Origin of the sequence: Mesorhizobium sp. WSM4906 (assembly GCF_029674625.1) — a bacterium.
In the GTDB taxonomy this organism is placed as follows: Bacteria; Pseudomonadota; Alphaproteobacteria; order Rhizobiales; family Rhizobiaceae; genus Mesorhizobium.
The window spans coordinates 3975513-4030729 of record NZ_CP121355.1; the positions used below are offsets into that span (position 1 = coordinate 3975513).

At 63.7% G+C, this 55217-nt stretch carries 57 protein-coding genes and 2 tRNA genes (2 of these 59 cut by a window edge); 30 read left to right on the top strand and 29 right to left on the bottom strand.

Translation table 11 applies throughout. From position 1 onward, the window contains the following. Positions 1 to 98, top strand: partial view of a hypothetical protein gene (locus tag QAZ22_RS18900; protein WP_278202252.1) — the end only. It extends 106 nt beyond the left edge of the window; the window shows 98 of its 204 coding nt (coding positions 107–204); the start codon falls outside the window, past its left edge; it ends in the stop codon at positions 96 to 98. A gap of 154 nt (positions 99 to 252) precedes the next feature. Here QAZ22_RS18900 and QAZ22_RS18905 read toward each other — a convergent pair whose 3' ends face one another. The 3 genes from QAZ22_RS18905 to QAZ22_RS18915 all read right to left on the bottom strand — a co-directional run bounded on the left by QAZ22_RS18905 (position 253) and on the right by QAZ22_RS18915 (position 2132). Next, the gene (locus QAZ22_RS18905; protein ID WP_278202253.1) at positions 253 to 921 is read right to left on the bottom strand and encodes an outer membrane protein; all 669 of its coding nucleotides are present in this window, start codon (positions 919 to 921) and stop codon (positions 253 to 255) included. Between the two features lie 92 nt (positions 922 to 1013). Beyond that, entirely contained in the window at positions 1014 to 1226 is a 213-nt protein-coding gene (locus QAZ22_RS18910; protein WP_278202254.1) for a hypothetical protein, read from the bottom strand. Between the two features lie 42 nt (positions 1227 to 1268). After that, complete coding sequence (locus QAZ22_RS18915; protein ID WP_278202255.1) at positions 1269 to 2132, bottom strand: alpha/beta hydrolase; 864 nt, start codon at positions 2130 to 2132, stop codon at positions 1269 to 1271. A 147-nt stretch (positions 2133 to 2279) separates the two neighbouring features. Between QAZ22_RS18915 and ade the strand changes: the two genes are divergently transcribed. After that, entirely contained in the window at positions 2280 to 4097 is a 1818-nt protein-coding gene (gene ade, locus QAZ22_RS18920; RefSeq protein ID WP_278202257.1) for an adenine deaminase, read from the top strand. An 18-nt stretch (positions 4098 to 4115) separates the two neighbouring features. On the opposite strand, the gene QAZ22_RS18925 is transcribed toward ade, so the two are convergent. Together QAZ22_RS18925 and QAZ22_RS18930 are read right to left on the bottom strand one after the other, a co-directional pair. Then, positions 4116 to 5282: an alpha/beta hydrolase gene (locus tag QAZ22_RS18925; RefSeq protein WP_278202258.1), complete on the bottom strand. Its 1167-nt coding sequence runs from the start codon at positions 5280 to 5282 to the stop codon at positions 4116 to 4118. Positions 5283 to 5385: 103 nt separating this feature from the next. After that, positions 5386 to 6462 (bottom strand): alpha/beta hydrolase, encoded by a 1077-nt coding sequence (locus QAZ22_RS18930; RefSeq protein ID WP_278207883.1) that lies wholly within the window; start codon positions 6460 to 6462, stop codon positions 5386 to 5388. Between the two features lie 234 nt (positions 6463 to 6696). On the opposite strand from QAZ22_RS18930, the gene ilvA reads away from it, so the two are divergent. Continuing rightward, entirely contained in the window at positions 6697 to 7953 is a 1257-nt protein-coding gene (gene ilvA, locus QAZ22_RS18935; RefSeq protein ID WP_278202259.1) for a threonine ammonia-lyase IlvA, read from the top strand. 11 nt (positions 7954 to 7964) lie between these two features. Continuing rightward, positions 7965 to 8522: a DUF1697 domain-containing protein gene (locus QAZ22_RS18940; RefSeq protein WP_278202260.1), complete on the top strand. Its 558-nt coding sequence runs from the start codon at positions 7965 to 7967 to the stop codon at positions 8520 to 8522. A 62-nt stretch (positions 8523 to 8584) separates the two neighbouring features. Here the strand turns inward: QAZ22_RS18940 and QAZ22_RS18945 are convergent, their stop codons facing one another. After that, entirely contained in the window at positions 8585 to 8872 is a 288-nt protein-coding gene (locus QAZ22_RS18945) for a DUF2218 domain-containing protein (protein ID WP_278202261.1), read from the bottom strand. Between the two features lie 125 nt (positions 8873 to 8997). After that, on the bottom strand, positions 8998 to 9438 hold the full coding sequence (gene gloA, locus QAZ22_RS18950; RefSeq protein WP_278202262.1) for a lactoylglutathione lyase: 441 nt from the start codon (positions 9436 to 9438) through the stop codon (positions 8998 to 9000). Between the two features lie 280 nt (positions 9439 to 9718). Between gloA and QAZ22_RS18955 the strand changes: the two genes are divergently transcribed. The 3 genes from QAZ22_RS18955 to QAZ22_RS18965 all read left to right on the top strand — a co-directional run bounded on the left by QAZ22_RS18955 (position 9719) and on the right by QAZ22_RS18965 (position 11793). Then, positions 9719 to 10288: a cold-shock protein gene (locus QAZ22_RS18955; protein ID WP_347405177.1), complete on the top strand. Its 570-nt coding sequence runs from the start codon at positions 9719 to 9721 to the stop codon at positions 10286 to 10288. Between the two features lie 210 nt (positions 10289 to 10498). Next, positions 10499 to 11011, top strand: a complete 513-nt coding sequence (locus tag QAZ22_RS18960; RefSeq protein ID WP_278202263.1) for a DUF192 domain-containing protein — start codon at positions 10499 to 10501, stop codon at positions 11009 to 11011. A gap of 14 nt (positions 11012 to 11025) precedes the next feature. Continuing rightward, the gene (locus QAZ22_RS18965) at positions 11026 to 11793 is read left to right on the top strand and encodes an alpha/beta hydrolase (RefSeq protein ID WP_278202264.1); all 768 of its coding nucleotides are present in this window, start codon (positions 11026 to 11028) and stop codon (positions 11791 to 11793) included. 6 nt (positions 11794 to 11799) lie between these two features. Here the strand turns inward: QAZ22_RS18965 and QAZ22_RS18970 are convergent, their stop codons facing one another. Then, positions 11800 to 12402 (bottom strand): hypothetical protein, encoded by a 603-nt coding sequence (locus tag QAZ22_RS18970; RefSeq protein ID WP_278202265.1) that lies wholly within the window; start codon positions 12400 to 12402, stop codon positions 11800 to 11802. 121 nt (positions 12403 to 12523) lie between these two features. Here QAZ22_RS18970 and cysE point away from each other — a divergent pair, with 121 nt between their 5' ends. Beyond that, a complete protein-coding gene (gene cysE / locus QAZ22_RS18975; RefSeq protein WP_278074020.1) occupies positions 12524 to 13372 on the top strand; it encodes a serine O-acetyltransferase in 849 nt (282 codons plus the stop codon). Positions 13373 to 13521: 149 nt separating this feature from the next. After that, positions 13522 to 13725, top strand: a complete 204-nt coding sequence (locus tag QAZ22_RS18980; RefSeq protein WP_040969488.1) for a DUF3126 family protein — start codon at positions 13522 to 13524, stop codon at positions 13723 to 13725. A gap of 89 nt (positions 13726 to 13814) precedes the next feature. Here the strand turns inward: QAZ22_RS18980 and QAZ22_RS18985 are convergent, their stop codons facing one another. Beyond that, positions 13815 to 14363 (bottom strand): hypothetical protein, encoded by a 549-nt coding sequence (locus QAZ22_RS18985; protein ID WP_278207884.1) that lies wholly within the window; start codon positions 14361 to 14363, stop codon positions 13815 to 13817. A gap of 403 nt (positions 14364 to 14766) precedes the next feature. On the opposite strand from QAZ22_RS18985, the gene clpP reads away from it, so the two are divergent. The 4 genes from clpP (at position 14767) to hupB (ending at position 20123) form a co-directional block, all read left to right on the top strand. Further along, positions 14767 to 15396, top strand: a complete 630-nt coding sequence (clpP, locus tag QAZ22_RS18990; RefSeq protein WP_127423823.1) for an ATP-dependent Clp endopeptidase proteolytic subunit ClpP — start codon at positions 14767 to 14769, stop codon at positions 15394 to 15396. Positions 15397 to 15692: 296 nt separating this feature from the next. Continuing rightward, positions 15693 to 16967: an ATP-dependent Clp protease ATP-binding subunit ClpX gene (gene clpX, locus QAZ22_RS18995; RefSeq protein ID WP_059185169.1), complete on the top strand. Its 1275-nt coding sequence runs from the start codon at positions 15693 to 15695 to the stop codon at positions 16965 to 16967. 275 nt (positions 16968 to 17242) lie between these two features. Then, the gene (gene lon / locus QAZ22_RS19000) at positions 17243 to 19654 is read left to right on the top strand and encodes an endopeptidase La (protein WP_278202267.1); all 2412 of its coding nucleotides are present in this window, start codon (positions 17243 to 17245) and stop codon (positions 19652 to 19654) included. A gap of 196 nt (positions 19655 to 19850) precedes the next feature. After that, a complete protein-coding gene (gene hupB / locus QAZ22_RS19005; protein ID WP_027166452.1) occupies positions 19851 to 20123 on the top strand; it encodes a DNA-binding protein HupB in 273 nt (90 codons plus the stop codon). Positions 20124 to 20201: 78 nt separating this feature from the next. Here the strand turns inward: hupB and QAZ22_RS19010 are convergent, their stop codons facing one another. Next, positions 20202 to 21224: an aldo/keto reductase gene (locus tag QAZ22_RS19010; RefSeq protein WP_278202268.1), complete on the bottom strand. Its 1023-nt coding sequence runs from the start codon at positions 21222 to 21224 to the stop codon at positions 20202 to 20204. A 176-nt stretch (positions 21225 to 21400) separates the two neighbouring features. Between QAZ22_RS19010 and hxlB the strand changes: the two genes are divergently transcribed. Then, positions 21401 to 21967: a 6-phospho-3-hexuloisomerase gene (gene hxlB / locus QAZ22_RS19015; RefSeq protein WP_278202269.1), complete on the top strand. Its 567-nt coding sequence runs from the start codon at positions 21401 to 21403 to the stop codon at positions 21965 to 21967. Positions 21968 to 21971: 4 nt separating this feature from the next. Then, a complete protein-coding gene (locus QAZ22_RS19020; protein WP_278202270.1) occupies positions 21972 to 22718 on the top strand; it encodes a creatininase family protein in 747 nt (248 codons plus the stop codon). A gap of 156 nt (positions 22719 to 22874) precedes the next feature. On the opposite strand, the gene QAZ22_RS19025 is transcribed toward QAZ22_RS19020, so the two are convergent. The 3 genes from QAZ22_RS19025 to QAZ22_RS19035 form a co-directional block, all read right to left on the bottom strand. After that, positions 22875 to 23792, bottom strand: coding sequence for a carbohydrate ABC transporter permease (locus QAZ22_RS19025; protein WP_278202271.1), 918 nt, complete (start codon positions 23790 to 23792; stop codon positions 22875 to 22877). Positions 23793 to 23800: 8 nt separating this feature from the next. After that, positions 23801 to 24922, bottom strand: a complete 1122-nt coding sequence (locus tag QAZ22_RS19030; protein WP_278202272.1) for a sugar ABC transporter permease — start codon at positions 24920 to 24922, stop codon at positions 23801 to 23803. A 158-nt stretch (positions 24923 to 25080) separates the two neighbouring features. Then, positions 25081 to 26757, bottom strand: a complete 1677-nt coding sequence (locus tag QAZ22_RS19035; protein ID WP_278202273.1) for a sugar ABC transporter substrate-binding protein — start codon at positions 26755 to 26757, stop codon at positions 25081 to 25083. A gap of 279 nt (positions 26758 to 27036) precedes the next feature. Here QAZ22_RS19035 and ugpC point away from each other — a divergent pair, with 279 nt between their 5' ends. The 5 genes from ugpC (at position 27037) to QAZ22_RS19060 (ending at position 30389) form a co-directional block, all read left to right on the top strand. Continuing rightward, positions 27037 to 28095 (top strand): sn-glycerol-3-phosphate ABC transporter ATP-binding protein UgpC, encoded by a 1059-nt coding sequence (ugpC, locus tag QAZ22_RS19040; protein WP_278202274.1) that lies wholly within the window; start codon positions 27037 to 27039, stop codon positions 28093 to 28095. A gap of 84 nt (positions 28096 to 28179) precedes the next feature. Next, complete coding sequence (locus QAZ22_RS19045) at positions 28180 to 28632, top strand: RbsD/FucU family protein (protein WP_278202275.1); 453 nt, start codon at positions 28180 to 28182, stop codon at positions 28630 to 28632. Positions 28633 to 28636: 4 nt separating this feature from the next. Next, positions 28637 to 29581, top strand: a complete 945-nt coding sequence (rbsK, locus tag QAZ22_RS19050; RefSeq protein ID WP_278202276.1) for a ribokinase — start codon at positions 28637 to 28639, stop codon at positions 29579 to 29581. A 326-nt stretch (positions 29582 to 29907) separates the two neighbouring features. Next, on the top strand, positions 29908 to 30159 hold the full coding sequence (locus tag QAZ22_RS19055; protein ID WP_278207885.1) for a hypothetical protein: 252 nt from the start codon (positions 29908 to 29910) through the stop codon (positions 30157 to 30159). Between the two features lie 131 nt (positions 30160 to 30290). Beyond that, entirely contained in the window at positions 30291 to 30389 is a 99-nt protein-coding gene (locus QAZ22_RS19060; RefSeq protein WP_278074032.1) for a putative RiPP precursor, read from the top strand. Between the two features lie 13 nt (positions 30390 to 30402). Here QAZ22_RS19060 and QAZ22_RS19065 read toward each other — a convergent pair whose 3' ends face one another. Both QAZ22_RS19065 and QAZ22_RS19070 read right to left on the bottom strand, forming a co-directional pair. Continuing rightward, entirely contained in the window at positions 30403 to 30564 is a 162-nt protein-coding gene (locus QAZ22_RS19065) for a hypothetical protein (protein WP_278202277.1), read from the bottom strand. Positions 30565 to 30811: 247 nt separating this feature from the next. Next, positions 30812 to 32158 carry an FAD-binding oxidoreductase gene (locus tag QAZ22_RS19070; RefSeq protein ID WP_278202278.1) on the bottom strand — a complete coding sequence of 449 codons (1347 nt, stop codon included), beginning with the start codon at positions 32156 to 32158 and terminating at the stop codon, positions 30812 to 30814. Positions 32159 to 32497: 339 nt separating this feature from the next. Between QAZ22_RS19070 and QAZ22_RS19075 the strand changes: the two genes are divergently transcribed. Continuing rightward, positions 32498 to 32887, top strand: coding sequence for a hypothetical protein (locus tag QAZ22_RS19075; RefSeq protein WP_278202279.1), 390 nt, complete (start codon positions 32498 to 32500; stop codon positions 32885 to 32887). Positions 32888 to 33166: 279 nt separating this feature from the next. Here the strand turns inward: QAZ22_RS19075 and QAZ22_RS19080 are convergent. After that, positions 33167 to 33243 (bottom strand) — tRNA-Asp (locus tag QAZ22_RS19080). A gap of 218 nt (positions 33244 to 33461) precedes the next feature. On the opposite strand from QAZ22_RS19080, the gene QAZ22_RS19085 reads away from it, so the two are divergent. Next, a tRNA-Val gene (locus tag QAZ22_RS19085) sits at positions 33462 to 33537 on the top strand. Between the two features lie 23 nt (positions 33538 to 33560). Here the strand turns inward: QAZ22_RS19085 and QAZ22_RS19090 are convergent. From QAZ22_RS19090 to QAZ22_RS19110, 5 genes are all read right to left on the bottom strand, one after another. Further along, complete coding sequence (locus tag QAZ22_RS19090; RefSeq protein WP_278202280.1) at positions 33561 to 34331, bottom strand: SDR family oxidoreductase; 771 nt, start codon at positions 34329 to 34331, stop codon at positions 33561 to 33563. Positions 34332 to 34344: 13 nt separating this feature from the next. Continuing rightward, the gene (locus QAZ22_RS19095) at positions 34345 to 35340 is read right to left on the bottom strand and encodes an ABC transporter permease (RefSeq protein WP_278202281.1); all 996 of its coding nucleotides are present in this window, start codon (positions 35338 to 35340) and stop codon (positions 34345 to 34347) included. Positions 35341 to 35455: 115 nt separating this feature from the next. After that, positions 35456 to 36496 (bottom strand): sugar ABC transporter substrate-binding protein, encoded by a 1041-nt coding sequence (locus QAZ22_RS19100; protein ID WP_278202282.1) that lies wholly within the window; start codon positions 36494 to 36496, stop codon positions 35456 to 35458. Positions 36497 to 36537: 41 nt separating this feature from the next. Next, on the bottom strand, positions 36538 to 37302 hold the full coding sequence (locus QAZ22_RS19105) for an ATP-binding cassette domain-containing protein (protein ID WP_278074039.1): 765 nt from the start codon (positions 37300 to 37302) through the stop codon (positions 36538 to 36540). Continuing rightward, positions 37299 to 38465 carry an ROK family transcriptional regulator gene (locus QAZ22_RS19110; protein ID WP_278202283.1) on the bottom strand — a complete coding sequence of 389 codons (1167 nt, stop codon included), beginning with the start codon at positions 38463 to 38465 and terminating at the stop codon, positions 37299 to 37301. The genes QAZ22_RS19105 and QAZ22_RS19110 overlap by 4 nt, the downstream gene beginning before the upstream one ends. A 220-nt stretch (positions 38466 to 38685) precedes the next feature. Between QAZ22_RS19110 and QAZ22_RS19115 the strand changes: the two genes are divergently transcribed. Continuing rightward, positions 38686 to 39864, top strand: a complete 1179-nt coding sequence (locus QAZ22_RS19115; RefSeq protein ID WP_278202284.1) for a M24 family metallopeptidase — start codon at positions 38686 to 38688, stop codon at positions 39862 to 39864. A gap of 273 nt (positions 39865 to 40137) precedes the next feature. Here QAZ22_RS19115 and QAZ22_RS19120 read toward each other — a convergent pair whose 3' ends face one another. The 8 genes from QAZ22_RS19120 to QAZ22_RS19155 all read right to left on the bottom strand — a co-directional run bounded on the left by QAZ22_RS19120 (position 40138) and on the right by QAZ22_RS19155 (position 47550). Beyond that, the gene (locus QAZ22_RS19120) at positions 40138 to 40893 is read right to left on the bottom strand and encodes an ABC transporter permease (RefSeq protein ID WP_278202285.1); all 756 of its coding nucleotides are present in this window, start codon (positions 40891 to 40893) and stop codon (positions 40138 to 40140) included. Next, positions 40890 to 41663: an ABC transporter ATP-binding protein gene (locus tag QAZ22_RS19125; protein ID WP_278202286.1), complete on the bottom strand. Its 774-nt coding sequence runs from the start codon at positions 41661 to 41663 to the stop codon at positions 40890 to 40892. The genes QAZ22_RS19120 and QAZ22_RS19125 overlap by 4 nt, the downstream gene beginning before the upstream one ends. 122 nt (positions 41664 to 41785) lie before the next feature. Continuing rightward, a complete protein-coding gene (locus QAZ22_RS19130) occupies positions 41786 to 42838 on the bottom strand; it encodes an ABC transporter substrate-binding protein (RefSeq protein WP_278202287.1) in 1053 nt (350 codons plus the stop codon). Between the two features lie 59 nt (positions 42839 to 42897). Next, complete coding sequence (locus QAZ22_RS19135) at positions 42898 to 43332, bottom strand: VOC family protein (protein ID WP_278202288.1); 435 nt, start codon at positions 43330 to 43332, stop codon at positions 42898 to 42900. A 2-nt stretch (positions 43333 to 43334) separates the two neighbouring features. Further along, a complete protein-coding gene (locus QAZ22_RS19140) occupies positions 43335 to 44069 on the bottom strand; it encodes a FadR/GntR family transcriptional regulator (protein WP_278202289.1) in 735 nt (244 codons plus the stop codon). Further along, on the bottom strand, positions 44066 to 45502 hold the full coding sequence (locus tag QAZ22_RS19145) for an FAD-binding oxidoreductase (RefSeq protein WP_278202290.1): 1437 nt from the start codon (positions 45500 to 45502) through the stop codon (positions 44066 to 44068). The genes QAZ22_RS19140 and QAZ22_RS19145 overlap by 4 nt, the downstream gene beginning before the upstream one ends. A 140-nt stretch (positions 45503 to 45642) precedes the next feature. Continuing rightward, entirely contained in the window at positions 45643 to 46917 is a 1275-nt protein-coding gene (locus tag QAZ22_RS19150) for a M23 family metallopeptidase (RefSeq protein WP_278202291.1), read from the bottom strand. 165 nt (positions 46918 to 47082) lie between these two features. Then, complete coding sequence (locus tag QAZ22_RS19155; protein WP_278202292.1) at positions 47083 to 47550, bottom strand: peroxiredoxin; 468 nt, start codon at positions 47548 to 47550, stop codon at positions 47083 to 47085. A gap of 97 nt (positions 47551 to 47647) precedes the next feature. Here QAZ22_RS19155 and QAZ22_RS19160 point away from each other — a divergent pair, with 97 nt between their 5' ends. The 7 genes from QAZ22_RS19160 to QAZ22_RS19190 all read left to right on the top strand — a co-directional run. Beyond that, a complete protein-coding gene (locus QAZ22_RS19160; protein WP_278202293.1) occupies positions 47648 to 51073 on the top strand; it encodes a DUF3971 domain-containing protein in 3426 nt (1141 codons plus the stop codon). 18 nt (positions 51074 to 51091) lie between these two features. Next, on the top strand, positions 51092 to 51562 hold the full coding sequence (locus QAZ22_RS19165) for a hypothetical protein (RefSeq protein WP_278202294.1): 471 nt from the start codon (positions 51092 to 51094) through the stop codon (positions 51560 to 51562). Between the two features lie 137 nt (positions 51563 to 51699). Continuing rightward, positions 51700 to 53136: a multicopper oxidase family protein gene (locus QAZ22_RS19170; protein WP_278202295.1), complete on the top strand. Its 1437-nt coding sequence runs from the start codon at positions 51700 to 51702 to the stop codon at positions 53134 to 53136. Positions 53137 to 53174: 38 nt separating this feature from the next. Then, the gene (locus QAZ22_RS19175) at positions 53175 to 53615 is read left to right on the top strand and encodes a DUF411 domain-containing protein (protein WP_278202296.1); all 441 of its coding nucleotides are present in this window, start codon (positions 53175 to 53177) and stop codon (positions 53613 to 53615) included. 5 nt (positions 53616 to 53620) lie between these two features. Then, positions 53621 to 54154: a TlpA disulfide reductase family protein gene (locus QAZ22_RS19180; protein WP_278202297.1), complete on the top strand. Its 534-nt coding sequence runs from the start codon at positions 53621 to 53623 to the stop codon at positions 54152 to 54154. Positions 54155 to 54167: 13 nt separating this feature from the next. Further along, complete coding sequence (locus tag QAZ22_RS19185; protein WP_278202298.1) at positions 54168 to 54491, top strand: hypothetical protein; 324 nt, start codon at positions 54168 to 54170, stop codon at positions 54489 to 54491. Positions 54492 to 54553: 62 nt separating this feature from the next. Next, positions 54554 to 55217 carry the 5' portion of an SCO family protein gene (locus tag QAZ22_RS19190; RefSeq protein ID WP_278202299.1) on the top strand. 26 nt of this gene lie beyond the right edge of the window, so the window shows 664 of its 690 coding nt (coding positions 1–664); the start codon lies at positions 54554 to 54556; its stop codon lies off the right edge, out of view.

The following is a 55217-nucleotide window of genomic DNA, read 5'->3' on the forward strand; positions in this document are numbered from 1 at the left end:
CGCACAGCTTGCGATGGCAAAAGGCGCGCCTGGAGCGGTTGGAGGAGTGCCTGGCCGCCATGCCGGCCGGCAAGACTATCCGGCCTGATCCTGGATAGTGGCGTGATCGCGCAATTACCCCTTCCGAGGCGTTCGCTACGGTCGCCGTCGTGGTGGATTTGATCCGCCGCGGCCGGCGTCCTTCAGGACCCTACCCATTCCCCCCGCCCCCTGCGGGCGCCGGCCAACTTCGTTCCGTTGCTGCTCCGCAATTCAGAACTTGTAGCTGAAATTCACGCCTAGCGTGTGCAGCTTCACGTCCTGGTCGCGATCGGAGAAGTCGTCCGGGACGTCGAAATGCTCCTTGCCGAAATCGTAATAGCGGTACTGCGCGCCGACGATGATATTGTTGCTCAGCGCATAGTCGACCCCGGCGCCAATCGTCCAGCCGGCGCCGGTGCGCGTCTTGGCGAAGCCGGTGCCGCCGGCGTCCTGCGAGGTTTCGATACCGGCGAAGGCGACGCCGCCGACGCCGTAGACCAGCCAGCGATCGGCCGCCAGGCCAGCCTCGGCATTGACCGAGCCGAGCCATTTTATGTCCGTGCCGACAGAATTTCCGGGACCAAGGAGGGCCGAGCCGTCGATCGAGGCATAGTTGAGCTCGGCCCGCGCGCCGATCACCGCCTGGTTGAACTGCCAGAGGCCGGCGACATGGCCGCCGACAAAGCCGCCATCGAGATCGGGCGAAGCGGCGAACGGCTCGCCTTCAGTACCGGAGATGTCGGAGGAGCCCCAGCCATAGCCGGCCTGCAGGCCTGCATAATAGCCCGTCCAGTCGAAGCCTGGCGCGGTCATGGGCAGGTCGACGCCTGCGTCCGCGGCCAAGGCCGGTCCGGACAGCAGCGCAAGAAAGCCGGCACTGGCGAGCGTCAAACGACGCATCGAGCTCCCCGAAATGGCGGTTTCGAAAGACTCCTTTGCCGCAGACTAACCTCATTCGTCGCCGAACGGAATTGCATGGCTGCAACAGTGGTTTACGTCGGTGGATTGCGGACGCGGTCTTCCAGGTCGCGCTGCTTCTCCTCGGGCGAGGCCAGCCGGCCGAAAGCGTATTCGGCGAGCAGCGAGCCGGCGATGAAGAGAGCGATCGGCGCCGCCCAGGCCCAGAACGAATGCAAGGCGAAGAAAGCCAGGCCGGCCAAGGCTGCCGACACGACGAAGATCGCGAACCTGATCGTCTGCGCCATCTTTCGCCAATCCGGATGGTCAGGGAGCGGGTTCTCGCTCGCTCACGTGGCGGCTATTTTGGCATCGATGAAATCGAGCGCCGCCTGGCTGTATTCGTCCGGCGCCTGCAGCATGGCGAAATGGCTGGCGTTGGGCAGGATGATCAGCTTCGTGCCCGGTATGGCGGAGGCCATGTATTCCGTATGCTCGCGTTTGATCGCCTCGTCATGGTCGCCGGCGACGATCGCGGTCGGCGTGGTGATCTTGCCGAGCTGCTCCTTGGTCCAGGCCGGCTGCGATTCCCACATATGGCTGATCTGTGCGACGAAGGCGTCATACTGGTCGGGCGTCTTCGACAGTTTCTTGTAGTCGCGACCCGAACGCTCGATGTAGGCGGCGAAGGTCTTGTTGGTCATGACGCCGGGGTCGACGCCGTCAGTGGTGACGTTGGCGGCCTGCGCGAAGAGCCGCGTCAGCCGCTCGGGATGATGGAGCGCGATGTCGATGCCGATGATGCCGCCGTCGCTCCAGCCGACCAGGGCGGTCTTGTCGACCTTGAGAAAATCCAGCAGCGCCAGATAGTCCGAGGCCATCAGGTCGTAGCCGTAAGGCTCGTCGGTGCGGGTCGAACGGCCGTGGCCGCGGCTGTCGGCGACGATCACCTTGTGGGTCTTGGAGAGGGTCGCGACCTGGCTCGCCCAGATATCGGCATGGCCGAGGCCGCCATGGATGAGCAGCACCGGGTCGCCCTTGCCGAAAACGGCGTAGTACATCTGGATGCCGTTGACAGGCGCGTAGCCGCTCTCGTCGGGTTTGGGCATCGCCGCCGGCTCCGGCAAGGTCTGCCAGCGTTCCTCCGCGGTGGCGAGGGCGGTCGATGCGATGAACAGGATGATGGTGGCGAACGCTTTGCAGAAACGGGTCACTTTCCCCTCCGACGGTTCGTTTTGGCGGCCAGCATCGCCTTTTGCCTGGAATAGTCAACAAGCGTGGCTTTGCGCCTGAAGGCGGACGGAGGGCTCTGGCTCAGCGCGACGACATTTGCGAGAGTGGCTGCAACAGAGGACCAGCAAATGACCGGCACCAAACCCGCACGCTCCGCAAAACCCAAGCCCTGGACCGAGGCGGCGACGCATCTGGTCGACGTCGCGATGGGGCGCAAGCCCGCCGATCTGGTCATCCGCAACGGGCGCTGGGTGAATGTCCATTCGGGCGAGATCATTCCCGGCACCGATATTGCGATTGCCGCCGGCCGCTTCGCTTATTGCGGGCCGAATGCCAGCCACGCCATCGGGCAGGGGACAAAGGTGGTCGATGCCGGCGGACGCTATCTGGTGCCCGGCCTCTGCGACGCGCACATGCATGTCGAGAGCGGCATGGTGACGGTGACGGAGTTCTGCCGCGCCGTGATCCCGCACGGCACGACCTCGATGTTCATCGATCCGCACGAGATCGCCAATGTGCTGGGTCTGCCGGGTGTCCGCCTGATGCATGACGAGGCCGTCGCGATGCCGATCAACGTGCATGTGCAGATGCCGTCCTGCGTGCCTTCGGCACCGGGACTGGAGCATGCAGGCGCGGAGCTTACGGTCGCCGATGTCGCGGAGGCGATGACCTGGGAAAACATCATCGGACTTGGCGAGGTGATGAATTTTCCGGGCGTCGCCGCCAACGATCCGGTGATGTCGGGCGAGATCGCCGAGACGGTCAAGGCCGGCAAGACGGTCGGCGGCCATTATGCCTCGCGCGATCTCGGCCTGTCGTTCCACGGCTATGTCGCTGGCGGCGCCGAGGACGATCATGAAGGCACGCGGGCCGAGGACGCGATCGCGCGCGTGCGCCAGGGCATGAAGGCGATGCTGAGGCTGGGTTCCGCCTGGTACGACGTCGCGGCGCAAATCAAGGCGATCACCGAAGGCGGCATCGACCCGCGCAACTTCATCCTGTGCACCGACGACAGCCATTCGGGCACGCTGGTCCATGAAGGCCATATGGACCGGGTCGTGCGGCACGCCATCGGCCGGGGGCTGAAGCCGGTGACGGCGATCCAAATGGCGACGCTCAACACCGCCCAGCATTTCAGGCTGGAGCGCGAGATCGGCTCGATCGCGCCGGGGCGGCTGGCCGACCTTTTGATCGTCTCCGATCTCGCCCAGATGACCATCGATGAGGTCTATGGCCGCGGCGTCAGGCTGGCGAAGGCCGGCAAGCTCGAGATCGATATTCCCGCCTACGACTATCCGCGGACGGCGAAGAACACGGTCAAGCTCGGCAAGAAGCTCGCGGCAACGGATTTCGATATCGCGGCGCCTCAAGGCGCCAACGAGGTGCGGGCGCGGGTAATCGGGGTGATCGAGAACCAGGCACCGACGCGGGCGCTGGAGGCGGACCTGCCGGTGGAGGACGGTCTGGTTGCCATGGATCGCCGCAACGACATCTGCCAGATCGCCCTGGTGGAGCGTCACAGGGGCACGGGCGGCGTCACCAATGCCTTCGTCTCCGGATTCGGCTACATGGAAGATTGCGCGATGGCCTCGAGCGTGGCGCATGACGCGCACCACATCATCGTCGTCGGCACCAACAAGGAGGACATGGCGTTAGCCGTCAACCGGCTGGCCGAGGTCGGCGGCGGCGTCGTGCTTTATTCCAAGGGCCAGGAATTGGCGCTGGTCGAAATGCCGATCGCCGGGCTGATGTCGGACGAGCGCGCCGAGATCGTCGCCGCCAAGGCCGAGCAGCTGACGGAAGCGATGCGCAAGGTCGGCTGCTCGCTCAACAACGCCTACATGCAGCACTCGCTGCTGGCGCTGGTGGTCATTCCGGAACTCAGAATCTCCGACGTCGGTTTGGTCGACGTGACGACGTTCCAGAAGGTCGATCTTTTCGTGTGAGCGGTTGCCGTTAGCGGATCATTGACCGCCGGTGGCGATGGTCAGCACCTTGAACGGCGTGGTGATCACCACTTCGGCGACCGATCCCACCGCTTTGCCGAGACCCTGTCCGATATTGTCCAACCCGGCCCCTTGAGGTTCGTCCGCCCGCAGGGCTGCCGGTGTACGCAGCCGGTCGCCAAGCAATTGTACCAGGACCGGATTGTCGGCGAACTTGGCGTGGTTCAAACGGTCGCCGCCTTTGGTGTTGGTCAGATCCGCAACGACCACGCCGTAGCTCGCAAGATCGGCCGCGTTGCCGTAGTCGCCGACGCGCGGCTTGTCGCCGGAAATGAAGCTCGACAGCTTGAGCGCCCGGTCGTCGCCCGATAGCAGGATGGCGAACGGCTTGTCGGGCTTGCCGTAACGGATCATCTGCTTCTTGAAGACATCGACGTCGATGTCGGGCGAAGCGAGGATGACGTAGCCGAGCTTGCCGTTGAGATCGCGGTCGCCGGTGATGGCGAGCTGGCGCAAGGCTTCCATCGTCAGCCAGGTTCCCATCGAATGGGCGATGATGTCGATGCTTTTGGCGCGCGTCTTGGCAAGCATCCGCAGCGTCGCCTCGAGGTCGTCGCGCGCGGCGGTGGAGCTGTCCTTGTCATAGATGTAGCCGGTCGTCTTGCCGCTCGACGCCCATGAGAACAGCACCGGCGTACCCTGGTAGTTCGTATCGTGCGCAATCTGGGTCAGCCGGTAGACGCCGTCGTCGAAGCCGTTGTTGAAGCCGTGCACGAAGACCAAAGCGCGGTCGCCGCGTATGGCAATATCGGCGCCGACCGCCTTGGCGAATTGCGAGGCGTCGCCATAGTGGACGACATCGGTGGCGGTGAACTGCTTGGCAGGGTTGCTGTCGGCCGAACCCTTGGCGCGCTCGATCGCGCCAACCTGATGGATTTTTGGAACCGTGACGTCGACACGGGCGTAGCTGGCGGTCAGCGAACGGTCGCCGTCGAACACCTGCCGCGGGTCCTTGGTCGCCTGCTGGCGAGTCGTGGCGACGAAGATTTCATGGGTGGCCGCAATATCGGAGGCCGGCACCGCGACCGCCTTCCGGTTCAGAAGATCATGCGTATTTCCGCCGGCGCAGCCCGCCAGGGCGAGCGCAAGGGCAAGGCCAACGCCGATCTTCAAACGCACGATCACCCGGGGTCCCCCAAGGGCGGCAAACCTCTCTGGCTACTTCGATAAAGCCAGAGGGCGGCCCGGTCCAGTTCAAAGTCGATGCAGGGCGGCTGCGTAAGCACGGTTACTGGGTGGCGAGCTGGCTGATGCGGTCGGTGACATCGCGGTCGCTGGCAAAGCCATCATCCTCGCGCAGCCGCTGGCCGATCATCTTCACCAGCGCCGGGTTGTCGGCGAATTTGGTATGGTTGAAGCTGTCGCTGCCCTTCTCTTTGGAAAGGTCGACGACCGTGACGCCATAGGAGGCGAGATCGGCCGCGTCCCTGTAGTCGCCGACGCGCGGGCGGGAACCGGCAATCAGGCCGGAGAGCCGGAGCGCCCGGTCGTCGTCCGACAGGAGCAGGATGAATGGCTTGTCGGGCTTGCCGTAGCGGCGCATCTGGCTCTTGAAGACATCGACATCGATGTCGGGTGAGGCCAGAACGACGTCGCCGAGCTTGCCGTTGAGATCGCGGTCGCCGGTGATGGCGAGCTGGCGCAGCGTCTCCATCGTCACCCATGTCCCCATCGAATGCGCGACGATGTCGATGCGCCGCGCGCCCGTCTGCGCGAGCATCCTCAGCGTCACTTCCAACTGGTCGCGGGCGGCGGCGGCACTTTCCTTGTCATAAACGTAGTCGGTGGTCTTGGCGCCCGAAGCCCAGGAGAACAGCACTGGCGTGCCGGGATAACCGGAATCGTGGACGATCTGGGTCAGCCGGTAGACGGCGTCGTCGAAGCCGGTGTTGTAACCGTGCACGAAGACCATGACGCGGCCGCCGCGGGCGTCGATGTCGGCATTGAGCGCGCTGGCGAATTTCGGCTGGGTGTCGTAGCCGACGACCTCGGAAGCCATGAAATATTTGGTCGGATCGTTCGACGTGCCGCGCGAACGCCGCTCGATCTGGCCTGTCTGGTGCACGGGCGGCACCGTGACGCTGACGCGCGCATAGTTCAGCGTCGCCGAACGCTCGCCGTCGAAGACCTTGTTCGGGTCGTCGGAGCGCTTGCGCGTGGTCGCGATGAAGATCGAGTGGTTGCCGGCGATCTCGGTCGCCGTCGTCGGCACGACGACGCTGCCCAGAATTTCCTGCGTCTGGTGCCCGGCGCAGCCTGCCGTCAGCAGAGCCAAGGCAATGATCAAAAGCGTCTTCAAATGCACGTCCAACAAATCCACTCCGGCCGCAATTGGCCATCCACCTCCGCGAAATCTCCCGGACAGGCGAAGTGCGGCGGAAGTAAGTCGTGTCCAGCGGAAATTTGCTCGGCGGTTGGCGACGGCCGCGACACTGTTGCGCGAAAGCCAAATAGGCTGTGCCGCTGCATCGGTGGCCGCAAGCGTCGATTTGTGCGATAGCCAGCGTTTCGCGCCATGCAATCCGAGGGCGATCGCCTCATGAACAGCTTCTCTTCTCGCGTCGCCGCTGCCGCCGAGGCGATCCGCGGGATATTTCCGGAAACGCCGCTGCAGGAGAACGACTATCTGTCGAAGAAGACCGGCGCCCGCATCCTTCTGAAGCGCGAGGACCTGACGCCGGTCCGCTCCTACAAGATCCGGGGCGCCTTCAATTTCTTTCGCAAGGCGCTCGCCGCCGGAAACAATGCCGAGCTGTTCGTCTGCGCCTCGGCCGGCAATCACGCCCAGGGCTTCGCTTTCGTGTGCCGGCATTTCGGCAAAAAAGGCGTGGTGTTCATGCCGGTCACGACGCCGCAGCAGAAGATCGACAAGACGCGGCTGTTCGGCGGCGATTTCGTCGAGATCAGGCTGGTCGGCGATTTCTTCGACGATTGCTATCGCGCCGCCTTCGAATTCACCGAGACCGCCTGCGCGCATATGGTGCCGCCCTTCGACCACAAGGACATCATCGAGGGCCAGGCGACCGTTGCCTATGAGATCGCGGTCCAGATGCCAGGCGGGCGCATGCCCGACATCGTCATGCTGCCGGTCGGCGGCGGCGGCCTGGCCGCCGGCGTCACCCACTATTTCTCCGACCGGCATCGCGACACGCGCTTCATGTTCTGCGAACCGGCGGGCGCGCCGAGCCTCAGCGAGAGCCTTTCCAGCGGCAAGCGGGTCAAGCTCGCCAAGGTCGACAATTTCGTCGACGGCGCAGCGGTCGCCGAGATCGGCCGCGAGCCGTTGCGCCATCTCAAGGAGTTCACCGCCGACTCCGTGCGCCTCGTCCCGGAGAACCGGCTCTGCGCGACGATGATCGAGATGCTCAATATCGAGGGCGTGGTGCTGGAGCCGGCCGGCGCGTTGGCGATCGACGCGCTCAAGGATTTTTCGCGCAAGGAGATCAGGGGCAAGACCATCGTTGCGGTCGTCTCCGGGGGCAATTTCGACTTCGAGCGTCTGCCCGACGTGAAGGAGCGGGCGCTGCGCTTCGAAGGCCTGAAGAAGTATTTCGTCATCCGCTTCCCGCAGCGGCCGGGCGCCCTGCGCGACTTCCTAGAGATGCTTGGCCCGGACGACGACATCACGCGCTTCGAGTACCTGAAGAAGTCGGCGCGCAATTTCGGCTCGGTGCTGATCGGCATCGAAACCAAGGACCGGCGCAACTTCGATCTGCTGAAAGCCAATTTCGACGCCGAGGGCGTGCAGTATCAGGACATTACCGACAACGAGACGCTGGCGGGGTTCATCATATGAGCGGCCAAAAAATGAGCGACAAAGGGACGGTTTTCGTGGCCCTGTTTTCCGGCATCAATGTCGGCGGCAACCGCATCGTCAAGATGGCGGAACTGAAGTCGTTCTTCGAAGGCCTCGGCTTCAGCGATGTCGCGAACTATGTGCAAAGCGGCAACGTGGTGTTTCGCGCGAAGAAGGGCAACGCGGCAGCGCTGGCAAAGCAGCTCGAAGCGGCGTTCGAGAAGAAATGGGACTTCAATTCGCGCATCATGGTGCGCGACGCCGCCTGGCTCGAACGGCTGGTGGAAGGCAACCCCTATCCCGAGGTCGCCGGCGAGCCGACCAAGCTGCACGCCTATGTGCTGGAGCGGGAGCCGACCGCGGAAGAGACTGCGCGGCTCGCAGAAAAGTGCACCGGGCCGGAGCGCTTCGAGATCAAGGGCGACGTGCTCTACCTGCACGCGCCGGACGGACTCGGCAAGTCGGTGTTCGCCAACCTCATCCCGCGCACGCTGAAGGTGCCGGGCACGGCGCGCAACTGGCGCAGCGTGCTTGCCCTGCGCGAAATGGCCGGCAAGGCGGGCGGCTGATTATTCATTCTAGGCAATTGCGGACGGAAAACCGCGCAGCACGTTCCTGGATTGCGCTGGGCTCAGGCGGCCTTTTGCCAGTCGAAGGTCAGCTCCTCGCGGAAGGCGAAGCGCTTGATGTGGTCGGCAACCACGGTTTCCAGCCGCTCGAGCGAGGCAGGATCGTCGGCGGCAACCGCGATGTGAAGGGCCTTGTCGTCGGCATCCATCACCGTGCGGCCGAGCGAGAGCTGGATGGCGCCGTGATGCGGATCGAACTCGACGGGGAACTTGTGCGCCCAATGCTTGCAGAGCTGCTGCAGATAGCGGCTGGCGTGTTCGGTAGCGACGTCGGCGCGGCTGGTCGGCATGGAAATCTCCTGACGGCTCAAGGAAAGCGCCAGCCCGATCAGGCTGGCGCTGCAAGCGGGTAGATAGGCACCATTCGGCGAAACGCCATGGACCGGCCGGTCAAATCCTCGGGATGGGCCGGCGCCTACCAGCTTCCGGTGTTCGGCATCGAGGCCCACGGCTCGGCCTTGGCTTTTGCCGGGCCTTTCTGCAAGAGCTCGATCGAGATGCCGTCGGGCGAGCGGATGAAGGCCATGTTGCCGTCGCGCGGCGGCCGGTTGATGGTCACGCCACTGTCCATCAGCTTCTGGCAGGTGGCGTAGATGTCGTCGACCTCATAGGCGAGGTGGCCGAAATTGCGGCCGCCCTTATATTCTTCCGGGTCCCAATTGTAGGTCAGCTCGATCAGCGGCGCCTTTTCGCTGATGCCGCTTTGCTCGTCCTCGGACGCGGCGAGGAAGATCAGCGTGTAGCGTCCCTGCTCGTTCTCGTAGCGACGCACTTCCTTGAGGCCGAGCTTGTTGCAGTAGAAATCGAGCGATCGATCGATGTCGGCGATGCGGACCATTGTATGGAGATAGCGCATATCGGTTTCCTCGGAGCGTTGCGTTGCGGCGCACCATAGGAGCCGCTCCGCCAAAGGGCAATCGTCCGACAAAACCGGCGCAGCGGCCGATTTCAGGCCGCGCCATTGCGTGCCGACCTGCGCCGGCAAACAACAATTAAGGCTTTCCCGTGCGCAACGGTGAAAAAAGGCACGTCAGGTCTTGCACACCCCGGAAGCCGCAGTGTTAATCTCATGGCAAGAATCAGTCGTTGTTGCAGTTGGAAAAGGGGGCATTCTTATGGGGGAAAAAGCCTCTTTCATGGGGCGGGACGGAAGCCTTGACGACGCCTTGAAGCGGGACAGTGGCGGCGATACCGAGCTTGTCGAGATCGCCGGGGCTATCAAATGGTTCGACGTGGCCAAGGGCTACGGCTTCATTCTTCCGGACGATGGCGTCTCGGGTGACGTTCTCCTCCATGTGACATGTCTTCGAAGGGACGGCTTCCAGACCGCGCTGGAAGGCGCGCGCGTGGTCTGCCTCGTCAAGCAGGGCGAGCGTGGTCTGCAGGCTTTCCGCGTTCTTTCCATGGATGCCTCGACAGCGGTGCATCCGGCGGAGCAGGAGCAGCGCACGCACGTCACCGTGACGGCGGAGAGCGGGCTCGAACGGGCGCTGGTTAAGTGGTTCAACCGCACCAAGGGCTTCGGCTTCCTGACCCGGGGCGAGGGCACCGAGGACATCTTCGTCCACATGGAGACGCTGCGCCGCTACGGCATTACCGAGCTGAGGCCCGGCCAGGTCGTGCTGGTTCGCTTCGGGCGCGGCGACAAAGGCCTTATGGCCGCCGAAATTCACCCCGATATGGGCACCTTGCCGGTCTCGCATTAGGGGTTCCCGACACGATCAGGATGGCCCGTGCACGGCCAACCTTTGTCCGAAAACCGGTTCCACTCGCCTGGATCATGGTCTAAAGCGCATCGCGATCTTTCAGATTCGCTCTGTGCGCTTTAGGTTTTCGATTTACGCATGTCCTTGTCCCGAAACCGGTTCCCACTTTCGGGAGACATGCTTTAGGACGGGGCCCGGACGAGGTATCAAATGGCTCACCGCAACTGGCTGACTGCAGGCGCGCTTTGCGCAGCCATCGTTTTGGCCGCCTATTTCAGTGCCCTGAAACCGAGTGCGGCGGGTGGCCAGGCCATGATGCTGCCGGTCGACCCGACGCCGCTGGTCGCGATGACCGGCTCCGGCAAGCACTCCTTCTCCATCGAGATCGCCGATACCTCCGAAGAGCGCGAGGCCGGGCTGATGTTTCGCAAGGACATGGCCGACGATCACGGCATGCTGTTCGTGTTCGAGAAGCCCGGCGAGGTGAATTTCTGGATGAAGAACACGCCGATGCCGCTCGATCTGGTCTTTGTCGGCCAGGACGGCAAGATCAAGGCCATCAAGCGCGGCGAACCGGAATCCGAAGCCATCATTTCTCCGGGACAGCCCGTAAGCTTCGTGCTCGAGCTCAAGGCGGGAACGGCCGCCAAGGACGGTCTCAGGGACGGCGATCTCTTGCGCCATCCGGCGATCGCCAAGGCGTCGGGCGCCGGTTCCAACTGACCGCGGCAACACCAATGCAATATTTTTCCCATGACGGCTTCGAACTCGCCTATCTCGACCGCCAGCCGGCGTCCGGGCAGGGAGATCCGGTGCTGATGATCCACGGCTTTGCCTCGAGCCATTACGTCAACTGGGTCTCGCCCGGCTGGTTCAAGACGCTGAACGACGCCGGCTACCGCGCCATCGCCTTCGACAACCGCGGCCACGGCTCCTCGTCGAAGAGCTACAACGAGGCCGACTACACGCCGGCCAAGATGGCCTCGGACGCGGCCGCGCTGCTCGATCATCTCGGTGTCGAACGTGCCCATGTCATGGGCTATTCGATGGGCGCGCGGGTATCCGCATTCATGGCGTTGTCCAATCCGGACAAGGTTGCGACGCTGGTGTTGGGCGGCCTCGGTATCGGTCTTGTCGACGGCGTCGGCGACTGGGATCCGATCGCCGATGCGCTTCTGGCGGAGGATCCCGGTACGATCAGCCATGCGCGCGGCCGCTCGTTTCGCGCCTTCGCCGACCAGACGCGGAGCGATCGCCGGGCGCTCGCCGTCTGCATCATTGGCTCGCGCGCGTCCATGAGCGAGGACGATGTCGCGCGCATCGCGCAGCCGACCCTGATTGCAGTCGGGACCAAGGACGATATCGGCGGTTCGCCCGACGAGCTCGCCGCGCTGATGCCGAACGCGATGGCTTTTCATATTGAAGGTCGCGACCACATGCTCGCCGTCGGCGACAAAAGCTTCAAACAGCGCGTGCTGGAGTTTTACGCCGAGAATCCGCTCTGAACGGCATTATCCGGCCTCGAGCGCGGCCAGCGACCGCGCCAGGTTCTTTCGGGCCTGCGCCTCGAACCGCTGCCGGAACTCGGCGGTATGGAAAATATGCGGGCGGGCCAGGAAGCTCTTCAGGACCGCAGCGCGGCCGGCGCGCCACATCGGCTCTTCGACCCAGCCATATTCGCGCCGGACCGCCTTCTCATAGGTGTCGAAGACGTCCGGTTCGGCGCCAAGGATCACCAGGTCCATGTCGAGGAACAGGGCTGCGTCATTGGCAGTCTTCTCATCGCCGAGCGGCGGCATTTGGTGTGTCGCGGTGGCATTGATCATCGCGACGATGCGGGCGACGCGATCGGGATCGGTTAGCCCGGCGAGCTTCTTCTCCGCCAAGGCCGCGCTTTTGGCCTCGTTGTCCTTGGCGCGGCTGTCATAGATCGCGTCGTGGAACCAGATCGCCGCTTCGACGGCGTCCGGGTCATGGAGCAGGCGTCGGCATTCTTCGGCCAACGCCAGCATGGCCTCGACATGAGCGAGGTCGTGGTAATGCCTGTCCCCGGCCTGATAGAGCGCGGTAAGCTCGCTTTTCAGTGCTTCGTCGATCAAGGGTTCGTTTTCCATTGCGGCTTGAATTCCCGTGAACCAAGTCCATTTGACAAAGCACTAAGGAAAATTGAGTTCAACCGTGCTACGATCTGGCCTATATGTGCCGCCGGATGAACGAGCAGGCCGGAGACCGTCGATGAACAGCGTTACGATAGCCCGCCCCAGCATGGTGCAGCCGGTCGATCCGATCTGGCGCGCGATCCGCGACGAGGCGATGGAAGCGGTGAACCGCGACCCGCTGCTTGCCGCCTTCCTCTATTCGACCATCCTCAATCAGGAAAGCCTGGAAGAAGCGGTCATTCATCGGTTGGCCGAGCGCCTGGCGCACCAGGACATCGGCTCCGACCTCATCCGGCAGACCTTCAAGGCGATGCTTGCCGACGATCCCGAGTGGAGCGGGACCGTTCGCGTCGACATCCAGGCCTATTACGACCGCGACCCGGCCTGCGACCGCTTCATCATGCCTGTGCTCTATTTCAAGGGTTTCCATGCCATCCAGACACACCGGCTGGCGCATTGGCTGTGGAACCAGGGCCGCAGGGACTTCGCGCTCTACCTGCAGAGCCGCTCATCCTCGGTGTTCCAGACCGACATCAATCCGGCCGCCCGCATCGGCAAGGGCATCTTCCTCGACCACGCCACCGGCCTGGTGGTCGGCCAGACGGCCGTCATCGAGGACGATGTCTCGATCCTGCATGGTGTGACGCTCGGCGGTACCGGCAAGGCCAGCGGCGACCGTCATCCGAAGATCCGCCGCGGCGTGCTGATCGGCGCCGGTGCCAAGATCCTCGGCAATATCGAGATCGGCCACTGCTCGAAGATCGCGGCTGGCTCGGTGGTGCTGTCGCCCGTGCCGCACAACAAGACGGTCGCCGGCGTGCCCGCGCGGGTCGTGGGAGAAACCGGCTGCGACCAGCCTTCGCGGCAGATGGACCAGCTTCTGCCCTCGCAGACGATGGACCACGTCGTCAGCTTCGACATCTGAATTCGGCAGTCATCGGCCGCGGCCGGAATTCGGCCGCCATTTCAGGTGCCGGTTGTCCCGTGTTATGCTGCCGGCTTGCCTTTACATCGCCATCGTCGGCGTGTCAGAAGCGCGTTCCAACGAACAAGCCGACATTTCGGAGAAGACTTTTGAAGCCGGACGAAATCAGAAAGCTGGACGCCTATTTCAAGCGCGTCTTCCAGAATCCCAAGCTGCAGGTGAAGGCGCGCCCGCGCAAGGAAGACTCGGCCGAGGTCTATGTCGGCGACGAGTTCCTCGGCATCGTCTTCAAGGACGAGGACGACGGCGACTACAATTTCTCGATGGCGATCCTCGACGTCGATCTTGCCTGAGCCGGGTATTTTCGTCCGGGCGCCACGAGCGGCCCGGACGTACGCACGTCTTTGCCCCGAAACCGGTTCCCACTTTCGGGAGACATGCTTTAGTCCGGGCAGTGCCGCGGGATATGCACCCGCCGCCAGCTGGTCGAGCCTTCCCGCACCACCACGCGACGCGCCACGGTCCGGTATGAAGGCGGGATTTGCGTGACGCGCCGCTCCTCTGGCCGCACCAGAACCTCTCGGGCGACGCTTTCATATTCCGCCGGAAGAACGACGCGCCGGACGCGCTCCGGTTCGACGATCACGGTTTCGGCAATCCGCGCGTAGCGCGCCTTGCGCCACACTTTGCAAAGCACCTTGCGGCCATGGATGACGCGCCATTCCCAGGCGTAGCCGCCGTCGTCCACCTTGACCGTGTGGTAGACGGTTCGCGTGACCGCGGGCACGACCTCATAACTGACGCGGGGCGGGGCGATCTGCTCCAGGCCCTCGCTCGTGCCGTAGATCGGCGGGTCATAGTCGACGAGCTGGCCGCCTGGGCTTACCATCACGTCTTCATAGACCGTATCGTAGAGTGCCGGCCTATGCACCGGCTCGTAGCATTCGAGCGCCCGGCCGCCGGCCGCGGTTTGCGAGACGGTGGCGAGCATTGCGAGACTGGCCGAGGCGAGCGATGCGGAATCCTTGCGAAAAAAACTCTTGCGAAAGAAACTCTGGCGAAACATGACATTCCCCCGTTGAAAAAGGACGCCGGTTCAACGCAGGAGTGTATCGGAAGGTCCGGCCCCGGACAGGGATTTCGGGGCTTGTCGTTAAGCCGCGCGGTTAAGAAATTGCTACCGTGGCGGCCGGCTGTCGCCTAAGGGCAGTCCTGGGCGCAACCGACAGCATTTCGTCGGCCGAGGCGCTTGATTCGACTTAACCAGATGGCTAGGAGGGGCGGCCTTGCGCTAGGGTGAGCCGGCATCCTATTTAGGATTTAACGATCCAGAACGATTCCGCCCAATTGCTCATGCTTTCGCTGCGCCGGAATCCATCCAACAAGGGTAGTCCATGAAGAACCCCGTCGAAACCTACATGAACCTCGTTCCGATGGTGGTCGAACAGACCAATCGCGGCGAGCGCGCCTATGACATTTTCTCGCGCCTCTTGAAGGAACGCATCATCTTCATCACCGGTCCGGTCGAGGACGGGATGGCGACGCTGGTTTGTGCACAGCTTTTGTTCCTCGAGGCGGAGAACCCCAAAAAGGAGATCAACCTCTACATCAACTCGCCGGGCGGTGTCGTCACCTCGGGCATGGCGATCTACGACACCATGCAGTTCATCAAGCCGGCGGTGTCGACGCTCTGCATCGGCCAGGCGGCCTCGATGGGTTCGCTGCTGCTTTGCGCCGGCCACAAGGACATGCGCTTTGCCACGCCGAACGCCCGCATCATGGTCCATCAACCGTCAGGCGGGTTCCAGGGGCAGGCGTCGGACATCGAACGTCATGCACAGGACATCATCAAGCTGAAGCGCCGCTTGAACGAGGTCTATGTCAAGCATACCGGCAAGAGCTATGACGAGATCGAACGGACGCTCGACCGCGACCATTTCATGTCCGCCGACGAGGCCAAGGACTTTGGTCTGATAGACAAGGTCATCACGACGCGTGAGCTGGGCGAAACGGCCACCGCATAGGCCCTGGTTGGCAGCTGAATGGCGGGATAACGCGCTTTTGGCGCGGCTTGCGGCATTTCGGCCACAATTGCCTGTTCCCTCGAAGGCTGGGATTGCCTACGTTAAGGCTATGTTGATTTTCGACGGCTTAGCTTTGCATGGGGTTGCTGCGAATCATTGTCGCGTTTTCTGATTTGTGTTTCGTACGGAATGCGCTGTGTGAGCCGGGACACTGGCGGTGGCGGATTGCCGCGATAGATTGGTGAGACGCCAATGCGGCCAGACCATCGGCGGGCAGGCGGTGAAAGGACAGAAAAATGAGCAAGGTAAGCAACAACGGCGGTGATTCAAAGAACACGCTCTATTGCTCGTTTTGCGGCAAAAGCCAGCACGAAGTGCGCAAGCTGATCGCCGGTCCGACCGTCTTCATCTGCGATGAGTGCGTCGAACTCTGCATGGACATCATCCGCGAGGAGAACAAGACCTCGATGGTGAAGTCGCGCGAGGGCGTGCCGACCCCGCAGGAGATCCTCAAGGTCCTCGACGACTATGTCATCGGCCAGCCCTACGCCAAGCGGGTGCTGTCGGTCGCCGTCCATAACCACTACAAGCGCCTTGCGCATGCCGGCAAGAACAACGACGTCGAGCTGGCGAAGTCGAACATCCTGCTGATCGGCCCGACCGGCTGCGGCAAGACGCTGCTCGCGCAGACGCTGGCCCGCATCATCGACGTGCCCTTCACCATGGCCGACGCCACGACGCTGACCGAGGCTGGCTATGTCGGCGAGGATGTCGAGAACATCATCCTGAAGCTGTTGCAGTCGGCCGACTACAATGTCGAGCGCGCCCAGCGCGGCATCGTCTACATCGACGAGATCGACAAGATCTCGCGCAAGTCGGACAATCCCTCGATCACCCGCGACGTGTCGGGTGAGGGCGTGCAGCAGGCGCTTCTGAAGATCATGGAAGGCACGGTCGCTTCCGTGCCGCCACAGGGCGGCCGCAAGCACCCGCAGCAAGAATTCCTGCAGGTGGACACCGCCAACATCCTGTTCATCTGCGGCGGCGCCTTCGCAGGGCTCGACAAGATCATCTCGGATCGCGGGCGCAAGACCTCGATCGGCTTCGGCGCCACCGTGGCTTCGCCCGAGGATCGGCGCACCGGCGACCTGTTCCGCCAGGTCGAGCCGGAGGACTTGCTGAAATTCGGCCTGATTCCGGAATTCGTCGGCCGCCTGCCGGTTCTGGCGACGCTGGAAGACCTCGACGAGCCGGCGCTGATCCAGATCCTGACCGAGCCGAAGAACGCGCTGGTCAAGCAGTATCAGCGGCTGTTCGAAATGGAAAACGTCGACCTGACCTTCCACGAGAACGCGCTGTCGGCGATCGCCAAGCGCGCCATCGAGCGCAAGACCGGCGCCCGCGGCCTGCGTTCCATCATGGAAGCAATCCTGCTCGACACGATGTTCGAGCTTCCAGCGCTGGAAGGCGTGCGCGAAGTCGTGATCTCGGAAGAGGTGGTCTCCGGCAACGCCCGGCCGCTCTACATCTATTCCGAGCAGAAGGAAAAGAAGGGCAACGTCAGCGCCTGACATGACAGCTGATCGGCAATTTTTTCATGGAACGGCGCCCGTGCGGCGCCGTTTTGCTGTGAGGGGTGGGCCGCTTGGTGATGGAGTGGATGAGCGGACCATGTTAACCCTTGATCTTTGCTCCGCCCGCATCCACCTAACAGCGGAAGGCCGAAGCGCCGAATTCTGTGCTGTAAAACTCCCGTCACAAACGGTGGTAGGCGGAACGACGCTCGGTCGTTAATATGAGATTCGCGGTTGGCTCAATTAGCGGCCGCGACATGAAAGGTTGGACAATGGCCAAGATATCCAAGTCTTCCAGCGACGGCGTTTTCGCGGTCCTCCCACTGCGCGATATCGTCGTGTTCCCGCACATGATCGTTCCGCTCTTCGTGGGCCGTGAAAAGTCGATCAAGGCGCTGGAAGAAGTGATGGGTCAGGAAAAGCAGATCCTGCTTGCCACCCAGATGAACGCAGCCGACGACGATCCTGAGCCCGATGCCATTTTCGACATCGGCACGCTCGCCAATGTGCTGCAGCTCCTGAAGCTGCCCGACGGCACCGTGAAGGTGCTGGTCGAGGGCGCCTCGCGCGCCAAGATCGTCTCGTTCACCGACCGCGCCGATTTCCACGAGGCCCGCGCCACGGCGCTGGTCGAGCCGGAGGAGGAAGAGGTCGAGATCGAGGCGCTTGCCCGCTCGGTCGTCACCGACTTCGAAAATTACGTCAAGCTGAACAAGAAGATCTCGCCCGAAGTGGTGGGTGCCGCCAGTCAGATCGACGACTACTCCAAGCTCGCCGACACGGTTGCCTCGCATCTCGCCATCAAGATCCCCGAGAAGCAGGAGATGCTCGCCACGCTCTCCGTCAAGGAGCGTCTCGAGAAGGCGATGGGCTTCATGGAGGCCGAGATCTCCGTGCTCCAGGTGGAAAAGCGCATCCGCTCGCGCGTGAAGCGCCAGATGGAGAAGACGCAGCGCGAATACTACCTCAACGAGCAGATGAAGGCGATCCAGAAGGAGCTCGGCGAGGGCGAGGACGGCCGCGACGAGGCCGCCGAGATCGAGGCGCGCATCAAGAAGACCAAGCTCTCCAAGGAGGCCCGCGAGAAGGCGGAAGCCGAATTGAAGAAGCTGCGGTCGATGTCGCCGATGTCGGCTGAATCCACTGTCGTGCGCAACTATCTCGACTGGCTGCTGTCGATCCCGTGGGGCAAGAACTCCAAGGTCAAGCATGACCTCGCCTTCGCGCAGGATGTGCTCGACGCGGATCACTTCGGCCTCGACAAGGTCAAGGAGCGCATCGTCGAGTACCTCGCCGTGCAGAGCCGGCAGAAGAAGCTGAAGGGGCCGATCCTGTGCCTCGTCGGCCCGCCCGGCGTCGGCAAGACCTCGCTCGGCAAGTCGATCGCCAAGGCGACCGGCCGCGAGTTCATCCGCATGGCGCTCGGCGGCGTGCGCGACGAGGCCGAGATCCGCGGCCACAGGCGGACCTATATCGGCTCGATGCCCGGCAAGGTCATCCAGTCGATGAAGAAGGCCAAGAAGTCCAACCCGCTCTTCCTGCTCGACGAGATCGACAAGATGGGCCAGGACTTCCGCGGCGATCCGTCGTCGGCCTTGCTCGAGGTGCTCGATCCCGAGCAGAACTCGACGTTCATGGACCATTACCTCGAGGTCGAGTACGACCTGTCGAGCGTGATGTTCGTGACGACGGCGAACACGCTGAACATCCCTGCGCCTTTGATGGACCGCATGGAGATCATCCGTATCGCCGGCTACACCGAGGACGAGAAGATCGAGATCGCCAAGCGTCACCTGATGCCCAAGGTGATCCGCGATCACGCGCTGCAGCCGAACGAGTTCTCGGTCGGTGAGGACGCGATCCGCGGCATCATCCAGACCTACACAAGGGAAGCCGGCGTGCGCAGCCTTGAGCGCGAGCTGATGAAGCTCGGGCGCAAGGCGGTGACCGAGATCCTGAGGACGAAGAAGAAGACGGTGAAGATCACCGCGGACAACCTTGCCGACTATCTCGGCGTTCCGCGCTTCCGCTTCGGTCAGGTCGAGGCCGACGATCAGGTCGGCGTCGTTACCGGTCTAGCCTGGACGGAAGTCGGCGGCGAGCTGCTGACGGTCGAAGGCGTCATGATGCCCGGCAAGGGCCGCATGACGGTGACCGGCAACCTGCGCGACGTGATGAAGGAATCGATCTCGGCGGCGGCTTCTTATGTTCGCTCGCGGGCCATCGATTTCGGCATAGAGCCGCCGCTGTTCGACAAGCGCGACATCCACGTCCACGTGCCGGAGGGCGCGACGCCCAAGGACGGCCCGTCGGCGGGCGTGGCGATGGTGACGGCGATCGTGTCGGTGCTCACCGGCATTCCGGTTCGCGCCGATGTGGCGATGACCGGCGAGGTGACGCTGCGCGGCAGGGTGCTGCCGATCGGCGGCCTGAAGGAGAAGCTGCTTGCCGCGCTGCGCGGCGGCATCAAGAAGGTGCTGATCCCGGAAGACAACGCCAAGGACCTGGCGGAGATTCCGGACAATGTGAAGAACAACATGGAGATCATTCCGGTCTCGCGGGTCGGCGAGGTGCTGAGGCACGCGCTGGTCAAGATGCCGGAGCCGATCGAATGGGTCGAGCCGGTGAATCCGCCGGCCGGCGTGGATGCCGGTGACGACGCCGGCAAGTCGCTTGCACATTAGCATTTTCTAACATTGCAACGCACAACGAGAGAGCCGGGCTTCCAGCCCGGCTTTTTCATGTGAAAAATCTCCGAAAAAGTGGAAAAAAGCCCGGAATTCCGCGGTTTTCGGCTTGGGTTCCGGAACGCTTCTTTCTAAAGTCCGTTTCCTGCCGGATGAGTCGTACGTTCCGGTTTTCTCATGGAAGGGAATTTTGATGAACAAGAACGAACTGGTGTCCGCTGTCGCCGACTCCGCAAGCATTTCGAAGGCTGATGCGCAATCTGCCGTCGATGCGGTGTTCTCCGTGATCACTGGCGAACTGAAGAAGGGCGGCGATGTCCGGCTTGTCGGCTTCGGAAATTTCACCGTGTCAAAACGCGCTGCTTCGACCGGCCGCAACCCGCAGACCGGCGCGGAAGTGAAGATTCCGGCGCGCACCGTGCCGAAGTTCTCGGCTGGCAAGGGCCTCAAGGACGCGGTCAACTAAGACCTTTTTCTTTAAGCTCAGAAGAGCCGGGCTTGCCCGGCTCTTCTTTTTCGTGCCCTGCGTCCGCGGGGCGTGCGTTCAGCCGGTCGGCGCGTCGGCGCGCATAAGGCCTTCCTGCTTGAGATCCGCCCACAAGGCCGCCGGGATCTTGACATCGAGCAGCGCGCGATTGCTTTCGACCTCGGCTGGCCGCTGGCCGCCGGGGATCACCGACATCACGGAAGGATGCTGCAGCGGGAACTGGAGCGCTGCCTCGATCAGCCGCACGCCATGGCGCTTGCAGACCGCCTCTATGCGCGCCACGCGGTCGAGCACGGCTTGCGGCGCCTCGGTATAATTGTAGAAAGCGCCCGGCTTCGGTCCCGTAGCCAGGATACCGGAATTGTAAGGGCCGCCGAGAACGATGCCGATGCCGCGCTTCTCGCAGAGCGGCAGGAAGGTAGCCAGCGCTTCCTGCTCGAGCAGCGTGTAACGGCCGGCGAGCAGGAACAGGTCGAAATCGCCGCGCTCGGCGAGCGTCTGGCAGACCTGCCATTCGTTGATGCCGCCGCCGAAGGCCTTGATCACATCCTGGTCGCGCAGCGAAAGCAGGGCGTAATAGCCCGAGGACATGAACTCCTCGATGCGCCTGTCCGACGCCTCCTTGCTGCCGTGGGTGAAGATGTCGACATCGTGCACATAGAGGATGTCGATGCGGTCGACGCCGAGACGCTCCAGCGATGCCTCGAAGGAACGCATCACGCCGTCATAGCTGTAGTCGTAGACTTCCCGGCGCGAGGGCGTCTCGAAGAACTTGCCGATACCGGTGCGCTGGTCGGCCGGCGAGACGCGCAAGAGGCGGCCGACCTTGCTCGACAGCACATAGTCGTCACGCTTCTTGCCGCGCAGGAAAGGATTGAGCCGGGTTTCGGAGAGGCCGAGGCCATAGAGGGGAGCGGTGTCGAAGTAGCGGCAGCCGGTCTCCCATGCCGCCTCCAGCGTGGCATTGGCATCCTCATCGGAGACGGCGCGGTAGAGATTGCCGAGCGGCGCGGTGCCGAAGCCGAGCTCGGTGAAGGTGATGCCGCCATTGCCGATGCGGTCGAAATGCCGTGTCTTCATAGCCTCAATGTTCCCGGATCGATTTGTCTGACATGACACTATCACGCCGCTGGCACAGCAAAAGCACCGAGGCTCGTTGGACAGCAATTTTCGCGGTGATAGCATGAACAAAAACAAGTGTTTCGCACGAAAAGCCGCAAGCCTGATCAAGCCTCGGCAGAATGGGATGAACCGCCATGACGCAAGCCGGACCGGACATGTTTGCAACCGCGCTGGACGAGCTTGCCGCCGTGGTGCGGCGTATCGATGACGACCGGGTCGACGCCGCCTGCGCAATGCTGGCCGATGCCGGCAAGATCGTCGTCTATGGCTGCGGCCGGGAGGCACTTCAGGTCAAAGGCTTCGCCATGCGGCTCTATCATCTAGGCCTGCCGGTTTCGGTTGTCGGCGATATGACCACGCCGCCGCTGGGCGAAGGCGACATCTTCCTCGCGAGCTCCGGACCGGGCGAAACCACCACCGTGCTCACCTTGATGCGTGTCGCCCGCGACGCCGGCGCCAAGGTGCTGCTGCTTACCGCCGAACCGGCGGGCAGCGCCGCGAAGCTTGCCGACTTCACGCTGCTCGTTCCGGCCCAGACCATGGCCAGCGACCACGGCGCCGCCAGAACTTCGGTGCTGCCGATGGGCTCGCTGTTCGAGGGCGCGCTTTTCCTGCTGTTCGAAGTGATGGTGCTGAAGCTCAAGGCGCTCACCGGCGCGACCCCGGAAGCGATGCGCGCCCGGCACACCAACTTGGAGTAGAGACATGCGCTACGAACTGATGCTGCCGCACCAGATCCGCAAGGCGATCGAAGAAAACTGGCCGGTCGTGCTGCCGCTCGGCGTGCTCGAATACCATGGCGAGCACATGGCGGTCGGCATGGACACGCTCGCCGTCATCAAGACGCTCGAACTCGTCGAGAAGGAGAGGGACATCGTCATCCTGCCGCCCTTCTACTATGGCGCGGCGAGCTATGCCGTGGAGCCGCCGGAAGGCAGCGGCTCGGTGCAGGTCGGCGGTCCGGTGCTGGCTCCCTTTGCGGAAGAGCTGTTCTACGGCCTGCTGCGCATCGGCTTCCGTAACATCCACGCCATCATCCATCACCAGACCGAGAATTTTGTCGCCGGCATGCCGACCGATCTCGCCTTCAAGACCGCTGGCCGGCAGGCGATTTTCCGTTTCCTGGAAAAGGAGCGCGGCGAGGGCTGGTGGGGCTCCGACAAGATGGCCGACTATTATGCCGGCCACGCCCAGGGCGAGAATGTCTTCAACTGGGTGCAGGTGCATCCGCTGATGCCGGCCGCCGCCATGAACGGCAAATACCCGTTCGACCATGCCGGCATCGGCGAGACGTCGCTGATGCTGGCGCTATGCCCCGAGGCGGTGGATGCCGGCCATTTCGCGGACAACAAGGGCTGGTACACGAAGGGCGCGCCGGAGGCTTCGGCCGAGCTGGGGCAAAAGGGCGTCGCGATGATCCTCGATCACCTACGGGCGATCCTGCGAGCCTAGCTCCCCCTTCTCCGCTTGTGGGAGAAGGTGGCCGCGAAGCGGACGGATGAGGGGTGTTCCAGGGAACGCCGACGTTCACTCCGCTGGAACACCCCTCATCCGTCTCGGCGCTAACGCGCCGATCCACCTTCTCGCACAAGGGGAGAAGGAAAGGGGCTACTTCACCGAACCGGCTGTCATGCCCATGATCAGATAACGTTCGAGCGCGATGCCGATGATCGCCAGCGGTGCGATGGCTGCCGTGGCAAGGGCTGCCATCGACCACCAGTTGATGCCTTGCGAGCCGGTCTGGCTCGCCACCATCACGGGGATGGTCTTGGCATCCGTCGAGGTGAGCAGCGCGGCGAAGAAATATTCGTTCCAGCAGAGCACCATCGCCAGGATGAAGGCGGCGACCATGCCGGGCAGCGCGATCGGCATGACGATGCGGAAGAACGCGCCCCAGATCGACAGGCCGTCGACGAGTGCTGCCTCCTCGAGTTCGACGGGAATGGAGTTGAACTGGTCGCGCATGATCCAGATGACGATCGGCAAGACCATCAGCGTGTAGAGGAGCACGAGCCCGATGCGCGTGTCGAGCAGGGCCACCTCGCGGTAAAGCACCAGGAAGGGCAGCGCCAGCACGACCGGCGGCAGGATGAGCTGCGACAGGAAGAAGAAGGAGATGTCCTCGTTCTTGAACCACGCGAACTTGTAGCGATAGCGGGTGAGGCCATAGGCGGCGAGGCTGCCGATGACGATGGCAAGGCTGGATGCGCCGACCGAGGTGATGACCGAGTTCATGAAGCGCTTGAGGAATTCGTCGCGCACGGTCGAGGTCTGGAAGATCGAATCCGGCGATAGGCCGAGCGAGCGCCAGCCTTTCCAGTCGGGCTGGAAGTCGATGAAGGGGATGAGGTGGCCTTGCGTGACATCGACGGCCGATTTGAACGAGGTGGTGATCGTCCAGTAGATCGGGAACAGGCAGACGAAGGACCAGAACACCAGCGCGCCATAGATGAAGACGCGGCTGGTGATGAAGGCGGCCGGCGAGCGGATCTCGGAAACGGTGTATTCGGTGGTCTGGACGCTCATGATGCCGCTCAGTTGACGTTGCGCACGAAACGGCCGGCGATCTTCAGCAGCCAGGTGACGAACACGACGATGATGATCAGGTAGACCATGGCGAGCATGGTGCCGTAGCCGACATTCGAGCGGTCGCGATACTCGCGGTAGATGAAGCTCGAAACCGAATCCGTGGCGCCGCCGGGGCCGCCGGACGTTACCGTGATGATGATATCGGCAAGCTTGAGCTTGAAGATGATGCGCAGGATCACCGCCGTCAGCGACACCGGCAGCATCAGCGGAAAGGTGACCTGCCAGAAGGTCTGCCATGCGTTCGCGCCGTCGACGCGCGCCGCCTCGATCACCTCGCGCGACATGGCCTGCAGGCCGGCGAGCAGCATGATCATCATGAACGGGATGAAGGTCCAGGCGTCGAGCACCATGATCGAGATGCGCGCTATGATGGGGTCGGAGAAGAAGGCCGGATTGTTCCAGCCGAGATGGCGCGCCAGCGTCGATGCCGGTCCGAACCGGTATTCCATCAGCGATTTGCCGACCATCCAGGAGACGGCGACCGGCGACAGCATCAGTGGCAGCAGAAAGACCACGCGGAAGAATTTTCTGGCGCGGATCTGCGCGTTGAGCAGCAGCGCCAGTCCGAAGGCGATGACATATTCGACCAGCACCGCCAGCACGTAGAGCACCATGTTGAACAGCGCGTTGCGATAATAGGGATCGCCCAGCATCTGCCAGAGATTGTCGAGCCCGTTGAACCTGCGGCCGGAAAACGAGCTGAGGTTCCAGTCGGTCAGCGCGATGTAGAAGCCAAACAGCGTCGGGAAGATCACCATGGCTATGGTGAAGAGCAGCGCCGGCAGCAGGAACAGCGCGCGTTGGCCGTCCTCGCCGCGCGTCAGCACCTGCCAGGCGCCGAGCGCGACACCCCACAGCACATAGGCGTAGACCACGGGACGCCAGGTATAGAAGCCGACCGTGTCGACTTCGGTCTTGTAGAGGATCTGCATCACGATCGTCGCCAGCAGCGCGAGCGTCGCAGCAACCATCAGGGCCCAGCCGAGGCGCTTGCGGCCGGGCGGAATGAGATCGGTCGCCGTGGAATTTGCCGGCCACGCATTCGCGGTCGAAGTCTGCTCAGCCACGCTTATCGCCTCTACCTTTTGTTTTCACGCAATTCCGGACGGAAAGCCGCTTCACACTTTTCCTGGAATTGCTCGAAGCCCAAGTGATCGGGCGATGCCGGTCAAGATGCGGCCCGGCGACGAGGTGTCGCCGGGCCGCGACTTTCTCACGAGACAGCCTACATGCCGAGCGAGGCTTTGTAGAGCTTGATCTGGTTCTCGCGTCCGATCTGGTCGGTCAGCTTCTCCCAGGCGGCGGCGATGGCATCTGCGCCTTCCTGCGCCTTCATCTTGCCGGCGAAGGTGTTGGCCAGGATGTCCTCGGCGGCGCTGTAATACTGGAAGATGCCGGGGATGCGCGGCTCGATCGCGGCGTTCGGATGGTTGTAGGAGTCGCCCTCCGACTTCAGATACGAGGTGATGAAGGCCTCGTCATAGCCGGCCGCCACCCATTCCGGAATGTTGAAATGGGAGTTGCGATAGGGCTGGAAGCCGGAAGGATAGGCCGCGCACCACAGCGACAGATCCTTGCCGCCGAGATGGGCCGCCGCCGACCACGCCGCCTTCTTCTTCTTCTCGTCGCTGTCGACGCGGGCCATGACATAGACGCCCCAGCCGAGATAGGCGCAGTTCGGCGCATAGTTCGGGCCGCTGGCCAGCTTGTCCCACTTGCCGGTCTTGGAATTGTAGACATCGTCCGAGCCCGGCAGGATCGAGAAGCCGGTGACGTCGCCGATGACCGAGGAGTCGTTGGTCTTGACGTTGGAGCCGATGTCGCCCCACCAGGGGATCATCGAGCCGGTGCCGGCCAGAAACTGCTGGAAGCCGGTGGTGTTCGGATCGGCGTTGATCTGGTCCGGCGGCTCCGAGGGCAGGGCGTCGATCACGTCCTGGATGGCCCGCACCCAGGCCGGATTGTTGATGCGCGGCTTCATCGTGTCGGCATCGAACAGCCAAGCCTTGTCGTCGGGGTGCTTGGCATAGGCCGAGGCGCGGCTGCCGAGGAAGTAGAAGCCGAAGCCGCCCCAGGGCTTGGGCGCGTCGAGGTAGCCATAGACGTCCTGGCCCTTGAACTGCTTGCCCTTGAGGAACTTGGTGACGGCCTGCACCTGCTGCCAAGTCTTCGGCACGCCCCATTCGGCCATGCCTGCCTTGTCGCCGCCGTCGGCTTTCCAGGCTGCCGCCAGCTCGGAGTCGGAGAACACGTCGGTGCGGTAGTTGAAGTTGTGCGTGTCGCCGTCGATGGTCACGCGGTATTGCTTGCCGTCCCAGGTGCCGACCGGCGGCTTCAGGTAGTTGACGAGATCGTCCATGTCGATCTGCTTCTTGACCCAGTCGGGCATCTCCGAGGTGAGGCCCTTGCCGCAGACGTCGCCTTCGAAGGGCGCACCCATCTCGATGATGTCGAAATCGACGGTCTTGGTTGCAATCGACTGCTGCAGACGGGCGTTGTAATCGGCCTGGGCAAGGTCGATCCAGCTGATCTTGGCGCCGGTATAGGCCTCCCACGGCTTCAGGAAGCCACGGAACAGCACGTTGTGCAGGTTCTGATTGTTGAGGCCCATGAAGGTGAGCTCGACGCCGGCGAATTCACCTTCCTTGACGTTGGCCTTGGTCGCTTCCAGGCAAAGCTCGCCGACTTTCTGGAAGTCGGCGTCCGTCGGCTGGCCTTTGCCGACGCCCGGGATCTGCAGGATTTTCGCGCGCAGATCATCCGCGGCGGCGGCCGGTTTGGTCAGCGCGCCGAGCCCGGCGCCGGACGCCGCGGCAAGTGCCGCCATGCTGGCCGCGCCTTTCAGCACATCGCGGCGGGTTGCCCCGGCTCGCACCAGTTTTTCGTAAAGATCGACTCTCATCTCAAGGTTCCTCCCAGAACTTCAGTCGCGAATTGATTTTGCCAATCTCTCGGACGCCGAAACGTCTGCGGTTCTCCTATACCATAGGGGGACGTGGGACCCCACCCTGCGTCGCCTGGAGATCCGATTTCCCGGACAAGGACCGGCTGTCGGATTGGCACTCGCCACTATTCGCGTAATCGATTACCTTGTCAACAAGAATGGCTTTTTATCTATAAGATACCGACTTGCCCTTGCCGTTGGCAATGGCTAGCTTCCACGAAAAAGATAGGGGAGACGATGGCTCAAGTCGCAATTAACAATGTGGCCAAGGCATTCGGAACCGTCAAGGTTCTGCATGAGGTTAGCGTCGATATCGCCGACGGCCAGTTCGTCGTGCTGGTTGGCCCTTCGGGATGCGGCAAGTCCACGCTGCTCAGGATGGTGGCGGGACTGGAAACGGTCTCCGGCGGAACGATCTCGATTGGCGACCGTGTCGTCAACCACCTGGCGCCTGCCAAGCGCGACATCGCCATGGTATTCCAGAACTACGCGCTCTATCCGCACAAGACGGTGGAGCAGAACATGGCTTTCGCATTGAAGCTGCGCGGCACCGATCCGGCCGTCGTTGCGGAGCGAGTGAAGCGCGCAGCCGATATCCTCGACCTCAATCCCTATCTCAAGCGCTATCCGCGCCAGCTTTCCGGCGGCCAGCGCCAGCGCGTCGCCATGGGCCGCGCCATCGTGCGCAATCCGCAGGTGTTCCTGTTCGACGAGCCGCTCAGCAATCTCGACGCCAAGCTGCGCGTGCAGATGCGCACCGAGATCAAGGAACTGCACCAGCGGCTGAAAACCACCACCATCTATGTCACCCACGACCAGATCGAGGCCATGACCATGGCCGACAAGATCGTGGTGATGCGCGACGGCCGCATCGAGCAGGTGGGCGCGCCGCTGGAACTGTTCGACCGGCCGGCCAATTTGTTCGTCGCCGGCTTCATCGGCTCGCCGGCGATGAACCTGCTCAAGGGCACGGTGAAGAAGGGTGAGAAGCCAGTCGTCGACATAGCGGGCTCGGCCTTTCCGATGCCCGCCGGTGTCGCGACCGAGGACGGACAGGCCGTCGTCTACGGCGTGCGCCCGGAGCATCTGGAAATCCATCCCGACGGCGTCGCATCCACGATTTCGGTGGTCGAACCGACAGGCTCGGAGACCTTGGTGTTCGTGCGCTTCGGCGAGGGCGAGATGGTGGCGCTGTTCCGCGAGCGCCACGACTTCAAACCGGGCGATACGTTGAAACTCAGGCCGCGGCTCGACCACGTCCATCTCTTCGATGCGGGGACCGGCAAGCGCCTTTAGAGCTTTACGCAATTCCGGACGGAAAACCGCTCACACTTTTCCGGGAATTGCTCCAGACCGCACACAGACTTCCGAGAGGGAACCATGCTCAAAGGGATCAATCCGCTGCTCAATGCCGATGTGCTCCAGGCGCTGCGGGCTATGGGGCACGGCGACGACCTGATCATCGCCGACTCCAATTTTCCATCCGACTCCGTCGCGAAGCAGACCGTGCTCGGCAAGCTGCTGCGCATCGATGCGCCGGCGGCCGAGGTGGTGAAGGCGGTGCTGTCGCTCTACCCGCTGGACAGCTTCGTCAACGATGCGGCCGCCCGCATGGAAATCGTCGGCAAGCCGAACGAAATCCCGCCGGTACAGAAGGAGGTGCAGAAGGAGATCGACGCGGCCGAAGGCAAGTCCTGGCCGATGATCTCGATCGAGCGTTACGCCTTCTACGAGCGCGCCAAGAAGTCCTATTGCGTCATCCAGACCGGCGAGCGCCGCTTCTACGGCTGTTTCGCCTTCCGCAAGGGCGTCATTCCGCCGGAAGCGGAGTAGAGAAATGGCCGCCGGCAAGCCAGTCGTCATGAAGCCTGTTGTGATCTTGGGCGTCTTCGTCGCCGATACCGCCTATCGCGCCGACCGCCAGCCACGCATGGGCGAGACGATCCTCGGCAACTCGTTCAAGCTCGGACCGGGCGGCAAGGGCTCGAACCAGGCGGTCGCCGCCGGCAAGCTGGGTGCCGACGTCACGTTCTTGACGAGGCTCGGCGTCGATGCCTTCGCCGACATGGCCAAGCAGACCTGGAAGGCGGCGGGCGTGAAGAGCGCCGTGATCGACACGCCGGACAGCTATACGGGCGCCGCCTACATCTTCGTCGAAGAAGGCAGCGGCAACAACGCCATCATCGTCAGCCCGGGTGCTGCGATGCTGATCTCGCCCGCCGACATCGAAGCTCACGCCGATCTGATCCGCTCGGCCGGCGTCTTCGTCACCCAGCTCGAGCAGCCGATCGACGCGGCGCTGAAGGCGCTCGAGATCGCACGCGGGGTAGGGGTGACGACCATCCTCAACCCGGCGCCGGCAGCCAGCCTGCCGGACCGCATCTACGCGCTCTGCGACTATGTCACGCCGAACGAATCCGAGGCCGAAGGGCTGACCGGCATCACCGTCGCTTCGGTCGATGATGCCCGCCGCGCCGCCGACAGTCTGCTGGCGAAAGGCGTCGGCGCCGTCATCGTGACGCTCGGGGAGAAGGGCGCGCTGCTCCACACCAAGGACCGTTCCGACCATGTCGGCGCCGTCAACGCCGGCCCGGTGGTCGAGACCACGGGCGCGGGCGACGCCTTCAATGGCGGCTTGGCGGCGGCGCTTGCCACGGGCGTCGAGCCCTTGGAGGCGGTACGCTTCGCCTGCGCTGTCGCCGGCATTTCGGTGACCCGTCCGGGCACGGCTCCGTCCATGCCGACGCTGCAGGAGGTCGAGGCGCTGCTGGCGAGGGCTTGAAGCCGCCAACCTCACGTATGGCCCAACGGGTCGGTAGCGCTCGTCGGGCGCCTGCCACGACCCTTGTAATTCAGTGTCTTACGACGACATGGTTGCATATTAGCAACGGTTAATATTATTCGACGCCAACGCCTTGCTTCGACGGCGCAGCTGTCCCGTAATGGGTCACTGTGTCTGGCATCCCTATTGCATTGCCAGCAATGCCGGAGTGGACCGCGCTCCGGTAGCCGGGGGCAAATTTGGGGGCCCGCCGCTCCCGAACGGGGCGGCGGGCTTTTTGAGAATCGAGTTGAGGGTCGCCTCGAGACGCCAAAGCCTTGGGTGCCGTGCCGATGTATTTTCCTCAATTTCTGATCGGTATGTTCGCGACGTCGTTGATCGTTGCGATCTGGGCTGAGCTGGAGACCGGCTCCATCTGGAAGGCGCTCGGCTGGGCCATCCTTGCCTTGATCATCCTTCAAATTGGATACTTCGGACTGGTGGTCCGGTTGATCTACAAACGGGGAACGGAAGGTACCGAGGCTGACTTGGTATCGACAAGCTCCACGCCCTCGGTCCATCGAGCGCGTCCGCGTTAGTGGGCGTGCGCCCGGTCCCGCCTTCGGTCCGGCTCACATCAGCTGTCAATCCGCTCCTCGGAACGCAACGAGTGCGAGTGCGTTCACTGTCTTGATCGAACACAAGGCAGCCCGGTTCCCGGAACGGTGAGATGAAAAAGCCCTATGAAAAGCCCACGCTTGTACGGCGCGAGAAGCTCACCGCGCGCACCGCCCAGATCGTCGCCTCCGGCGTGATATTGGGCGAGTGAACCGGAAGCGCGGCTAAAGAATCTTGCTGGTCAGTTCGAGCGTCGTCGTCGCGCCTTGCTCGCTGCCGGGAACATGCACCACGCGCATGACGCGAAGGTCCCTGTTCGATCCCTCGATCAGCAAGGACACGCTTTCGCCAACCCGCGGCAATTCTTGAAACGCGAGCTCGTCCACCTCCCTGGCGTCGTCAATCGAAAAGCGGCATAGCACAGCCATCTCAATCTCTCGTCTTTTGTCCCTGTGCGGAACGAGACAGCTACGCAATGGTTCCGAGAGGTCGGCAGAGCACATGCTTTGGGCGGAGATGCGTGGCCGTGCGCTCAGGCGGCATATCTGTTGACGCCGCCTGGTGAGACGTTGCTCGGCTGACGAGCTGAACAACTGAGGCTTGGAGCTTTATTTGAGACCGAACGTGACGCCGCTAGAGAGCAGGGCCTGGCCGAATGGCGCTGCCGTCGTAAAAGCGCGACAGGCGGAAGCGGGTGAGGTCGTGCCCAATCTCGTTTCCTTGGATCATGTCGGAGACGACCCGACCGATTCCCGGCCCGATACCGAAGCCGTGACCGCTCATACCCGTTGCGACGACGAGGCCGACGATCGCCTGCACGCGATCCACTATGGGGACGACGTCCGGCATCGCGTCGATCATGCCTGCCCAGCTCGCCTTTAGGCGGACCGGCCCGAGCTGCGGGAACAGGCGCCTGAAATTGCGTTCGATCGAACGCAGACCGGAACGTTCGGGAGCGGGATTGAGCACCCGCATTCTTTCGAAGGGACTTTGGGAATCCGGCGCCCATTGACGTCGCGTCGACCAGCCGTCCGGGTAACCCGCCGGCGCGGCCGGCGAATAGCGTGAGCCGAAAGGATTGGCGATCAGGGCGGGAAGGTATTTCGTCGCATGCCGGAATGCGTCGGGCCCCAGGTAGAGCAAATGGCTGCCTCCCGGAGCGAGCGTGTATCCGCCATCCTGTCGGCGTCTGAAAGCGATATGCTCTCCTGCCGCGGCGCCTGCGTGGATTTCTGGCAGCGGCTCCGTTGCCGCGGCGGTCGACCTGACGCTGAGCTGGGGAATGGAAACGCCATGTCTTCTCAGGAACAGGGAAGACCACGCACCGCCAGCGAGCAGAACGCTGGACGTCTCGATGTGACCCGCCTCGGTCCAGACACCGCTGACCCTGCCGGCCGAGATTTCCAGGGTTCGCGCCGCGCAATTCTCCACGATCTTGACGCCTTTGCGGGCCGCAAGCCGAGCGAGAGCGGGCACGGCCATCCAGGGCTCCGCCCGCATGTCGGAAGGTGTCGTCATCGCGCCCTTGAAACTGCGTGACATGCCTTTGATGAGGCCAGCGGTTTCCTGCGCGTTCAGAAGGCGAGTGTCGATCTTGTGGACGGCGGCGATCTTCATGAATGCTTCGAAGCCGGCCATTTTGTCTTCCGAGCTTGCCAGGTAGGTCACGCCTGTCTGCTTCAAGCCGATGTCTTCGCCGCATTCCTCAGCCAACTGCCGCCAGTGACGGGAGGCCTCGATCACGATCGGCAGCTCGTCCGCATCGCGTCCCTGCTTGCGGATCCATCCCCAATTGCGGGAGGACTGCTCGGCCGCAATCCGGCCCTTTTCCACCAGCGTCACCGAGATGTTGCGCCGCGCAAGAAAAAGCGCCGTCGTCACACCGATGACGCCGCCGCCGATGATCACGACGTCCGAACTTTTCGGCGGGGGACCGGGATATTGAATGGGGTTCGCTTCGGAGAACGGGAAAGTAGGCAAGTGGCGCATCCTGAAAAAGACGACGACAGCTATGGCCCACTGGCCGCCACCTTTTCTTGAGGCAGTTCAAGGGAAGGTGAAGTACAAGCTGCTTGGCGAGCGCCCGATATTCGCCCAAAACAGACGGGTAGCCGACGTATGTGCGGCCACGATTCAAAGCTCGATCACATCGGATAACGTTTGCGTTCCACCTCCGTTTCAACGCAGGGGTGGCCTCTATATCTCGTCGCGGGCCGAGAACCGCCGGCGGTGAGTGGCTGCATCGCGACACGACGCGACCAGACGGCCCATTTCGGAGAAGCGGTACAACCGCTTCCTCCACCATAGGGAGAAGCCATCATGCGCTCTTTCATGCCAAAAATCGTCGCGGCCGCATCGATCTTCGCGGCCATACCGCTTTCGAGCGCCTATGCGGTGCACCGTCACCACAAGGTCGACACCATGACCACGGCATCGGTGCCGGCGGATCCAAAGGCGAAAGCGGCGTTGGATCAGTTGCTGAACGTAAGGCAGGGTATCCGAGCGGCAAGGCAAGCCGGCAAGATCACGCAGGACCAGGCACGCGACCTGATGCAGCAGGCGGATACCATCCAGCGTACCGCGCTGACTTCCGGAGACCGTTCGGCGCTAGGGCAGATCAACGCACTGGATCAGCGGCTTCAGAATGCCACCGGCCAAGGCACCTACATCGGTAGTGGCGGCGACGGCGGCTATTACCCGAACGGCTGACGAAGATACGAGCTTCATAAATGGCTGCCGGCGTGACCAACGCCTGCTCTCAGAGCCGTCGGAGAAAAGAGCTTGAAGATCAAGCCTTTCTCAACCCCACGCCGGCGCCACCACCATTCTCAAGGATGAGCTTGACACTTGCTATTTCAAGGGCGCGGCAGACAAACATCCATGTTGTTCGCCTGCCTCGTCGGGCTGCCAAGATGCGGACTCGAGAAATCGAATGATTTTCCCCGCCAGAACAGCAGGACAATAAATACAATGATTTCCGAGAGGGAATGGCGCGAGTGACGGGGCTCGAACCCGCGACCTCCGGCGTGACAGGCCGGCACTCTAACCGACTGAGCTACACCCGCGCACTGACGAGCACGTGTCAGGCGTGTTCGTCGTTGGGGCGCTGGATAAGGGGTTCGTTTGCGGGTGTCAAGCGCGGCATGTGAGCATAACGGCAATCAGCGGAAGGTTTTTTGACAAGTGAGCCGGCGTTGGGGAAATCCGCCGGATAGCGGGTGCGCCGGCCGTTCATTGGGCCTTGCGAACGGAGCCCTAACTGCTTAAAGGTCCGGCCCGGAGCGGGCGATTAGCTCAGTTGGTAGAGCGCTTCGTTTACACCGAAGATGTCGGCGGTTCGAGCCCGTCATCGCCCACCAGCTTCCCGGCACCGATCAAAGAATCACGGCGGCGTCAGGCGGAAATCCTGGCCTTCGGGCAGGAGCTGGCCGCCATCGACGACGATCGTCGTGCCGGTGATGTAGCTGGCGTCGTCGGAAGCCAGGAACAGGAAGGCGTTGGCGACGTCGCGCGGCGTGCCGAGGCGCCCGAGCGGCACGGCGTCCTCCATGCTCTTGATGAAGGCGTCGTCGCGGTGCAGCTTCATGCCTTCGGTCAGGATGTTGCCGGGCTCGACGCCGTTGACGGTGATGCCATAGCCGGAAAATTCGAGCGCCGCGGCGCGGATGAAGCCGTTGATGCCGGCTTTGCTCGCCGAATAATGGCCGTGGCCGGGGCTGCTCACCTGCGGGCCGGTGATGGAGGAGGTGAAGAGCATGCGGCCGCTGCCCTGCGCCTTCATCGGCGTGAGCGCCGCACGGGCGGCGTTGAAGCTGCCGCGCAGATTGACCGCCATGACGCGGTCCCAGTCTTCCGGACTGGTGTTCTCGATGAGCTGCCAGGGGTAGATGCCGGCGTTCTGGACGATGATGTCGAGACGGCCGTGGCGCTGCAGCGCCAATGTCACCACCGCTTCCGCGTCGGCCATTTTCGAGATGTCGGTGTGGATGAAGGCGGCGCCCAGCTCGTCGGCGCTCGCCTTGCCGGCCTCGGCTTCGCTGTCGGCAAGGACGAGTTTCGCCCCCTCCTCGGCGAAGCGCTGGGCTATGCCCTTGCCGATGCCGCGCGCGGCGCCGACGATCGCCGCCACCTTGCCTTCGATGCGTCCAGTCATGCGAGCCGTCCTGTCATGCGAGTCTTTGGCGAATGGTCTGCTTGAAAGCGTCGAGCAGCACGGCCGCCAGCACAAGCAAGCCGTGGATGACCTGGGTGAAGTTGGCCGGCAGGCCCATGAGGTTGATGGCGGTGTTGATGGCCGACAAAAGCAGCACGCCGGCATAGACGCCGGGCAGGGTGCCGACGCCGCCCTTGAGGCTGACGCCGCCGATGACGACGGCTGCGAAGGCGTTGAAGAGCAGGCCGACGCCGAGATTGGCGGTGGCGCCGGAGGTACGGATGGCGAGCAGCCAGCCGGCGAGGCCGGCAATGGCGCCGGCAAGCACGAAGGCGATGATCAGGTTGCGGTTGACGCGGATGCCGGCGCGGAAGGTTGCCGTCTCGTTGCCGCCGATCATCACCAGATGCCGGCCGAACGGCGTCTTGGCCAGGATCAGCGAGAAGACGACGAAGCAGCCGACGGCGATCCAGGCGGTGAGCGGCAGCCCGGCGAGGCGCTGGATGCCGAACCAGCGGATGGCCGGCGCCAGGTCCTGTGCCGATCGCCCGCCCGAGACCACCAGCACGAGGCCGCGCACCCAGATGTAGGAGGCCAGCGTGATGATGAAGGCGCTCATCTTCAGCCTGACGATGAGGAAGCCGTTGACGACGCCGATGACGGCGCCGACCACAAGCGCGACGGCGAGCGACACCGGCACCATCAGCCACTCCGGATGCAGCTGCAGGCCAAGGCCGATGCCGGACGAGCAGAACATGATGCCGACCGCCATGGCGCTGAGGGCAGCCACCGATTCGACCGAAAGGTCCATGTGACCGGCGATGATGACCAGCGCCAGGCCGATCGACATGACGCCGAGCACGCTCGAAGCCTCGATGATGTTGGCGAAGATGCCGAGCTGGAAGAAGTTGGGAATGAAGATCGAGAACACCGCCAGCACGAAGACCAGCATGAACCAGACGAGATTGTCGAGCACGAGCTCGAGGATATGGCGGGTGCGTGGGCTCATCATGTGATCCGGGTAGGGCCGATCCGGTTGACGTCAGGACTGGATGCGCGGCCGCTGCCTGCGGACGCGCCGAGAGGCTCCGGGCCGGCAGGCCCGGAGCTCGATGCGGCAAAGCCTATTCGACGGACTTCACCGTATCCGTCGGCGGCTTCTGGTTGCCCCAGAAGGCGGGGTTGTCGACGTTCGCCTTGGTGATCGCCGCGCCCGGGATCTTGATGTTCGGGCCCCAGGCTTCCTTGGTCACGACCGACTTCAAGCCGAGCACGTCATAGTCGCCGGGCTTGATCTCCTGCTTGTTGGCGACCTTGTCCATGAACATCGCGACCGCGGCGGCCTGCGCATAAAGCGGCTGCTCGACCTCGACGTTCAGCCAGCCCTTGCGGATCAGGTCGAGGCCGACCGGCGCGCCGTTCGAGCTCATCAGCATCACGTCGCCCGGCTTCTTGCCGGCGGCCTCCAGCGAGGCGACGGCGGCGACCGAAAGATGCGCGGCGTGGCTGAAGATCAGGTCGATGTCTGGATTGGCCAGGATCTGGTCGGCGACGATGGTGCCGGCGTTGCTCGCCTCCCACTGCATGGCCGGAAGCGAGATGATCTTGACGTCCGGAAACGCTTTCATCTTCTCTTCGAAACCCTTCTGGATGTCGAGGGTATACGGGTCGCCGGGATCGCCGAGCACCTGCAGGATCTTGCCCTTGACCGAGCCGTTCTTGGCCTTCAGCAGCGCTTCGGCCTGTTCGGCGGCGATGTGGCCGATCTCGACGGTGCCGGCGACGGAGGTGAAGTCGGACGGCGTCGCGGTGATCTGGCGGTCGAACTCGACCACCGGGATGCCGGCCGCGCGGGCGGCTTCAACGGATGGTTTCAGCGCGTTGAAATCGACCGCGGCGAGGATGATCGCCTTGGGCTTCAGCGCGATGACGTCGTTCATCTGCGATTGCTGGGCGTCGGTCTTGTTGTCGGCGTTCAGCGTCTTCATCTCGTAGCCGACCTGCTTCAGGAACAATTCCAGCGCGCTCACCGAGCCGGTCTGGAATTCGTCGAGCAATGTCGGGACCAGGTAGTAGACGGTACCCTTGGACTGGGCGAATGCCGGCGTGAGCGTGGCAAATGCCAGGGCCAGGATACCGAAGACAGAAAGTAGCAGTCGTTTCAATGTCGTTGGCTCCTCTTTTCGCCGGACCCCTCATTTGTCCCTCAGCCCGCCGGTCCGGCACCGGCGAGCGTCTCTCCGGTGATCATGTTGATCACCGCATCGGGACTTGTCTTGTTGCGGGCAACGTCGCCGGCCACGACGCCCTGGCGGATCACCACGATCCGGTCGGCGACCTGGAAGGCCTGCTGCATGATGTGGGTGATGATGACGACGCCGATGCCCTGGCTCGCCACCTGGCGGATCATGTCGAGGCCGCGGCGCGTCTGCTCGACGCCGAGCGCGGCGAAGGGTTCGTCGAGCAGCACCAGCTTGCCGCCCCAATGGACGAAGCGGTTAAGCTCGATCGCCTGCCGCTGGCCGCCCGAGAGATGCTCGACCTTGGTGCGCAACGAGGGAATGCGCGTGCCGGCATTGGCCAAGGCCTTCGCCACCACGGCTTCCATGGCGCGCTCGTCGAGCACCGGAACGCCCAGCACCTTGCGGGTGATCTCGCGGCCCATGAAGAAGTTGGCCACCACGTCGACATTGGTGCAGAGCGAGAGGTCCTGATAGACCGTCTCGATGCCTGCGGCCTTGGCCTCCGCGGGCGATTTGGCAAGGAACTCCTTGCCCTCGAACAGCATGCGGCCGGAGGTCGGCTCGAGCCCGCCGGCGATGATCTTGACCAGCGTCGACTTGCCGGCGCCGTTGTCGCCCAGCAGCGCCACTACCTCGCCGCGTCCGATCGAAAAGCTGATGCCGCGCAGCGCCTGGATGGCGCCGTAGTTCTTGGTGACGTTGTCGAGGACCAACAGGGGTTCGCTCATGCCGCGATGTCTCCGCCTTTCAGAAGGTCGCCCTCGCGCTGCCGCTTGGCGGTGAAGATCTGGCCGAAGCGCGGGGAAAGCACGCCGGAAACGGCAAGCGCGGCCGCACCCCGCAACACTGCATGCTGACCGCCCCGGGCGACCAGGATGCGCGGCGCCGTGCGATCCCTGCGGGCCGAGACCGAATTGTGCAGCGGTTCGGCCGACGCCGCCAGCCGTTCGAGCAGGGCAGGGGAAGCCAGCCCGCCGAGGACGATCGTTTCGGGGTCGAAGAGGTTTTCGATGATGGTGATGGCATTGCGGAAGACCGGCGCGATCTCGGTAACCCAGTCGGCATCATCGCCGCTCCAGCGGCCTCGCGCTTCCAGCGAGATGTAGCGTTCGAGGCAGCCGCGGTTGCCGCAGGGACAGGGCTCGCCGCCCGGAACGACCGGAATGTGGCCGATCTCGCCGGCATTGCCCCAGGCGCCGCGCAATACGCTGCCGTCATGCAGCATGGTGCCGCCAAGGCCGACGCCGAAGTAGAGATAGTAATATTCTGAATGTTTCGTGCCGAGGCCGTAGAAGCGTTCGCCCATCGCGGCTGCGGCCATGTCGTTCTCGAAAAAGGCCGGCAGGCCAGTGACGGCGGTCAGCCGCTCGCGCAGCGGAACTTCCTGCCAGCCGGCCATGGTGGTCGGGCCGACAAAGCTCATCGGCTCGACACCGAACGGTCCCGGCAGCGCCATGCCGATGCCGATGACGCGGCCGCCCGAGCGGCGGCCGGTCAATTCGGCGACCATGGCGCCGATTGCATCGAATGCATCGTCGGGAGCGGCGTTGGGCGCTTCGCGATGCGCGCTCTCGATAACGTCGCCGCTGAGGTTGATCAGCGCCGCATCGATACCGAGCGGGGTGAGGTGGATGCCGACGGCATAACCGCCTTCCGGATTGACGCGCAGCGTTGCCGGCGGCAGGCCGCGGCCCTTCGGCTCCTCGCGAACCGACAGGATGTAGCCCTGCTCTTCCAATTCGCGCACGATGGTCGACACCGTCTGTACGGTGAGGCCGACATGCCGCGCGATCTCGCCGCGGGCGATCGGGCCGAAGCGGCGAATGGATTCGAGCACGATGCGCCGGTTGTACGGCCGTCCGAACTCCTGATTGGTCCCCCGCAACGCCATCGCCTGCGCTCCCAGTTGACGCTAAGTTCGCAGAGAAGATTTATTCAGTCAAATGGAATTCAAAAATAAATTGGCGATGAAATCACTGAAATCGGGGAACGACAGGACGGGTTAGGACCTGTCGACGTGGCGGCCTTGGCTGATTGCTCCCCGCCGAAGCCTCCTCGATGGTGATGGTGAGTGAACCAGCGACCGTTGACGCAGCACGCATGGAGCAGAGATGATCGAATTGCCGTTTGCCCGCGACGAATATCAGCAGCGGCTTCGCAAGATCCGCAGCGAAATGTCGAAGCGTGGTCTCGAACTCCTGATCGTCAACGACGTCGCCAACCAGCACTACATCACCGGCTATGACGGCTGGTCGTTCTACACGCCGCAGGTGGTGCTGGTTCCCATCGAGGATGCCGAACCGGTCTGGATCGGCCGCGCCATGGATGCGGCAGGCGGTCTTCTGACGGTATGGATGAAGCCTGAGAATGTGGTCGGTTTCCCAGAAGACCATGTTCAACGGGCCGACCGCCACCCGATGGAGTGGATCGCGGGCTGGATCGTCGCCAAGGGCTGGGGAAACAGGCATATCGGCATCGAACTCGAAGCGTATTATTTCTCCCCGAAAGGGCATGCCCGGCTCGTCGCCGGGCTTCCCAACGCAAAATGGCATGATGCCGATCTCCTGGTGAACTGGATCCGCGCGGTCAAATCCGCGCCCGAGATCGCCTATCTGCGCAAGGCCTCGACGCTCGCCGAAGCCGCCGTCGCGCGGGCCTTCGAAGTCATTGCGCCGGGCGTGCGCGAATGCGATACCATTGCCTCCATCCAGGCGGCGCAGATCGCCGGCAGCCCGGACTTTGCAGGCGATATCACCGCCCTTCCGCCAACGATCCTCGGCGGCGAGAATGCTTCGGCCCCCCACATCATGTGGAGCGACAGGCGGTTCGGGGAAAACGAGACGATTGCGCTGGAACTCGCTGGCGTCTGCCGCCGCTACGCGGCCGGGCTGGCGCGAACGATGCAGCTAGGGAAGACACCGACGCGTGTCTCGGACACCGCCAAGGCGGTGATCGAGGGCATGGATGCGGTGCTTGACGCCGTCAGGCCGGGAACGTCGGCCGAAGCGGTCGAGGCTGCGTGGCGCAAGGTCATCCAACGCCATGGGCTGAAGAAGGAATCGCGCATCGGCTATTCCATCGGCGTCGCCTATCCGCCGGATTGGGGCGAACACACGATCAGCCTCAGGCCGGGCGACAAGACCGTGCTTGCGCCCGGCAACGTCGTTCATTCCATCCTCGGCATGTGGATGGATGGCTGGGGCATCGAGATCAGCGAGACCATCCTGGTGACCGAAACCGGCTGTGAGACCCTGACCAAGTTCCCGCGAGAGATCCATGTCAAATCCTGAGGGCGAGGCGATGGCAGGCCCTGCCGGCAGCGCCGCTGCGGCCAACATCTGTCAGAGACGCCCGTCGGTCGATTTTCGGTTTGGAATCCGCAACGGAGGTCGAATCGGTCTATCCGCTTCATCACCCCAGATTTCCGCGTCGATGAGGCGGCATTGAAGGCGGGCGCCGCGCCCTCGGCCGCGGCGGCGGTCCGTTTTCTGTCCGTGCAACCGGACTGGCCAAGGCGAACACCGGCTCGTGCGGAGTGGGTACGGACCGGCTGCGACGCCCGTTCAGTATCTGATCACCCGGCGCTCGATCAGCACGACGATGCAGAACAGCGCGATCGACAGCGAGGACGAGAGCACGATCGCGGCGTAGAGACGGTCGGACTGGTAATTGAAGGTCGCCTGGATGATCAGCGCGCCAAGTCCTTTGTCCGAGCCGATCCATTCGCCGACGATGGCGCCGATCACCGCAGTGGCCGAGGCGATGCGGAGCGAGGAGAACAGCATCGGCAGGGCGCGTGGCAGGCGCAGGCTCCAGAAGATCTCCGAGCGCGTCGCCGACAGCACGCGGAACAGTTCGTGCTCGTTGTCGCTTGCCGAATCGAGGCCGCGGATCATGTTCACCAGCGTCGGGAAGAAGCAGATCACCGCGGCGATGACGATCTTCGGCGTCATGCCGAGGCCGAAGATCAGGATGATGATTGGTGACAGCGCCAGGATCGGAATGGTGTTGAAGAACAGCACGATCGGGAAATAGGCGGCCTGCAGGATGCGGCTGTGGACGAAGAGCACCGCAAGCAGCACGGCTGCCAGGTTGCCGATGACGAAGCCGGCCAGCGCCTCGATGAGCGTCGGTCTGAGATTGTCGATGAGCAGTGCGAAATTCTTCTGGAAGACGCCGAAGATCGCCGTCGGCGCCGGCACGATATAGGCCGGCACGCCGAGCAGCGGCAGGAGGTACTGCCAGGCGAACAGGATCGACGCCGCGCCCAGAACGGGTAGCGCAATCATCATTTGCGGGGAGAGCGGCGTCTGTCTCACGATGCGCGCTCCAGCGCGGCGCGCAATTCCACCATGGCGGCGACGATAGCGGCATCCTCGCGCTTGCAGCGATTGCCCTCCTGCTTGAAGGGCCGCATGTCGAGATCCTTCACCACGCGTCCGGGATTGGCGGCGAGAACGATGACGCGCTCGCCGAGATAGGCGGCCTCGGCGATCGAATGAGTGACGAACAGGATCGTCGTGCCGGCGCGCCGCCAGAGCGCCAGCAATTCGTCGTTGAGGCGGTCGCGGGTGATCTCGTCCAGCGCGCCGAAAGGCTCATCCATCAACAGCAGCCTGGGCTCGCCAAGCAGGGCGCGGGCGATCGCGACACGCTGGCGCTGGCCGCCGGAAAGCTGATGCGGCAGGCGTTCACCGAGACCGCCCAGCCCCATCAGTTCCAAAAGTTCCGCACTTCGGTCTTCGATCCTGCGCGTCAGTCTGCGCTGGCCGATGCCGAGCGGCAGCCGCACATTGTCGCGCACCGTGCGCCAGGGCAACAGGGTGGAATCCTGGAACACGAAGCCGACATCGCGGCGCGAGCGCACCGCATGCGGTGTGGCGCCAAGCACGCTGATCGTGCCGCCGAGCGGGTCTAGCAGGTCCGCTACCACCCTCAGCAAGGTCGACTTGCCGCATCCCGACGGGCCGAGGATCGACAGGAAGGAGCCGGCCGCGACGGTCAAGTCGAGGCCGGAAAGCACTTTGACGGCCGTCTGTCGGCCGCCGTAGCCGACATCGAGCCTCTGGGCTTCGATAGCGTTCGCCATTAGATCGGCATGACGTTTGGTTGAATCGTCATGCTGATCTACCTCCTTGTTGGAGCATGATCTTTTTCCGAAACCCGGTTCCCACTTTTTTGCTACGCTGACCTTCGGTTCGGGATCATGCTCTAGGCCGCGGGCGCGTCGAGCTTGGGCCGGTCGGCAGCCGAGAGCTCCAGGATCTTGGTGATGTAGACGTCCTTGGCGGCCGGTCTCCCGTTCGGATACTGGCCGACCTTGTCGAGCAGCGCCAGCTGCTCCTCTATCGAGGCGGGATCGAACGTGCCCCAGCCGTCCTTGGCGGTCGCGCCGTCGAAGGAAAGCTTGAGCACTAGGTTGACGGTCTTCTCTTCCCAGCCGAGATCCATTTCCGGATAGGCGGCAATCATCTTCTTGACGGCCTCCTGCGGGTTGGCATGCACCCAGCCCCAGCCCTTGCCGACGGCGCCGATGAACTTCGCCAGAGTGTCGGCATTTTCCTCGATTGCCTTGTCGGTGGCGAAATAGACGTCGGCGTAGGAGCTAAGCCCGAGATCGCGCACCAAAAGGTCGATGCGGTCATCGCCGACGACACTGAGCGCCTGGGTGTTGGTGATCCAGCCGCCGATGGCGTCCACATCGCCGCGCACCAGCGGCGCCTTGTCGAAGCCGACATTGACGATGGTGACCTCGGACGGATCGATGCCATTCTTGGCCAGGATCTCGTCGATGACGAAACGCGCTGTCGGCTGGATGCCGATCTTCTTGCCTTTGAGGTCTGCGACATTGCGGATCGGCTTGCCCGGCTTCGAGGTCAGCGCATAGGGGCCGGTGCGGAAGCCGCAGGCGATGATCTTGACCGGTACGCCGCTGGCGCGCGCGGCATAGAGCTGCGGTGTTTCGGAGAACTGGCCGAGCTGGGCAGCTCCAGAGACGACCGGCGGCACGGTCGAAGCGTTGGGGCCACCTGGGCTGAATTCGACCTCCAGGCCTGCATCCTTGAAATAACCGTTGGCGACGGCGGCGATGTCTCCGATCTGGCCGTTGGACATCAGCCAGTCATACTGGATGACGACCTTGCCGGCCGCCCTGGCGCTGGGCGTCAGCACCAGCTGCATGCCGGCCGACGCGGCCGCGACCGCTGCGAGGCCGCCCTTCACGAAAGTGCGGCGGTTCAATTCACAGTCTCGGTTCCCACTCATTTTTCGCTCCTGTTGAAGACTTCTTTCTTCCAAGCGCCGCTCCCTCGGCGCGGCGTCGTCTACGGCTGTTCGTCGTGGTAGTCGCCAGGGCCGCCGTCGAGCCAGGCGTAAAGCTCCCAGAGCGTGTCGTCCGGGTCGGTGAAATAGGCGCAGCGCGCATTCCAGACATAGTCTTCCGGCGGGCCGCAGAAGGGCACGCCTTTGGCGCTCAGTTCGCCATGCAGCCGGTCGATATCGGCCGGCGTGCCGAGCTGAACGGCGACGCAAACCTTGTGCGCATGGCGCGGCGATCTCAGGTTCGACACGCCGGTATGCCGGTTGATATGGTCGAGTTCCCAGGCGGCGAGCGTCACGCCCTCGCCATGGAAATCGGCAAAGCCCTCGGCGCGGCGACGCAGCCGAAAGCCGAGTTTGTCGACATAGAAATCGACTGTACGCTCGATGTTCTCGACCAGCAGGCAGACGTCGGAGATGCGGGTGAGGCTTGCCGACATGATTATTTCGCCTCGCTGGTCCTGGAGAGCGGCAGCTTGACGCCGACGCGGTTGGCGGCGCCGACGATGTGCGCGCGCATCGCTGCTTCCGCCGCTGCCGGGTCGCCTGCCACCAGCGCCTCGTAGATGCGCACATGCTCGCCGACATTGATCTCGACGAGATCGTGCAGCGGGTTGGTCATGCGGGCGTAGTGGATCGAACGGCGGATCTGTTCGCAGACGAAGGAGATGAAAGTGTGGATGTAGCTGTTGCCGGTCGCCCGCGCGATCTCGCGATGGAACAACAGGTCGGCGTCGATGCTGCCTTCCTCCCAGCGCTCCTCGCCGCCCATGCGGTCGAGCGCGGCCTTGATCGAATCGAGATGCTCCTGCTTGCGGCGCGCAGCGGCGAGCGCGGCGGACTCGGCCTCGAGGATGCAGCGCAGCTCGAACAGCCGCTCCATATTGTGCGTGTCCTTGAGCGCCTCGCGGTCGATGCGGATCGCGGCCCTTTGCTCCGGCGCCAGCACGAAGGCGCCGATGCCCTGCCGCGCCTCGATCATGCCGTCGGCCCGGAGCTGGGCGATCGCCTCTCGGACGACATTGCGGCTGACGCCGAATTTCTCGGAAAGCTCCTGTTCGGTCGGCAGCCGCGTGCCGGGATTCAGCTCGCCGGATTCGATCTCGCGGCTGAGGAAGGCGGCGACCCGGTGCGGCAGGGTCTCGACGGTGCCGATGGCGGCCAGTCTTTGTTTCATGAGAAAGTCTCCGTCGAGGGCAGCAGGCAGCCGGGATTCATCAGTCCCTTGGGATCGAGCGTGGCCTTCAGCGCGGTGACCATACGGCGATGCGTGGGCGAGAGCCCGGCCCAGAATTCGCGCCGGCGGCTGCGGCCGATGCCATGCTCGGCGCTGATCGAGCCACTGAGGTCGACGGCGATCTCATAAAGACCGGCTGTGATCTCCGCGCCGCGTGAGCGGGCATCGGCCGCGGCGAGATCGAGTGGCGGCAGCACGTTGAAATGGATGTTGCCGTCGCCGGCATGGCCATAGGCGAGCGGGATCCAGCCGGGATGTTCGAGCGCGACGAAGCGGCGCAATCGTTCGATCAGGGCTGGGATGTCCGTAATTCGCACCGAGAGATCGGTGCGCACGTGGTAGCCGCGCTTTGCTTGGCCCTCGACCAGTCCCTCGCGGATCGCCCAGAAGGCCTTTGCCTGCGCGCCGCTGGTCGCGAGCACTGCGTCGGCCACTAAACCTTTTTCCATTGCATCGGTGAGAAAGCCGGCCAGCACGCCGGTAAGATCGATGCCCGGCCCCGAGGACAATTCGATCAGCGCCTGGACGGGCGCTGCGACAGGCGCCGTCACTCCAGGATCGACCAACCGGGCCAGATCGATGCATTCCGAACCGATGATCTCGAAGGCGGAGATCAGATCGGAGCAGGCGCGGCGCGCCCGGTTGAACAGCGTGACCCCCGCTTCGAACGAGGCGAGGCCGAGATAGGCCGTCTCGACGCGGGCCGGCTTCGGGAACAGCTTGACCTCGACGCCGGTGATGATGCCGAGCGTGCCTTCCGAGCCGATGAAGAGCTGTTTCAGGTCATAGCCGCTGTTGTTCTTGCGCAGCCCGGAAAATCCGTTCCACAGCTCGCCATCGGCGAGCACCACTTCCAGCCCGAGGATCAGATCGCGCGCCATGCCGTAACGCAGCACATTAACGCCGCCGGCATTGGTGGCGGCATTGCCGCCGATCTGGCAGCTGCCTTGCGCACCGAGCGCCAGCGGAAACAGGCAGTCTTCGGCCTCGCTCGCATCCTTGATCGTCTGCAGGACGCAGCCGGCGTCCGCCTGAAGCGTGAAGTTCTCAGGATCGATCCGGCGGACGGCGTTCAGCCGCTCCAGGCTGACGACGACCAGGCCGGTTCCGTTGCCATCGATGGCGCCCGAAACCAGTCCGGTATTGCCGCCTTGTGGAATGACGCCAAGTCCAAGCTCGCTGCAGAGACGTATCGAGGCCTGCACCTCGGCAACCGACGCAGGCAGCAGCACGGCAAGCGCGCCACCGCTATAGTCGCCTGCCCAATCGCCGAGAAACTTCGCCATTCCTGCCGGCTCGGCAGTCAAGCCGTTGCGCCCGACGGCGCCTTCGAGAGCGTCGAGTATCTCAGACGAGAGACGGCGAATGGTCATCAGCGGCATAACCAACATCGGGCAATAGGGCGATACATATCATCCTACAACTTGGGCCGAGTCAATCCGAAGCGAGCGCTGTTGCCAGCCGAACTGTGGATGGATCTGGAGGGATCTCCGGTCTGCCGCGAGTCCGTGCGCTAAAGGTACGGCGCAACCTTCTTGCCGACGACGAGGAAGCGCAGCGGGTCGACCGCCTCGCCGTTGTGGCGCACTTCGTAGTGGAGATGCGGGCCGGTCGAGCGGCCGCTGCTGCCGGTCTTGCCGATCACGTCGCCGGCCGCGAGTTTCTGGCCAACGGTGACGTCGATTTCGCTGAGATGGCCATAGCGGGTGGAGAAACCGTTGCCGTGGTCGACCTCGACCATGCGGCCGTAGCCGCCGTTCCAGCCGGCCTTGGTGACGACGCCGGCGGCCGTGACCTTGGCCGGCATGCCGATCGGCGCCCTGAAATCCATTCCCGTGTGCAAGGCGGCCGTGCCGAGGATCGGATCGGTGCGCACGCCGAACGGACTGGTGACGGCGCGACCTGGGGCGGGATTGGTCAGCGGCAGCTTGCGCGCCTCTTTCTTGACTTGATCAAGCGCATCAAGAGCCTCGTCCAACTCCTTGACCTTGCTGTCGAAGATCATAGAGGAATCGAGCGGCACCAGCGGCCCGCCGACATCGTTCTTGTCGAGCTCGGCGTCGACCGGCAGGCCTGCGGCTTGCAATGCCTGCGAGATCGCATCCGCGTTCCTGTAGGCATTGTCAGCGAGCGTGGCGATACGGGTAAGCTGCTGGCTCTCGATGGCCTTGAGCGATGCGTTGATCGACACGAACAGCTTGTCGGCTCGATCCGCGGCGGTTTCGTTGTCGAGCGGATCGGAGCGTGTCGACCACAGCGAGAAGGGCCTGGTGTCGCCGGCGCTCAGGCTAGCGACGGAGTAGCTCGGGGCCTGCGAGAGGCTGCCGGTGATTTCGGCATCGGGCTTCGCCGGTGCATCGCTTGCGGCGGGCACGTCGCCGACCTCGTTTTCGGCACGTTCGAGAATCGGTCCCAACCGGCCATGACGCTGGCTGAGCTGGGTTTGCCTGGCCAGCAGCTCGCTGACCTTGGTTTCCATGAGCTGCTGGTCGAGAAGCTGGCGGCTGGTGATGCGGTCGACCTGAGCGCGAAGGGCGGAGATGCGGTCCTCATAGGCCTGCTGCATGCGCGCCTGCCTGGCGGTCGTGGCGCCGATCAGGTCGTCGCGCAACACCAGATAGGAGGTTGCGAGCAGGTAGCCGATGGCGATCGCCGCAAGCGCCGATCCGATGAACGCGGCGAGCCAGGGGCGGATGGTGAAATGCCTGATCTCGTTGCCCCGGGCGATGATGACCGTGTGGGGCTCCTTGCGCCTGCCGAAGACCGTTGACTGACCGTTTGGTTTCACGGGACCGAGCTCTCATTACGACTCCAACGACAGCCCGGGATTACACATTATTAGGGTTAACAAAGCTTTGCCGGCCGCAATGCGCCCGTAACCAGTTCCCGCATTGCGGGTGGTGAATTGCGGCAGGGAAGGCCAGCAAAAATCGCGGAAGCTGCGGTCTCCGCTTCAGAGCGCGCGCACTGCCGCGAGCACCTCTTCGGCATGGCCCTTGACCCGCACCTGCCGCCAGATGCGGGCGATCGGTCCGTCCTTGTCGATCAGAAAGGTCGCACGCTCGACGCCCATGTATTTGCGGCCATACATCGTCTTCTCGACCCACAGATGATAGGCCTCGATCACCTTGCGCTCCTCGTCGGCGACGAGATCGACGGTGAGATCGTATTTTGCCTTGAATTTGTCGTGTTTTTTTACGCTATCGGGAGACAGTCCGATCACCACGGCGCCGGCCTTCTCGAATTCCGGCTTCAGCTGCGAGAAGCCGATCGCCTCATTGGTGCAACTTGTAGTGTCGTCCTGCGGATAGAAGTAGAGTACGACGGGCTTTCCCCGGAATGCGGCGAGGCTGAGGGAGCCGCCGCCGTCGCGTGGAAGATCGAACTGCGGCGCGACGTCGCCCACTTCGAGATCAGCCATATCGATGCCCTTGTCTGAGGTTACGCGCGGATCGAGCATCGATATAACGTGAAGCGGGGATTCGTCCACGACGAGTTCGTTTACAACGGAATATTGCTTGGATCAGGAGCAACCGCAGCACGAGAAGATCAGGTTCAGGCGTGACGAGATCACCGACCTGGGGATGTTTCCGTCCGCGTGCAGCGTGCCGCCGCTCGGCCGCGCCTCGGTGCGCCGCCGTTTCCGCGTCATCGGCCGGGTGTTTGCGGGGCTCTGTGCTCTGGTGCTTCTGGCGGCGGCCGGTGTCTATGTGCTTGGCACGTCAGGCATCGGCACGGAACGGCTTCGCGCCGAAGCCGAGACGGCCATCGAGAAGCTCGCGGGTGTCGATGTCAACGTCACCGTCGGACCGGCGCGGCTGACGCTCGACGGGTCGAGCTTCATCGCCCTGCAGGTCAGCGACGTCAGTCTGAAGACGGCCGACGGCAAGCCGATGGCCGATGTCGGGCGCGTGCGGTTCGGCATGCGCCTGCTGCCGCTATTGTCCGGCGAGGTCCGGCTGACCAGCGCCCGGTTTTCCGATGCCCACATCATGGTCGCTGCGATGCCTTCCGGCGGCGGCGACTGGACGGCGGCGTTGCGCAATGAGGATGGTCTCGTCGATCCGGAGAAAGTGTCGGCGGCGGTGTTTTCCGGCGTCAACGAAGCCCTGGACGCGGTGCGCGAGGATTCGATGCGCCAGATCGACCTCCGCAATGTCGAATTCGAATTGCCGGCGGGCGGATCGGTCAAGCGCGTGACCGTCGCCGAGGCCACGGTCGCGCAGACCGGTACCGGCAGTATGGAACTCTCATCCGATGCCGACGTCGACGGCAGGCATGTCAGCCTGACGGCTTCCGCCGCACGTGATCCGAGCGCCAGGCGGATCGCATCGTTGGACGCCAGCCTCGAGGTGGCGGACGCCAGCGCAACCCCGGTCGGGGGAAGCTCGAGCGGCGGAAATTCCGCCGCTCCCACTGACAAGTCCCAGGGAGGCAAACTTGGTTCGATTGCGCTGAAGCTTTCGGGCGCCGAGGCGTCCGGCGAAACGCCATCGCGGCTGGCGGCCTCGCTGTCGCTCGGCGGCTCGGTGCTCGATCTCGGCTCACGCGGGCTGCTGCCGGCCGACGTCGATGCCAATGCCACGCTTGTGGCGGGGTCGAACAAGATCTCGATCGACAGGCTGCTGCTCAAGACCGGCCGCTCGGCATTCGATTTCTCCGGCTCGATCGGGCCGAAGCCGGCTGTCGCGGGCGAGGAGCCGTCCTACCGCTACGACCTTGTCAGCGACGGCTCGACGCTCGCGCCGTCGGAATCGCCGGAGCCTGCACTTCAGTTCCTCGCCCGCATCGCCGGCGTCTACCAGACCAAGAGCCGCAAGCTCGTCGCCGAGCAGATCGGCGTCCGCTCCGGAGGCTCGAGCGAGGTGCTGGGCACCGCTTCGCTTGCCTTCATCGACAACGGGCCGCCGGGTGTGTCGCTGTCGCTCAACGTCCACGACATGCCGGTCTCGCATGTGAAGCAGCTGTGGCCCTGGTTCTCCGCCCGCAACGCGCGGCTTTGGGTGCTGGATAATTTGTTCGGCGGCCGCGTGGTCGACGCCAATTTGCAGTTCCAGGTCGTGCCGGGGCGGCTCGGCAACGGCGTTCCGCTTTCCGGCGACGAGGTGTTCGGCCGCTTCCAGGTAGAGGGCTCGCGCTTCGACACGGCGGGCCGCATCCCGCCGATCCGCGACGCGGTCGGCGTCGTTGCCTTCCACGGCAACGACGTCGATATCAGCCTGTCTTCCGGCAGCGTCTACATGCCGAGCGGCCGCACCGTGGCGGCAAGCGGCGGCACGCTGACGGTGAAGCAGGCGAATGTCTCGCCGGTCATCGGCGCGCTCGACATCGACGTCGCCGGCGAAGCGCCGGCAATCGCCGAGCTCGCCTCTTACGAGCCGATCAACGCCATGCGCCATGTCGGCCTCGCGCCAGAGGATTTGAGCGGTACCGTCACCGGGCATGTGCGGGCCGACATTCCGCTGACTTCCGGCGTCGACACATCGAGGCTCGACTGGCTGGTCGCGCTGGACTACCAGGACCTTTCTTTAGCCAAGCCATTCGAGGACCAGACTGTCACCGAGGCCGACGGCTCAATCACCGTCGGCCCCGACCGCGCGGTGATATCGGCCAAGGCGAAGCTGAACGGCATTCCGGCCGAGCTCGATCTGGTCGAGCCGCTCGAGGACAAGGGGCCGCCGCGCAGCCGCAAGGTCGCGCTGGTGCTCGACGATAAGACCCGCGACGCAACGATGCCCGGCCTGTCGCCGCTGCTTTCAGGCACCATCAAAGTGGCGATCGACAAGAGCGGCGAGGGCAGCCAGAGCGTCGAGGCCGACCTGACCAGCGCCAAGCTCGACATTCCCTGGGTCGGTTGGAGCAAGGGGGCAGGCATTCCGGCCAAGGCCACCTTCACGATGGCAAAGTCCGGCAGCACCACCACGCTGTCGGATTTCGCGCTCGACGGAAAGAGCTTTTCGGTCGACGGCGATGTGACGCTGGTCAATGGAGCGCTGTCCTCGGCCCGCTTCAGCAAGGTCGCGCTCAACCGGGGCGACGACGTCGCAGTCTCGGTGAAGCGATCGGGCAAGAGCTACGCCGTCGATGTCAGCGGCGAGTCCCTCGATGCCCGTTCGCTGATCAAGCAGTTCACCTCCGATGTCGACACGGCCACGAAAGGCGCCGGCGCCGACGCGATCTCGGTCAGCGCCGACGTGAAATCGCTGACCGGCTTCCACGACGAGGTGTTGTCGAACCTGAAACTGGACTACAGCGGCGCCGGCTCCCGGGTGAACGGTCTCGATGTCAGCGCGACGGCGAGTTCCGGTGCGGCGATCACCGTCAGGAACACCACAGGCGACGGCGGCCGGTCGCTCAGGATGAAGTCGGCCGATGCCGGTGCGATCCTGCGTTTCCTCAACATCTACGAGCATATGGAGGGCGGGGCGATCACGCTGTCGCTTGCGGGCGCCGCCGACGGGCCGATGAAGGGGCAGGTCGATGCCAGCAATTTCTACGTCGTCAACGAGCCGAAGCTCGCTTCGATCGTGTCGACGAAGCCGGCCGGCGATACGCGGAGCCTCAACCAGGCGGTGAAGGCCGACATCGACACCTCAAGGGTGCAGTTCGAGCGCGGCTTTGCCGAGATCGACAAGGGCTCGGGTTATCTGAGGCTCGCAAACGGCCTGCTGCGCGGCCCGCGCATCGGCACGACTTTCCAAGGCACGCTCTACGACCAGGACAACAACATGGATATGACCGGCACCTTCATGCCGGTCTACGGGCTGAACCGCATCTTCGGCGAATTGCCGCTGTTCGGCCCGCTGCTTGGCAATGGCCGCGACCGCGGCCTGATCGGCGTTACCTACCGGCTGCGCGGCAACGCCAACAAGCCGACGCTCAACATCAACCCGCTGTCCGTGGTGGCGCCCGGAATATTCCGCTCGATCTTCGAGTACAGGTAAGTGCAGGCTGCGCATCGCATGACCAGAGGGCTTGGACCGGCCTTGATGTCGCAGCGGCGGGCGATCACGGGCTTGGGACTTGCAAAAACCGCACTTTGCCGTCAGCCTGAGCGGATGACGGCAAGACTATCGCCAAAACATCTCATCGTCATGCTGCTGGCGGTCTTTCTGACCGGCGGGTTCAGCCTGTCTGCCGCTCAGGCTGACGTCATGTCGGCCACGATGGCGAGCGGCATGGCTATGACCGTCGATGCGGGCATGGGCGCCGGCAGCGCAATGAAGGGCGATTGCAAGGCGTGCCTCAAGGACACGGGCGATAGCCTGAAGCAGTGTCCGCCTGTCTGCATTGCGCCCGTGCTCGCCGTGCTGCCGCAAGACTTTGCCATGACGACGGTGCTCCACTTGCAACAGCCATCGGCGGAGCCCACTCCGTTCCTGCGCGGGCGAAGTTCCCTGCCCGATCCATACCCTCCTAGACCCAGCGCCTGACGCCGTTTCAGCCGCACCACGGCTGATCCCCGGCGCCTGATCGCCTGCGCGCGCATGGTTGCGCCGTGGGTGCGCATGGCAATCCAGGTCGATGCCGAACCACTCGCCATCGATCGAGATCGCAAAGGGTCAGAAGGGTGAAATACGATTCCAATTATTGCATATCACGCCGTGGGTTTCTCGCGGCAGTGGCGAGCGCTGCCGCGTCCGCTTCGCTGCGTCCCGTACGCGCCTCCGCCGTCGATGAACGCTCGCTCAAGGTCGCGCCAGGCAAGGCGCGGTTCGGCGACGCCGACGGTCCATTCACGCCTGTCTGGGCCTATAACGGAACCATCCCCGGTCCAACGCTGCGGCTCAGGCAAGGTCAGCCGGTCCGCATCACAGTCGAAAACGGGTTGGATGAGGACACGACGGTCCACTGGCACGGCATCCGCCTGCCGAATGCCATGGACGGCGTGCCGGGGCTCACGCAGTCGCCTATAAAGCCGGGCGAAAGCTTCGTCTACGAATTCACGCCGCCGGACGCGGGCACCTTCTGGTACCATCCGCATACCGATAGCCTCGTGCAGCTTGGCAGTGGATTGGCTGGCCCGCTCATCGTCGAGGAGGCCGAGCCGGCCGCCTTCGACCGTGACCTTCTGTGGTTGCTGCAGGACTGGCGACTAGCCAAGGACGGCCAGATCGCCGGCGGCTTCGGCAGCATGATGGATGCCTCGATGTCCGGCCGCGTCGGCAATGTGGTAACCATCAACGGGCAGGCGCCGACGGACCAGAGCGTAAGGGCCGGCGAGCGCGTCAGGCTCCGGCTCGCTAATGCCGCACTTGCCCGCATGATGGCCCTGCGCTTCGAAGGCCACCGTCCGGTTATCGTCGCGGTCGACGGCCAGCCGTGCGAGCCGCATGAGCCGGCTGACGGTCGTCTTGTGCTTGCGCCGGCAATGCGCATCGACGTCGTGCTCGACATGCAAGGCGACCCCGGTAGCCGGCATGCCGTGATCGACGACTTCTACGATGGGCTTGCCTACACGCTGACCAATCTTGCCTATGACAAGGCGTCGCCGCTTCGGGCGCATCCGCTCGACGCCCGCCTTGCCCTGCCTCGCAACCCGCTGCCTGCGCCGAACCTGGCGAACGTCGTGCGCCAGGAGATCGTGCTGCAAGGCGGCATGATGGGCGGCGGCAAGCTCGCCGGCGTCGGCGGCATGATGGGCATGGGCATGCCCGGCATGAAGGGCTCCCCCGCCTGGGCGATCAACGGCATGTCGATGACCGGCGACGGCCATGCCGGCATGGCGCCGCAGTTCACGCTCGAGCGGGGCGCGACCTGCCGTCTCACCATGCGCAACGAAACCGCCTGGTGGCACCCGATGCATGTCCACGGCTTCAGCCTCTCGGTGCTGTCGCGCAACGGCGCGCCCGTGCCGCACAGGCAATGGCAGGACACGGTGCTTCTAGCCCCCAAGGACGTGATCGAATGCGCCTTCGTCGCCGACAATCCCGGCGACTGGATGCTGCACTGCCACGTCGCCGACCACCAGATGGCCGGTTTGATGACCGTGTTCCGGGTGACCTGATTCTCAATCCAACCCATCAAACAAGGAGAACTGCAAAAATGAAACTGACCTACGCGCTGACCGCCCTCGGCCTTGCAATCGCAACGCCGCTGCCGGCACTGGCCGCGACGATCGAGGCGGTGATGTACAAGAACCCGCAATGCAGCTGCTGCGAGGCCTATGCCGCCTACCTCGAGAAGAATGGCTTCAAGGTCGACATCAAGCCGGTCAACAATCTCTCGCAGATCAGCAGCGATGCCGGCGTGCCCGCTGACCTCGAAGGCTGCCACACGATCATGGTCGACGGTTATGTCGTCGATGGCCTGGTGCCTGTCGAGATCGTCAAGAAGCTCTTGACCGAACGGCCCGCCATCGCGGGCATCACGCTCGCCGGCATGCCGGCCGGCGCGCCCGGCATGGGTGGCGAGAAGAGCGAGACCTGGACGGTCTATGCCTTCACCAAGGATGGCAAGGCGCCGACCGTCTACGCGACGGAATGAGCGCCATGACCGCACGCAAACTGGCCGTGGCCCTTTCGGCGATACTGCTTGCGGCCTCGCTGCCTGCAACTGCGGCGGAGGCGCCGCAGAACTTTGCCGTTCTCGACACGCCCGCCGCGCTGCCGGAGATCAACTTCGCGGACGCCGCCGGTCAGCCGAAGACGCTGGCCGGCTATTCCGGCAGGGTGGTGCTGCTCAATATCTGGGCGACGTGGTGCGGGCCCTGCCGCAAGGAAATGCCGACGCTCGACCGGCTGCAGGCCAAGCTCGGCGGACCGGACTTCGAGGTCGTCGCGCTGTCGATGGACCGGAAAGGCCCTGATGCCGTGAAGAAGTTCTTCGCCGAGACGGGCGTCACGCACCTTGCGCTGAACATCGACACTTCGGCCCAGGCGATGTTCACGCTCGGCGCCGTCGGCCTGCCGATGACGCTGCTGATCGACCGGCAAGGCAAGGAGATCGGGCGGCTGATCGGCCCGGCCGAGTGGGACGCCCCCGACATGGTCGACTTCATCCGCGGCCGAATCGCCGCCAAATGAGAAAGGAAACGACATGACAACGACCGAACTGACCCGAAGCGGTCAAGTTTCACTGGGCCGCCAATCCATCGTTCGCTCTATTGCAGGCGGACGCCGCGGCTTGGTCGCTGGCGGCGTAGCGATCGCCGTCGCTGGCCTTGCCTTCAACTGGTCGTGGCTTGTCGCCGCCGGCGTCGCGCCGGTGCTGCTCAGCCTGCTGCCCTGCGTCGCTGTGTGCGCGCTTGGTCTGTGCATGAACCGTATGACGGGCGGCTCGTGCCAGACCGGGGACGGTTCGGCAAAAGAAGGCGCTGGCGATCCGAAGGCGCTTTCCGCCGACATGAAAGGCAGTGATTGATGTTCGTCCGGGTGCAAAACGAGCCTGAGGCCCGGTGTGTTTCGTTGGTTCGGGACCAGTGGATGCGCTTGCTATGCGCCCTGTTCGCACTGGCGGCGCTCGCCGTCGGCTTCGCGCATGGCGCACGGGCGCACTCGCTGGATGACATCGACGCCATGCTGCGGAGCGACGAGAAGTATTTCCAGCCAATCGACAAGCCGCTGCCGGATTTCACGCTGCGCGCCGCCGACGGGCGCGTCGTGCGACCGGCCGACCTCGTCGGCAGGGTCGTCGTGCTGCACTTCATCTACACCTCATGCCCGGACGTTTGCCCGCTGCATGCCGAAAAGATCGCCGAGGTCCAGAAGATGGTGAACTCGACTCCGATGAAGGATCGGGTCGTCTTCATCAGCATAACCACCGACCCGCGCAAAGACACGCCCGATGTGCTCAAGGCCTATGGGCCGACGCATGGGCTCGACCCGGCCAACTGGCTGTTCCTGACCACGGCACCCGACCAGCCGGAGGATACGACCCGCAAGCTGGCGGAAGCCTTCGGTCACAAGTTCACCCTCACCGACGACGGCTACCAGATGCACGGCATCGTCACCCATGTGATCGACAGGGAGGGCCGCTGGCGCGCGAATTTCCACGGTTTGAACTTCCAGCCCATCAACCTCGTCACCTTCGTCAACGCGCTCACCAACAATGTCGAGCGCCCGCACCATGAGCAGGACGAAGGCTGGC

What these genes read in the sequence shown, in the direction of transcription:
- QAZ22_RS18905 (WP_278202253.1), bottom strand. Translation starts at nt 921, where the DNA reads ATGCGTCGTTTGACGCTCGCCAGTGCCGGCTTTCTTGCGCTGCTGTCC.
- QAZ22_RS18910 (WP_278202254.1), bottom strand. Translation starts at nt 1,226, where the DNA reads ATGGCGCAGACGATCAGGTTCGCGATCTTCGTCGTGTCGGCAGCCTTG.
- ade (WP_278202257.1), top strand. Translation starts at nt 2,280, where the DNA reads ATGACCGGCACCAAACCCGCACGCTCCGCAAAACCCAAGCCCTGGACC.
- ilvA (WP_278202259.1), top strand. Translation starts at nt 6,697, where the DNA reads ATGAACAGCTTCTCTTCTCGCGTCGCCGCTGCCGCCGAGGCGATCCGC.
- QAZ22_RS18940 (WP_278202260.1), top strand. Translation starts at nt 7,965, where the DNA reads ATGAGCGACAAAGGGACGGTTTTCGTGGCCCTGTTTTCCGGCATCAAT.
- QAZ22_RS18945 (WP_278202261.1), bottom strand. Translation starts at nt 8,872, where the DNA reads ATGCCGACCAGCCGCGCCGACGTCGCTACCGAACACGCCAGCCGCTAT.
- gloA (WP_278202262.1), bottom strand. Translation starts at nt 9,438, where the DNA reads ATGCGCTATCTCCATACAATGGTCCGCATCGCCGACATCGATCGATCG.
- QAZ22_RS18955 (WP_347405177.1), top strand. Translation starts at nt 9,719, where the DNA reads ATGGGGCGGGACGGAAGCCTTGACGACGCCTTGAAGCGGGACAGTGGC.
- QAZ22_RS18960 (WP_278202263.1), top strand. Translation starts at nt 10,499, where the DNA reads ATGGCTCACCGCAACTGGCTGACTGCAGGCGCGCTTTGCGCAGCCATC.
- QAZ22_RS18965 (WP_278202264.1), top strand. Translation starts at nt 11,026, where the DNA reads ATGCAATATTTTTCCCATGACGGCTTCGAACTCGCCTATCTCGACCGC.
- QAZ22_RS18970 (WP_278202265.1), bottom strand. Translation starts at nt 12,402, where the DNA reads ATGGAAAACGAACCCTTGATCGACGAAGCACTGAAAAGCGAGCTTACC.
- cysE (WP_278074020.1), top strand. Translation starts at nt 12,524, where the DNA reads ATGAACAGCGTTACGATAGCCCGCCCCAGCATGGTGCAGCCGGTCGAT.
- QAZ22_RS18985 (WP_278207884.1), bottom strand. Translation starts at nt 14,363, where the DNA reads ATGCTCGCCACCGTCTCGCAAACCGCGGCCGGCGGCCGGGCGCTCGAA.
- clpP (WP_127423823.1), top strand. Translation starts at nt 14,767, where the DNA reads ATGAAGAACCCCGTCGAAACCTACATGAACCTCGTTCCGATGGTGGTC.
- clpX (WP_059185169.1), top strand. Translation starts at nt 15,693, where the DNA reads ATGAGCAAGGTAAGCAACAACGGCGGTGATTCAAAGAACACGCTCTAT.
- lon (WP_278202267.1), top strand. Translation starts at nt 17,243, where the DNA reads ATGGCCAAGATATCCAAGTCTTCCAGCGACGGCGTTTTCGCGGTCCTC.
- hupB (WP_027166452.1), top strand. Translation starts at nt 19,851, where the DNA reads ATGAACAAGAACGAACTGGTGTCCGCTGTCGCCGACTCCGCAAGCATT.
- QAZ22_RS19010 (WP_278202268.1), bottom strand. Translation starts at nt 21,224, where the DNA reads ATGAAGACACGGCATTTCGACCGCATCGGCAATGGCGGCATCACCTTC.
- hxlB (WP_278202269.1), top strand. Translation starts at nt 21,401, where the DNA reads ATGACGCAAGCCGGACCGGACATGTTTGCAACCGCGCTGGACGAGCTT.
- QAZ22_RS19020 (WP_278202270.1), top strand. Translation starts at nt 21,972, where the DNA reads ATGCGCTACGAACTGATGCTGCCGCACCAGATCCGCAAGGCGATCGAA.
- QAZ22_RS19025 (WP_278202271.1), bottom strand. Translation starts at nt 23,792, where the DNA reads ATGAGCGTCCAGACCACCGAATACACCGTTTCCGAGATCCGCTCGCCG.
- QAZ22_RS19035 (WP_278202273.1), bottom strand. Translation starts at nt 26,757, where the DNA reads ATGAGAGTCGATCTTTACGAAAAACTGGTGCGAGCCGGGGCAACCCGC.
- ugpC (WP_278202274.1), top strand. Translation starts at nt 27,037, where the DNA reads ATGGCTCAAGTCGCAATTAACAATGTGGCCAAGGCATTCGGAACCGTC.
- QAZ22_RS19045 (WP_278202275.1), top strand. Translation starts at nt 28,180, where the DNA reads ATGCTCAAAGGGATCAATCCGCTGCTCAATGCCGATGTGCTCCAGGCG.
- rbsK (WP_278202276.1), top strand. Translation starts at nt 28,637, where the DNA reads ATGGCCGCCGGCAAGCCAGTCGTCATGAAGCCTGTTGTGATCTTGGGC.
- QAZ22_RS19060 (WP_278074032.1), top strand. Translation starts at nt 30,291, where the DNA reads ATGAAAAAGCCCTATGAAAAGCCCACGCTTGTACGGCGCGAGAAGCTC.
- QAZ22_RS19075 (WP_278202279.1), top strand. Translation starts at nt 32,498, where the DNA reads ATGCGCTCTTTCATGCCAAAAATCGTCGCGGCCGCATCGATCTTCGCG.
- QAZ22_RS19090 (WP_278202280.1), bottom strand. Translation starts at nt 34,331, where the DNA reads ATGACTGGACGCATCGAAGGCAAGGTGGCGGCGATCGTCGGCGCCGCG.
- QAZ22_RS19095 (WP_278202281.1), bottom strand. Translation starts at nt 35,340, where the DNA reads ATGAGCCCACGCACCCGCCATATCCTCGAGCTCGTGCTCGACAATCTC.
- QAZ22_RS19105 (WP_278074039.1), bottom strand. Translation starts at nt 37,302, where the DNA reads ATGAGCGAACCCCTGTTGGTCCTCGACAACGTCACCAAGAACTACGGC.
- QAZ22_RS19110 (WP_278202283.1), bottom strand. Translation starts at nt 38,465, where the DNA reads ATGGCGTTGCGGGGGACCAATCAGGAGTTCGGACGGCCGTACAACCGG.
- QAZ22_RS19115 (WP_278202284.1), top strand. Translation starts at nt 38,686, where the DNA reads ATGATCGAATTGCCGTTTGCCCGCGACGAATATCAGCAGCGGCTTCGC.
- QAZ22_RS19125 (WP_278202286.1), bottom strand. Translation starts at nt 41,663, where the DNA reads ATGGCGAACGCTATCGAAGCCCAGAGGCTCGATGTCGGCTACGGCGGC.
- QAZ22_RS19130 (WP_278202287.1), bottom strand. Translation starts at nt 42,838, where the DNA reads ATGAGTGGGAACCGAGACTGTGAATTGAACCGCCGCACTTTCGTGAAG.
- QAZ22_RS19135 (WP_278202288.1), bottom strand. Translation starts at nt 43,332, where the DNA reads ATGTCGGCAAGCCTCACCCGCATCTCCGACGTCTGCCTGCTGGTCGAG.
- QAZ22_RS19140 (WP_278202289.1), bottom strand. Translation starts at nt 44,069, where the DNA reads ATGAAACAAAGACTGGCCGCCATCGGCACCGTCGAGACCCTGCCGCAC.
- QAZ22_RS19145 (WP_278202290.1), bottom strand. Translation starts at nt 45,502, where the DNA reads ATGACCATTCGCCGTCTCTCGTCTGAGATACTCGACGCTCTCGAAGGC.
- QAZ22_RS19155 (WP_278202292.1), bottom strand. Translation starts at nt 47,550, where the DNA reads ATGGCTGATCTCGAAGTGGGCGACGTCGCGCCGCAGTTCGATCTTCCA.
- QAZ22_RS19165 (WP_278202294.1), top strand. Translation starts at nt 51,092, where the DNA reads ATGACCAGAGGGCTTGGACCGGCCTTGATGTCGCAGCGGCGGGCGATC.
- QAZ22_RS19175 (WP_278202296.1), top strand. Translation starts at nt 53,175, where the DNA reads ATGAAACTGACCTACGCGCTGACCGCCCTCGGCCTTGCAATCGCAACG.
- QAZ22_RS19180 (WP_278202297.1), top strand. Translation starts at nt 53,621, where the DNA reads ATGACCGCACGCAAACTGGCCGTGGCCCTTTCGGCGATACTGCTTGCG.
- QAZ22_RS19185 (WP_278202298.1), top strand. Translation starts at nt 54,168, where the DNA reads ATGACAACGACCGAACTGACCCGAAGCGGTCAAGTTTCACTGGGCCGC.